Genomic DNA, 57,671 nt, shown 5'->3' with positions numbered 1-57,671 from the left:
ACACCCTCAAAAAATATGAAGACCAAATATTTACGCGCTGCCATTTTATTCTTTGGAACATTTGCACCTGCTTTAACTCAGGCTCAGCAAACTCAACAGCCTGATAGTATTGATTTATTCCTCAGGCAAAGAATGCAGGCACAGCATATTCCCGCTTTACAGCTGGCTGTAATCCGCCAGGGGAAGATTGTAAAACTGAACAGTTACGGTACAGCTAATCTTGAAAATTCGATCCCGGCAACTGATCAGAGTATTTTCTCCATCAATTCAATTACCAAGGCTTTTACCGGAGTAGCCATTATGCAACTGGCTGAAGAAGGAAAGCTTAAAATCAATGATCCGATCTCTCTTTATATAGATAGCCTGCCTGTATCATGGCAAAAAATCACATTGAAGCAGGTATTAACCCATACCTCAGGCCTACCGGATATATTGGACCCCAATGAGCAGATCTTAGAAAATGCTAACGAAAACCTGGCCTGGAAAAAGGTACGGACCTTACCCCTGGAATTCAAAACAGGAGATCAGTTCAGTTACAATCAAACCGGCTATGTCATTCTCGGAAAGATCATTACTAAACTAAGCGGAGTACATTTTACTAAATTTATTGAGGATAGACAGTTTAAAGTAGCTGATATGCCATTAACCAGGTTTGGAGATTCATTTGACGTAATTCAGCATTCGGCGGGTGCCTATACAATGGTAAAATTTGTTGGCGGCAAACCAGTAAGAGGCAATAGTCCTGGTACTGCCTATATCCAGTTTCCAGTCTTTTTCAGAACAGCTGCCGGAATTTTGTCTACTGCAAAAGATATGGCAAACTGGATCATCGCCCTGAAAGATGGCCAATTATTAAAACAAAAAGCCAGTCTGGAAACCTTATGGGGCCCTGCTATCTTAAATAATGGAAAAATAGGCGGGTTCAACCAGCTTACCAACGGTTATGCACTGGGATGGCCAACAGTTTCCAGAGCAGAACATCCTGCTGTCGGACCGGTTGGTGGTGGTAGATCTGCACTATTTGTATACCGGAAGGATGACCTTTCGATTGTTGTCCTTACGAATCTGATGGGCGCTAACCCGGATCGGTTTATTGATGAAATAGCAGCCTATTATATCCCTGAAATGCATCAATCAAATGGTTTTGGCCTGGCTCCTGCTATCCGGAAATTAAGAGCTGAATTATTGAAGCAGGGTTTTGATCAGTCAGCAGCTATAGCCGCCAGACTGAAAAAGAAAGACCCATCTTTTAATCTGAATGAAGATGACCTTAATGGATGGGCTTATCAACTGCTTAGTGAAAAAGAAATAGCTAAAGCCCTTTCAATTTTCAGATTGAATGTAAAGCTTTATCCTGAAAGTGCAAATGCCTATGATAGTCTTGGAGAAATACTTGAAATTACCGGGAATGATCAAGAAGCGCTTTTGAACTATAAAAAATCTTTATCCCTGAATCCTGAGAATAAAAATGCAGTACAGCATATCAAAGCTCTTTCGGGCAGTTAAACCTGTTTTTGTAAACCCTGGCTATCTTATACCGGATCTTTTGGATTAAGGCTTTTTACGATCCAGGGTAAAGTGAGCCCCTGCCCGATCAGCGTAAACAAAACGACAACTATGGCAATAAATATAATTGCATTTCGCTGCGGGAAGGGACTTCCATCACCCAGGGTCATTGGTAAACCTATTGCTATGGCAAGCGATACGATACCGCGCATTCCAGACCAGCTGATGATCAGACTGGTATTAAAATCTAGTAATGCATGTTCAGTGATTCGTCCCTTTTTCTTACGGAAAACATTTTGCAGATTGACTTGTTGTAAAAATACCCTGGCCATGCGCAGTAACAAAGCCGCAATAGTAATGATAAATGCATAACCCACATAGGCTGGTATAAGTTCGTTATCAATATTTCTGATAATGTAAGGGAACTCCAGTCCTATCAAAATAAAGATCAGTCCATTGAGCAGAAAAATGATAATATCCCAGATAGTTCTGGATTCTGTTTTTAATTTTTCAGGAAATACTTTATTACTGAACCGCGAAATTCCAAGCCCAAGAACAACAACTGCTATCACCCCCGAAACATGCAATTCTTCTGCAACCAGATAGGTGACAAAAGGCATCAGCAGCATGAAACTGATGGTAACAATGGCATTATCCTTAACAAATCTGAGGATATAAGCTAAAATCCGGCCCATGATCAAACCGATTACAAAACCTCCAGCCATTAATAGCGCAAATTCCAGTGAAGCCTTCCATAAAACAAAAACTGAACCTGTCACAGCGGCAACTGCAAATCTGTAAGCAACAAGTGCCGAAGCGTCATTAACCAGGCTTTCTCCTTCCAATATCGTATTGGTTTTATGTGACAACCCCAAACCTTTAGTAATACTCATTGCTGCTACTGCATCAGTAGCGGAAAGGATTGCCCCAAGAACAAACGAAAGAGGCCAGCTCATACCAGGGATTAAGTAATGTGCGATTACTGCTATTCCCGTGGCTGTTAAAAAAACAAGCGAGATCGCTAAAGCTGAGATCGTATTGATATTTGTTTTAAACTCCTGAAAGGAGATGTTAAAAGCCGCATCGTATAATAATGGCGGAAGAAAAATCAGAAAAACAACATTAGGATTTAATTCAATATCAGGCAGTCCCGGAATAAAACCAACTGCTATACCTGCAATGATTAATAATATTGGATAAGGTAACCGGATTTTATCAGCAATTGCTGATAAACCGATCATCACTGCAAGAATAAATATGACAATGCTGTAATTTTCCATTATTTATGCAATTAAAGCATTGTCCTATTTATTAGCTAATTTTTTTAAAATGAAGTTTCATTCAATAAAGGGCTTTTACTTGCGTTAACCTGGTAAGTGGTGATTTTATTTGCTTCATCGACCTCAACAATCCGGTACCCGCGATAACTTGTCCCCCAGTTACCGCCAATATGTGAGTCAAAGAAATGTGGTAATTTATTGGTGTAAAATACAGCATCCAGGTTATGGTCATGTCCATGAAAAACAGCCTTCACATTTGGATAACTATGTAATAAACTAACCGTTTCCGGACTGTCTACAAAAGAATTTTCCGGAACCCAGAGATGCGGCGGAATATGTAAAATAACAAAAACAGTCTTCAGATCTTTGAATTTCTCAAGTTCCCGCTTCATAAAATCAGCATTGGGCGCAATATAGGTTCCTTTGGTATTGGAAGTATTGGCCAATATGAAACCAATTCCATTATTTTCAAAAGAGAAGTTGTCTTCGTAACCAAATACGGATTTCCAGGTAGCAGTATCTGCATGGTCATGGTTTCCCGGAATAGCATAAAAAGGAACTTTTAGACGGTCATAATAATTATTTTTCACCTCTTTTAACAGTTCTGGCCTGTCATGTACCAGATCACCATTAATAATTACAAAATTCAACGGGCTCACATGATGTGCTTCATTAAGCCATTGGATTATATTTTCATGGTCCTTTTTAAAAGGAGTATCCGGCTGACCATAATGGCCGTCGGAGGCAATAGCGAAACGCAGTTTTAGTTTACCTGCAGAATTACTCAGCACATGCTGTTCAACCGGGTCTAATGCAGAAACTACCCCTGGAATACCTGCCAGTGCAATACTAGCTAAGCCGCTTTTAATAAATAATCTTCTTGATGACATATTACAATTGTTTGATCCCTTTCTTATGCTCTATTATAGATTGATAAAAATATCGATCCTCTGTTAATTTAACTATCCTTTTATATGAAGTTCAATCTTTCTTCAAGTGAAAAAAATTGAATACATTAATTTTTTGATTCATTAATTCACCTATATTCACAGAAATTTCAATAAAAACCCATGAAGAAAACATTATTATTAAATCTATTAATTATTTATGGAGTCAGCTCCTCATTTGCGCAGAATCAAAATGTCAAAGACTTATATTTTGATTATACACAAACCAGAATGGATGATTCAAAAAATCCGGCAACAACAGAAACAGCCTTATCACTGTTAAACCGTTCCTCAGAATTAAACGAAAAGCAAATTGCAAATATCAGTTTTCATCTTGGAAGAATATATGAAGCAGCTGGTTCTCCAGAAAAGGCTATTCCACTTTATGAAAATGTTATCAGATTAGTTCCTGGTTATTATGTCACCTATCGTGCATTAGGCTATATCAATTTAAAAAAATGCAATGTTTTAGGCCAGAAGGTTGCTGAATCGGCAAAGCTTAAAGATGCGGTCCTGAATAATGAAAGCTATAAAGCGTATAAAATTCAGGTATTAAAAACAATTGCTTTGTTTGAAAAGTCAGAAGCCTGTGAAGCAGATGAAAGAACTCATGATATACTGGCTACGCTTTATAAAAGCATTAAGGATACGACTTCTCTGGCAAGCCTTCCTGCAAGACTAAATGTACTCGGTAAAGATTGCATTTCCCTTCTTGAAGATGAATAGCTCATTATAAGACAATTAACAAAAGTCGAACGCCTTAAAAAAAAGTCGGACTGTTTTTTTGAAAAGAAAATAGTCCGACTTTTTTTGTCGGTCGTGCAACCGCCCTTTCTAAGGCAGATTTGTATTCATAAAGCAAAAGCATATGAAAACAATCATCTTATACGCCTTATTAAGTTTACCATTATGGGCAAGTTCTCAAATACAATTCAAAGGAAATGTAACAGGTAATCACGAACCTGTAATCTGGGCAAATGTAATTTTAACAAACCCAGAAGGCAAAGTAGCTGCAGGAACATTAACCAGAGAGGATGGTTCTTTTGAAATGAAAGTCAATAGCGGTTCTTATCATATAAAGATCAGTTACCTCGGATTTACTGCATGGGAGAAAAACATCTCTATAGAAAAAGACACAGATTTAGGCAGCATTGAACTACAAAAAAACAAAGATCTTAATGAGGTCAGAATTGTAGCTCAAAAAAAAACAATTGAGTATAAAACAGACCGCCTTATTTTCAATGTTGCAAATAGTATTTCCGCATCAGGTGGTTATGCGCTGAATGCCATCAGTGCAACACCGGGCGTAATCGTTCAAAATAATACAATCAGCATATTAGGTAAAGGTGCATCCCGTGTCATGGTAGACGGCCGTATGATTGAACTAACTGGTGATGAACTGATGAACTATCTCAATTCAATTGCAGCAAGTGACATTGCAAGTATTGAGGTCATGAATAACCCTGCTGCAAAATATGAAGCCTCTGGAAACGGCGGACTGCTCAATATTATCTTAAAAAAAGGAGTCCGGGATTCCTGGAAGAACTCAACCGCACTTTCTTATGATCAGAGTACCTATAGCTTTTTCACCTTAAGAGATAACTTTCTGTACAATAAAAACAATTTAAAGTTCTCCTTGAATGCAGGTGGTAAAATAGGATCTGTTCAAGAGACAGAGGGTTTAAACACTTATTATCCGAACGGATTATGGGCATTGAACCGGGTAGGAAAACAAAAACAGGATAACTTATCCGGAGGGTTCATTCTGGACTATGACATTTCAAACCGGATCACAGCCGGAATACAATATAGCGGAAGTCAAAACAGTCCTGATTCCAAAGATCTGACGGTCATAAAAATCAGAAATACAGGTAACCAGATAGATTCTCTACTCATGAATGATGGGTCCAATAATTTGAGTAATGCCAGCCAAACTTATCATGCGCACGTAATCACGAAGCTGGATACATCAGGAAAAAAAATATCCGTTGATCTTGACTACTTCACCTATAATTCAAAAATTGACAACAACTTCGTCACTAAATCTTTTTTACCTGACATGACGTTTTTAAATATCAGTCAGTCAGCAAGAAACATTGCTGCACAGGATATCAATAATTACAGTATCAAAGTTGATATGGAAAACCCCTTAAAATTCCTGAACCTCTCCTATGGTACTAAATTAAGCTTTATAAATAGTAAAGCAGACATCAGCTATTACAATACCAGTACTGGTGATGCCATTTTAGATGCTTCCCGTTCCAGCACATTCGAATACAAGGAGAACAATCAGGCCATCTATATCAATGGAAATAAAAACATAAACAGCAAATTAAGTTTACAACTAGGTTTGAGACTGGAAAATATACAGACCAGCGGATATTCAGGTACTTTAAATCAAAAGACTTTAAATAGCTATCTCAAGTTATTTCCTACAGTTTATCTCTTCTATAAAGAAAATGTAAACCATAACTTCTTATTGAATTACGGAAGAAGAGTTAACAGACCAGTTTTCAGAGACTTAAACCCTTTCCGTTCTTATATAAATAGTAAAAGCTATTCAGAAGGAAACCCATTTTTACAACCTTCATATCATGATAATTTTGATTTCATTTATATATATAAAGGAAATCTGAGAACTAACTTATTCTTTAATATCACCTCTGATGGTTTTGGTATTATATTCAACTCTGATCCACGGACAAATACACAGGTCATCAGCAGAAAGAACTATTTCAAAGAATACTATTATGGTTTAGGAGAAAGCTATACAATAAATATACTGAGTTGGTGGCAAAGTCAAAACATGGCTTATCTGCTGGGCTCAAAAAGCATATTTAATACGATGGTGAATGCAATTCCAAAAAATAGTGCTCAATTGTATTTAACAAGTAATAACACCTTTTCGTTAAGCTCTTCAACAAAATTGCAGGCAGATTATGCTTATAGTTCTTCCGTTAAAAGAGGGTTATATGAAACCGGACAGCTATCAGGATTGAACATAGGAATCAAACAAGCACTGCTTAAAGATAAATTACAGCTATCATTGCTGGTGAATGATGTATTTAACAATGCTTATCTAAAAGATTATACATCTGTGGTCAATGCGGTCAGACAAGTTTATAGCCAGAATAATAGCAGCAGATTTTTCAGGTTCTCTTTGACTTATAGCTTTGGAAATGATCAGATCAGTATCAAACAAAGGAGCCCTGGAAATGAAGAAGAAAGAAAAAGAACCAATTAAATCAAACAGGCCGGTCATTGATGAATGACCGGCCCGTTTTAAAGGTCTTTTATATCCTATTCTTTGTATTTAATCGCCTCCGATTTAAAAAATGGAGTGGAATCTTTACCGCCGGTAAAGTCTACGCCAAGAATAATAACACCATCAGCACCAATTTTTTTTGCTTTATTAATGATCCCTTGCTTTGCGTCATTCTCATTAGCACTTGCCTGACTAGAAATATGTCCAATTACTCTGTAATCTTTCTTCACATCTTTGGCAGCATAAAAAACATCCACATTTTCAGTGGGGGTGAATGTATCTCCAATATAAGAAGTAGGTAAAGCGCAAGAACTAAATATAGCTGCGGTAATGACCATCAGGAGAAAGTTGTTTTTGAATACCTTCATGAAATACGATTTAAACATAAATAAAGATATGCTTTAAAGAACAAAATACAAGTTAAAACGATATCAGGTATCATTAAATTTACTTCCCGCCTTTGCTTCTTGCCAATGCCTCTAAATAATAATAATCAGCATAAATAATAGGTACATCAATTTCAGATTTGGCAGGTTTATGTCCTGTACTATGAACTAATATAAAGCCTTCGTTAGCTCCTGCTTTACTTGTATATTTTTCAGTCAGATTATTCAGGATCTGATCTGCTGTTTTTCTATAGTTTTTAGCCTGCTTACTATACCCGCTCAATTCATACAATCCAGAAGCTATAATTGCTGCTGCTGAGGCATCTTTTTCTGTATTTGGAATCAATGGGTCATTAAAATCCCAGTAAGGTACTTTATCGGCCGGAAGCGCTGGATTAGTCAATATAAATTTAGCAATGTCTTCTGCCTGTTTTAGATATACTTTGTTTTTTGTTTCGCGGTAACACATCGTATAACCATATAATGCCCATGCTTGTCCGCGTGCCCAGGAAGAGGAATCATTTAATCCCTGAGCAGTTCCCTTCCATTGCACGGCACCTGTTTTTGGATTATAATCAACTACATGGTAAGAGCTGTGGTCTTTACGGAAATGATTTTTAAGCGTCGTATTGGCATGGCTGACAGCAATTTTATAAAACGAAGAATCACCAGTTAGTTTTGTTGCTTCAAAAAGTAACTCCAGGTTCATCATATTGTCAATAATCACAGGAAATTCCCATTTATCAGCATTATGGTCCCATGAACGGATTACCCCTGCTACAGGATTAAATCTTTTGGAAAGACTTTTTGCGGCTTGTATAATCACACTTCTGTAACTGGTATCACCAGTTAGACGATAACCATTTCCATAACTGCAGTAAATCATGAATCCTAAATCATGTGTACCGGTATTGTATTGCTGAGGCGCCAGTTTATGCGTAAATTCTTTAGCTGGAGCCAGCCATTTCGGATCTTTCGTCAAATCATATAAATACCATAACATACCGGAGAAAAAACCACTGGTCCAGTCCCGCCCAACTACTAATTTCAGCTGACCATTTTCCAATGTGCGCGGTGCAATTAATTTAGCATCCCCTGCTGTTGCAGCTTCTGACTTTTCAAGTAAGAGGTCTACCTGCTTTTCTGCAGGGACAAGTGCTTTCGCAACATCCACGTTTTGTGCTTTTACCGCGGCAGTTAAACTCAGTAATACGGCCAGTGTTAAGTTTATTTTCAGTTTCATATGTTGTATATTATTAATGCTCGGTTTTATAAATTATTTTAAGGTGAACAGGCTGTTTTCAGAGCCAGTCTACATCCAGATGAGTGGATGCCGGATAGGCAGGTTTCTGATGACTTCTACAACCTGCGGATTATGGTCCAGCTTTTCCCAGGTGCTATACCATGATTTTTCCTGATAAGCATTTGCGCCAAATAGCAGGAAAGGCTGTGCAACAGGCCAGTTGTCCCAATACATCACATCGGGTTTCAGGCTCCATTTACTTTTATCTGCAATGAAAGGGTACAAATAAGAAATCCCAAGTTTTATAGATTTACCATCTGCTGTTTTAAAATCCCACAAATTATCCGCTGGAGTAGATAAAATCTGGCATAATATGGTCATTGCATCCAGATTGAATATAGCATATCCATAAGGCTTTGTACGTGCCATTTCTAAAGGGAAACTTCCGTCAGCGCCCATTTGGTTAGGCAATAAAACTGTTTTATACCTTACCCGCATAGCATCCAGCAGTGCCTGATCATTGCATAATTTGGCAAAAGAAGCGACCTGAATGGCCCAGCAGGTAGCATGATTATTTTTAACCTCTTTCTCCTGAATACCAGGTTTACTGGTATTTAACCAGTTATTATAACTCACAAACCATGCTTTGATGTCAGCAGCGATCTGAGGATCAAAAGCAACGGCTTTTTCCATCACGATCATACCTTGTGCAACTTCCATCAAATGGATCGTATCAATAATACCATAATTGCGTCCTGTGAATTTCCCTTTAACTGCCTGTGCAAAATTGAGATTCGGGTTCATCAGGGTTTCAGGATTAACAAACCAGGCTTTTAAATGAATAACAGCTTGTTTAACATATTTTTCATCTCCCGTTAATTTGTAGGCAGAAGCCAAAGCGCCGATTACTTTACTTAAACGGATCATTGCTTTACGGTGTTCTACAAAATTATCAGGATTGGTTAATCCATCTCTGTTAATATATGGACCATCCGGGTTTTGAGGGTCAGGCCAGAAATAATCGGCCTCAGAAAAGAAGTCATGTTTGCCTCCCGCACTTCGCGGTGATGAAGCAGCAGTTATGGTAACCGGCTTTTGTGTCATTGCCCAGGCTGCTTCTGCCAGAATTTGTTTCCGCAGCAAAATTGCAGCAGCTTTACCGGCACTTTCCCTTTCCGGCAATTGACAGGATCTTGTTAATGTATGCTGATGATAGTCCGCGGCCTGTTCATGGGCAGCGTGGCTTTCAGCAGTCATTGCTGCTGGACTTATAGAAATGGCAGCGGCCGATAAGACAGAGAATATTACGTTCATAACTCAATAATTAAATCAACGGTTTTAAATATTTAACGCTTAAAGATTAGTAAAAGCAACTGGTAAACCTTCAGACTGTACAGCAACTACACTTTTCCCTTTATTCAATTTCACACTGATCATTGCACGGCCATTATAGACCTGTACCTTTCTTGAACCCGAAGAAGTCCCTAAATCATCTATCAGTTTACCATCTCCTGCTAATGAAAAGTTAACCCAGTTCGTAGCATCCAGACATTGCACATTTTTATCATCATATAATTTGACTTCTACAGTGGCGATATCATCCTGCTGACTGATCTTTGTTAAAGTTAGCTTTACAGGTTTAGTCCATTTTTCAGTCTGATAAGTGAATTTAATTTCATCCTTCACCGTTACCTTTCCCTTTTTAGCGATTACTGAAACCACATTCTCTCCCTGAACAAAAGGAAGGTTCCAGCGTAATCCCGCAGCAGGAAAGTCCTGGCTATTTCTTTTTTTAACACCAAAACTTTTACCATTCAGAAAAAGCTCAGCTTCGGTACAGTTTGCATAAACCTTAACCATTTTCTCTTCTCCCTGCTCTCCCCACCTAACCGGCCAGCTATGCCCGTAAATATGTACCATAGGCTGCGTTGTCCAATAAGACTGAAAAACATAATAAGCTTCTTTTTTGGTCAGATCTCTTTCTACAACACCTTTTTGGTTCATATAAGGGATTGGATTATCCGGCCTTACAGGTGTAGAAAAATCTTTAAATGGCCAATAGGCTGTTCCGCTTAACCAGGGCATAGTCTCCTGTTCTTTCAAGTGCCAGTCTACCAGGTTAACCAAATAAGATTCACTCCAGTCACCATCTTTAGAAATTCTGGCTGCACCACCAAATAAAGAGGCATCACCGGCACGTTCATCAGCACCCATTCCAGTTTTGATTTTACTCAGCACTTTATCCGGATTTTCTGAATGACGCATCGCATGGCTGTCCCCTCCCCATTCCACATGAATGAAACGTTTCACCTTTTTAAACTCTTCTTCGCTTACACCTTTATAATCAGTATAATTACCACGATACCAGCCTGCCCATATAGAGGGTGAATACACATCTACAATGTCACTGCAAAAGTCACATCGCCTAATGGCAGTTGAACGTGAAATATCAAGCTGATGGGACAGCTCGTTGAGTTCTTTCATGAATGCCCTGATTTTTTGTTTATCAAATTCAGGGAAATCACCCGGCCAGTCATTTTCATTGCCTAATCCCCAAATAATCACTGAGGCATGGTTATAATGCTGTTCGATCATGTTGGTCAGCATTCTGCGGGCCTGTTCTTTGTAAACATCCCCACCCAGACCACCACGGCACCATGGAATTTCTTCCCAAACCATAATCCCCAGACTATCGCAAAGATTAAGGACAATACGGGACTGCTGATAATGTGCCAGACGGATAAAATTAACCCCCATATCTTTCATCATGACCATTTCTTTACGGATTTCATTTTCTGTCATTGCTGCTGCTACACCCGCATGATCTTCGTGACGGTGTGTGCCTTTCAACAGTAAACGTTTTCCGTTAAGCATGAAAGGCCCTTTTTCTACAAACTCAAAGTTTCGGAAACCGATTTTCTCTGTGCCTTTCGCTATGCCCGCAGACGATTGAATTTCGTATTGCAGTGTGTACAATAACGGCTGATCTGCAGACCATAATACAGGTTTTTTCACCTGTAGATCCCATAACTCAGTATCATTGGATAAGTTGTTTACTTTCTTTTCAATTTTAGCAACTACCTTACCTGCCGGATCGACTAGTTTCAAGAATAGCGTCCCGCTGCTTATTTTGTCAGGATTATAGAATCTTGCTTTAACACCTAACTGCCCTGTCTTCCCTGCGGCATCTACTGCTGCTTTGGCAAAAATTTTATCAACTGATAGTGCAGGTGTATAAACCAGGTTCAGGTAACGGTAAATACCACCGTAAACGTTAAAATCAGAAAGATCTGAAGGAATTAATTCCAGATCCCTTGAATTATCGGTACGGATAGATACCGGCACTTTGCCTTTAAATTGTTTCTTGTAAACTTCTGTTTTTTTGAAAGCATTTACCGCATCCGTAATATCTACAGACCATTCATCATAACCACCAACATGTGAGCCGACTTTTGTCGTATACACATAAACTTCGGTTTTCTGTCCTGCGCCTTCAAAATGCAATAAAGTACGGCCATTTTGATAAGGATTAACAACATCCAGAGTGGTACGGTACCAGGATGGTCCCTGGTAATAGTTGACATCAGGGTCAACCGCATCTGTGGCATTTACACAATGTGGTAAATTTACAGCTTCCCAAAGTGGTACACTTTCAGGATTTCCCTTCCCCACAGGACGGACAGCTTCCCAGATACCGCCTAAATCCTGTTTTAAAAATTCCCAGTTATGGTTTAACCGTTTAGATTCCTGTGCCTCTGCCGGAGTTAATCCAAGCAGAGATCCAAGAACAACAAACACACAAAAATATTTAATCATCATTAATAAATTTTTCTAAGCTGTAAAGCGTTTAATACGGGTACCCCTGCTATTGGTCTGAAATCTAAAATGATCCCCTTTCCACCTTGCACGGTAACGCGCGTTTTTTTCTTTACTGCAGTTGTATATCCATAATCAGCAGCAAGGTTGAGGTTTTCCAAAAAGGTCTCCCCGTTAATGTCTACACTAAAAATCCGCTGTTTAACCTCTTCTTTCTGATGGTTATTATCTAAATTATAAGCCAGGGCTTCTTTGGTTGCCCCGCCAATCAATTCTGCAAAATGAAACGTCAGTTCATATTCACCATCGGGCACATCAAACCTGAATTGTTTGATACTTACCTGCTGGGTTTGATAAACCGGATCATGATCAGTTTCCAGGATATTCTTATCACTTCCATAAGACATCCGGTTATTCGTACCTTTAAAAGCTTCACCTCCTATATATCCCCAGCTACCTTTTTTATAAGGCTGATCCGGCATCCAGATCTGATGTTCTGTTTCGTCTGTATAAAAGCGTTTTGAACCCAGCAAAATATTCATCTCCTTTACAGGAATGTTCTCATCGGTAAAATTGAATGGCTGTAAGGTAAAATCTACATCAAGCTCATCGCTGTTTTGTCCTGCTGTAACCTTTAACTTATTCAACCCGTTGCCGAAAGGGACATTCCAGGTGCAGACATGATCTACTGCATCTTTCAGCCCTAAACTTTTTCCATTTAAAAATAGTTCTGCTGTTTTCAGATTGGTCGTCACCTGCAGGGGCTGGGTAGAGAATAAGCTTGCGGAATCGGCAATTCCTGTTCTGTTTTTCCAGGCTGCTGACGCTATTTTCAGAAATGGTCTGTTCAGCAAATAAGCCTGGTAAAGAAAATAAATATCTTTTGGCTCCCGGCCTAAAGTCAGCAAACCTTTATTGTTAACATGAGGCATAGTCTCTTCACGGGTTTCGGAATTAAAATCTGCTAAATTCCAGACCATAGCCCCGCTTACAAAAGGTTTTTTGAGAATATCATTCAAATAAATCTGGTTGAATTTTACGGCATACTCCTGACTCTTATCAAACCTGACTGGCGCAAACGAATGGATACGCGGATCTGCATCGGCACCATATTCAGTAACCAGCATTGGTTTATCTGCTAATTCTTTGTGATGATGATCTAAGAATTTACCAAAATCATCAATATTACCTGAATACCAGCCAGAATATAGGTTCCAGCCAACAATCATAGGGATTTTAGTCAGACCTATTTTATGATAACTATCAAAAGCACCATGATTTGCTATCATTGTATATCTCGAAGGATCTTCTTTCCGCGTCAGGCTATCCAGCGTTTGTGCAAGCTGAACGATATGTTTAAAGTAAGTAGCTTGTCTGTTTTTATCGTCTGTAAACTTAGGCCGCAGCAAAATCTCATTCATATAGGCCCAGATCACCACACTCGGATGGTTAAAACTTTGTCTGATCATCTCGACCTGCATGTTTTTGCAGTTCTCCGTAAAAGCAGCAGATTCTGTAATTGTATTGATCACCGGGATTTCTACAGAGGCCAGAATACCTAAACGGTCACAAGCTTCCAGAATTTGAGGGTCCTGAGGATAATGGGCAACTCTTAGAAAATTACCGCCCATTTTTTTCAGTAATTCTACATCTCTTAGCTGTAAAGCATCAGGAACAGCATTTCCCATATCTTTATAATCCTGATGACGGCTTGCCCCCATCAGTTTTAACGATTTCCCATTTAAGAAAAATCCCTTTTCTGCGTCAAATTTAAACCAGCGAAAACCCAGTGGATTTGAAACCTGATCTAAAACATTTTTAGATTTAACAGCTATAATTTTGGAAATCACCTTATATAAATACGGATCTTCCGGAGACCAGAGATGAGGTTTCTGTACACTTTTAAAGTCCTGTGAAATAACAACAGACTGTTTAGCAGGGATGGTCAGGATATTTGATTGTGTGGCAATTACCTTTCCGTCAGCGTCTATCAGCTCAGTTTGTACCTGTATTTTAGAGGCTGCAGCTGAAGAATTTTCAAGTAAGCTTTTCACCTTAACACTTGCAGTTTCATTTGATACTTCAGGTGTAGTCACATATACGCCCGAAGTATTGCCATGATCATTTTCAGAGAAATGAACAGGGTCTGTAACCAGCAGGTTCACATTTCTGTAAATACCTCCAAAAAAAGTAAAATCTGCTGTTAAAGGAGCAATGTCTTCATTAAACCGGTTCGTTACTTTCACCTGTACCTCATCATCCTGATAATTCAGGAAACGGCTAACCGGAATAGTGAACCTGGTATATCCACCGATGTGGCTTCCTGCAAGTTTTCCGTTGACATAAATTTCGGCTTCCTGGTTTACCCCATTAAAGACAAGGAAAACTTCTTTGTCTTTAACAGGTCCATTAAACTTAAGCTTTCTTTTATACCAGCCGGTGCCCCTGTAATAACCAGGTTCATCGTCCATGATATCCTGAACATTCCACGTATGCGGAATGCTCAGGTTTTGCCAGTTCAGATTCGGGGAAGGGGCCTGACCTATAGACTGGTCTTTGCTAAACTTCCATTGATCATTTAAACTGATCAGTTTTGTCGTTTTGTTTTGAGCGTAGCTACTGGATACGCATGTGAACATGCATGGTATCAATAGGGAGATAAGGTGTCGGCAATTATATTTCAAAATTCAGGGATTAGTTTATTTATTTTATTTCAAGAAAGCGGATATAGGATTGTGAAAAGGTCCCAACAGTATATTTATCATTCGCATTTTTCACCAGGTCTATTTCTATTTTTCTTGTTCCGGCAACCGGACTATTCAGGACCTTAATATAGATAGTATCTACCGTTTTTTTTGCCTGTGGAAAATTCAGCGAATATATAGCATTCGCTGCCGTTATCGTATTTCCATTTTTATCAACGATATTAAAATCCTGTCCTGCAACTGCAGGATTTGTGATTCCTGTAGTCACTAAAGTATAAAAGGCTGCCGCATCAAAGTCCCGTACAAAAGCAGAGTTAAACTGAACCGGAAACTTCACCAATTTAGTTTGAGTACGCAATACAGACTCAGTACCTGTATTATTCCAGGGCAGAAAGCCTGCATAATAATAATTATCAAATTCCGGCAGGCCTTTTTTACCGTTATCCTCATCCTTTTTACAGGCTGTGAAAATAGCGGCAGTCAATGCAAAAGCGGATAGATATATAATTGCTTTATTCATATTTTTAAGATTATTAAGAAGGATTTTGTATCAAACCTTCAGTCTTTTTATTAATTCCAGCCTGTTTTTTTATCAATTCCAACCCGGGTTTTGTACGACACTATTTCCACTTAAGGAGATCTCCTGTAAGGGTACAGGGTATAAATAATCTCTTCCCGGGTCAAAAGTTCTTTTAGAAGCATCTTCAACTACCAGAATCTTATCTGCATTCAGGTTTAAAGAAGCAGCAGGGGTCCCTACCCATTCAGCAGCATTGTATTTAGCGCCCAGCAAAGCTTTTGGCAATACCGTTTCGGCAATTTTCCAGCGTAGCAAATCATTGTAACGGAAACCTTCTAAACACAGTTCTACTGTTCTTTCCCTTCTGATTTCTTCCCGCATGCTCAGGTTATTCGCTGTTACAAATGCGTTAGTTAATTTAACTGTTAAACCAGCTCTTGTTCTTAAAGCATTGACTGTTAAGTTCAGGTCTGCATCGTTAATTGCACCGTCCAGTTCATATTTCGCCTCTGCATAGATCAATAAAACTTCGGCATAACGGATTAATGGTTTATGGACAGTTGCATTGTTATTGGTTACCCAGTCTACTGTATTAAACCCTTTTTTCGCTGCAAAAGCAGATCTTGTACCTAATGACGTTCCCGGAACCCAGGCTCTTTGATAAGACTGTTCCCCACTTCTGTAAACTAAAGTTGTAATTCGCGGGTCACGGTTATCCAGAATTGTATTGTAATTAATTTCATCTTTCTCATTTACAAAAAATGCCGATTTTGTTCCCGATGGTGTATTATCAGTATTGTAAGCAGGCAAACCATCTTTGTATAAAAAGATACGGATCAGATTACGGGTAGGCGCAATCCTTCCGTTTTCAAGATCTCTTGACGTATTATGTGTTAAACCCAATGCTGCTGTCAATCCATAAAGTTTGACAAAAACATTCTCCGTATTGCCTGCACCTTCTCCGTCATGGGTAAACATGCCCTGGTAATTTGCAAATAGACCGTGCCCCTGCCCCATTACCGCTGTTGCTGCCTGTATGGCAATCTGCAGATCCTGCTGATAATTTGGTGTATTAAAAAACTTACCTCTTGTTCCTTCATTTAAAGCAACTCTTGCTTTTAAAGCCCATGCTGCACTCTTAGTCACTCTGCCGTATTGGGCAGCAGGCAGCGCTGCTCTTGTGGGTAACCAAAGTGCTGCATAGTCAAGATCATCGTAAATTGACTGTACAACTTTTGTCCTTTCAGTACGCGGCATATTTAATTCTGGCGATTCAATGGTCAGTGTTTTTAACAGCAACGGTACATCTCCATATTTCTGTACTAAAGCTGCATAGGCGTATGCCCTGAAAAAACGGGCTTCAGCAAAATATCTGTTTTTAACGGCATCGGGCACCTGTGCTTTCCCAGCTTTTTCAAGAATGTTATTCGCTGTAAAAATCTGTCTGTATGGAACTGTCCAGTCGTCACTATTACCTGTCACCCCGCGGTTACCATTACTCACTATATTTAAGCCGGACTGATTCACATTATCATCTCCGCGGTTATCAATTGAATAACCGATCAGTTGTTCATACATCCTGTTGGCAGCATTGATTAAATCATTTTCTGTATTCCAAAATTTATCATCTGTAAAAGATGTTTCTGGCAATCTGTCCAGCTTTTTACAACTGATATTGATCGCTGTAACTATCAGAATACAGATCAGTAGTAGGTTATATTTTTTCATCTTACGTTTTATTTAAGGATAAACCATTATAAAGTGATATTCACTCCGAATGACACTGAGCGGTAGAAAGGATAAGTTGACGCGCTTACATCATTCTTATCACCTCCGGCCTCCGGATCAAATACACTAAGTACCTTAGTACTTTCAAACAGGTCCTGACAAGAGAAATACACTTTAAGATTCTGAATATATTTCCTGTTCACTTTGAAGGTATAACCCAGCTGAACATTTTTCAGACGGATATAACTTCCATTCTGAACCCATTTATCTGAAGGCCTGAAATTATGGGCGCTGGTTTGATACATGCGTGGGAAAAAGGCATCAGGATTATCCGGTGTCCAGTGGTCCTGATGTATAGTCCATGGCATATTTGAAGTCCCCAGAATTGGTGACAGCGTATTTTCTTCAATTAAGAAAGAACGTTTCAGAACTCCCTGGAAAAACACAGAGAAATCAAATCCTTTCCAGGTTGCACCCAGGTCTATTCCAAAAGTATATCTTGGGTTCGTATTACCCAGATACACTAAATCCCCTGGTTTTTCTGGTGTACCCCCGCCCGCATCAATCACCCCGCTGCCGTCTAAGTCTTTATATTTGACATCGCCTGGTCCCGGACTTGCAAAAAATGGGTATTTCACTTTAGCTTTATAAGCATCGGCCTCTGCCTGAGTCTGGAAATAGCCATCAGTTTTATATCCCCAGATACTATTTAAAGGATATCCTTGCAGCAGGCCTATTCTGCCTCCAGAACCGATAGAGTTTTTACCATCGTATTTGGTTAGTTTATTCTGATTATCAGCAATGCTTAAACCGATATGGTAATCACCATTTTTGAATATATCTCTCCATTTAATTTCAAGCTCTGAACCCCAGCTTTTCAATTCCCCAACATTACTGCTTGGAATCCCTACGCCAATAATACTTGGCAGGTTTAAGGTGGCAAGCATATTTTTATTATACTTTTGATAGTATTCAGCTGTAATGGTTAACCTGTTTTTAAACAGGCTGGCATCAATACCAATATTACTTGATTCAACAGTTTCCCATGTTTTATTTTTGGAAGCTAAATCTTTCTGAAATAAATACTGTGCTTTTGTTCCATTGAAAACCAGGTTTGGCTGATCGGTAACGGTTAATCCACTGGTGATTAGTGTAATGTAGTCATACAACCCTAAAACAGAACCGTTTCCTTGCTGTCCCCACGATCCGCGTATTTTTAAATTGTCTACGAAACGCACATTATTTTTAAAGAATGGCTCTTCACTGATACGCCATCCCCCAGAAAATGCAGGGAATATCTGATAACGGTTATCCGGAGCTAAACGGGAACTACCGTCACGTCTTAATACGGCTTCAAATAAGTATTTGCCATCATAATTATAGTTCAACCTGCCAAAAAGAGAACCAATAGCCCATGTTTCTATTTTATCACTATTTGTTTTATTTGCAGGATCACCGAAATTCAGACTGAAGAAATCATTGCTCACCATATTGGTTGCACTTGCCGAAGCTTCATCTTTCCGGTATTGTTCAAATGACGCACCACCCAGTAATTTAAAGTTGTGTTTATCAGCAAGCTGCAAGTCGTAAGTAAACTGACCAGTCAGGTTATCCTGATAGCCTTTATTCTTTGTCAGATCAAGCTGATTAGGCGTATTCATTGAATTTCTTATCGTATTAGTACTTCTACCATACCAGATCAGTGTTCTTTTTTCTGATCTCATGTTATACATATCCTGATTTCTGGAAGCTGAAAAATCAAAGGCCAGCCCTTTAACCAGATTTTTAATATTCAGGCTTAGTTTTCCGGTATAGCTTTCGTAACTGCTTGTTTTGACCCCTGCATTTTTCTCGATGTCAATAGGGTTTAACTGCAAGTCACCATTATATTGCTGACCGGTTACATCTTCGGCTGGCGTAAAAACAGGTTGTCTGGTGCGGACACGGTATAACAAATCAATGATATTACCTGTATCATAAGAGTTTTCATGAATTGTTGAATTTACATAACCCGCTATCAGGCCTATACTCAGATATTTATTGACCTGAGAATTTACGGATAAACGCAGGTTTTGTCTTGAATTATCATCAGGTCCATAACGCAATACTCCATCACGTTTATAGTAAGATCCGGATAATAAATAATTCAGTTCCTGTTTTCCGCCACCCACTGACAGCGCATAGTTTTGTGAAGGGTTCACCTTGCTCATTCCTTCTTTAATCCAGTCGGTATTGGCATAATAATCCCAGCGGTCTGCGGTAAGACTTGGTCTGTAGCTAAAGTTTGGGTTTTTAAGCCACTCGACCTGCTCATCGGTAAATTCTCTTGCCCCTGTGGCGTTAAACCTGGCTTCGTCAATAAGCGCCTGTTCATCCCACGAGTTTAAACGTTTTGGTTGTCTGGCAGTAATATTTAAACTAAAGTTATTGCTGAAATTAATTCTTGTTTTACCACTTGTAGATTTTTTGGTGGTTACCAAAACTACGCCTCCAGCTGCCCTTGCGCCATAAATAGAGGCTGCAGCTGCATCCTTTAGCACAGAGATATTTTCAATATCATCAGGGTTCACAAGTGCAAGGTCCATTTCTACTCCGTCTACCAATACCAGCGCTTTAGTATCATTGGCAGATGAGAAACCACGTATACGTAAGCCGTAGTTTTCTGCACCGGGCTTACCGCTGTTTCTGGTAATGGTTACGCCGGGCGAAATTCCCTGAAGTGCAGCAATTGCATTGGGAACAGGCCTGTTGGTGAGCACATCTCCGCTGATTTGTGCGACAGAACCTGTAAGGTTCACCTTTTTTTGTGTACCATAACCAACAACCACAACTTCATTTAACCCCTGAGCATCTTCGTCCAGTGTTACATTTATCGTCGGTTTTCCGTTGATTGAAAATTCTTTAGGAAGGAAGCCCACAAAACTGAAGACAATAATACTTTTGTTATCAGTTGAAGAAATACTGTATTGGCCATTAGAATTAGTGAATGTACCTGTTTTGGTGTCTTTGATTTTAACACTCACCCCTGGCAAGGGTAATCCCTTAATGTCTCTCACTGTACCTGTTATTTTCTGTTGTGCCAAAGCAGAAAAGGAAAGGGAACAGCACAACGAAATACATAATAAATAGTTGTAAAGTTTATCCATAATTTTTAAATATTTGGTTGATTTGCTTGTTTAATCCAATTTTGGAATCGGAAATACCATTAACTTATAGCTTAACTTATACAGGGAGCACCCGATTAATTTGCAAATTAGAAGGGGGTGCATAGGGATGTTTGCATCTCTGAGAGAGTTTTAGTGAATTCATCATGATATATTTGGTTTAGTTTGATTAGGAATTGAAATTAAACAACAGCAGTCTAAATGGATTAAGCTAAATCTTCAAAAACGGCCTAAAGGGCGGTTTTCTATCATTTCAAGCGTTTGAAATAATTTGAAATTCAGAGACAATAAGTGCTGAACTGATCCGCTATAAAATCGATTAATGGTTAATGATTGCCCATTAACCTTGCAAAACCTATTATTTTCAAATGAATATTTGATTGTAATGTTATTTATTTATTTTAACAGGCATGTAACTTAACATGGGCTACACTATCTAAAACCTATAAATCAACCTATGACTTTAGAAATTAAAAATCTTACCAAGAAATACAACAAACATAAAACAGGGCTTTCAGACTATTCTATCACCCTTGAAAAAGGAATTTTAGGCCTGTTAGGACCAAATGGAGCAGGCAAATCAACACTGATGAAAATTATTGCGACCATCAGCCAGCCAACAGAAGGCACTTTGTTTTTTGATGGTGTCGATATTGTGAGCAGTCCTGACCATATCCGCAAAGTGCTGGGTTACCTGCCACAGGATTTTGGTGTCTACCCTAACCTGAATGCTTATGAATTTCTGAATTATATCGCTGCGATGAAGGGGATTGGCGGTAAAGGGTTGAACCAGCGTATAGATATGCTTCTTGAAGGTGTAAACCTGACTGCAGATGCAAAAAGACCTATTGGAACTTATTCTGGTGGGATGAGACAACGTATTGGCATCGCCCAGGCTTTGCTGAATGACCCGAAAGTATTAATATTTGACGAGCCTACTGTTGGGCTTGATCCCGAAGAACGTGTGCGGTTTCGTCAGCTGATTACAGATCTTGCCGATGATTGTATTATTATACTTTCATCACATATTGTATCGGACATTGAAACTATAGCAGATGAAGTGGCAGTGATGCAAAGCGGCAGGCTGATCACCAAAGGCAGCCAGCAGGATATCATGAAATACGCGGAAGGTCAAGTCTTTGAGGTACTTTTACCTGCTGCTGATTTAGCTTCGTTTAAAAGCAGATACAGTGTAATTGATACCGGCAGACAGCAGGATCAGGTCCGCGTACGTTATATTAGCCGTGGCAATGACGTTGTGCCTGGCTCTGTGGCTGCAAAGGCAAGTTTAGAGGATTCTTATTTATTTTTAACTCAAAACAAAGCCTAGCCTGTGAAATACTTCTACAATATTATCAAGGCAGACTATCTGCAACGCACACGTAGTTATTCCTTTCTTATTACCCTGGTAGTTACCGTTTATATTGCTTATTTATTTGTGCCGCTTCATACTGCGAAATATACCACACTGGATGTTCCAGGTTTCAAAGGGGCTTATAATTCGGCATGGGCCGGCTATATATCGGGGATAATGACCACCGTCATGCTTTCTATGTATGGTTTTCTTCTGGTCAATAATAGTATAAAAAAAGATATAGAAACTGAGGTCGGTCTAATCATTGCATCCACTCCTATTTCTAATTTCAGTTACCTGTTCAGCAAGCAATTAAGTAATTTCCTGGTGCTTTTAACAATTACTGGCTGTACTTTCCTTGTCAGCATAATTATGTTTTTTGTACGTGGTACTGATTATCCTTTTGTCTTTTCAGCTTTTCTTTATCCATACCTGATTTTTGCTGTTCCGGCTATGTCTTTAGTCGCTTCAATGGCTGTAGTTGCAGAAGTATTCTTAGACAGAAAGAGTATTTTACAGTTTATTGTGTACTTTTTTATATTTGGTTTTACAATGGCTTCTATCAAAATTCAGGGAGCAGACAGCCTGATCACATTGCTTGACCCATTTGGTTTAAAGGTCATCACCAATAGTATCACGAACGCAATTAACTCGCAATTTCACACCCATATCAATGACACTTCTTTTGGATTTATCTTTAGAGGTAAGCAAGATTTTCAAGTGTTTGTTTTTGAAGGGGTTAACTGGCAACTTCCCTTCTTGCTCAGCCGTATAGTATGGATAGGTATCAGTTTAGCACTTGTTTATTTTTCTTCTTTCTTTTTCCACCGGTTCGACTTTAAACAAAGTGTGTCAAAGAAAAACAATAAGCCAGTCCAATTAACAGCCGATTTAGTTAGTGATGAAAAGGAGATGATTTCACCTGTAGGAATCAGCAGGGCATTATTGCCCCCTTTAGTTTTTGATTACAGCATTTTTCCATTTGTAAAAACCGAATTGCTGCTGATGATCAGGAAAGGGAACCAATTGTTATGGCTGGTTAACGCTGGTTTATGGATAGCTATGTTTTTCGTTTCTTTACCTATCGCCCATAGTTATCTGCTTCCTGTGTTGTTATTTCTACAGGTGATCCGCTGGTCAGACCTAACTACAAAAGAGAAAACAAACAGGCTTCATTATTTTAGCTATGCCGCATACAGGCCATTGTTTAGGATATTACCGGCCCAGATTCTATCCGGGATTATAGTGGCAATGGTAATGGCACTACCAGTAATTGTACGTTATGCTATCATTTCAGATCTATTTGCAGTGGTAAATATTATCAATGGATCAGTTCTTATCATTTTACTAGCGGTATGCCTTGGAATTATAACAGAAGGAAAGAAATTGTATGAAATCATTTTCTTTATGCTGACTTATTCTGCTGTAAACAAGCTACCAATAACTGATTATCTGGGCGGTGCCCCACATGATAACCATTTGGTTTATATCAGCGTGCTGCCTGGCTTAAATATAATTTTAGTCTTAGTGAGCTTTATCGTTAGAAATTACCAGTCAAGGCATATATAATTGCCCTGACCGGGGGTTTATCCGGCGTCCGGGACTGTACGTTTCCGGTCGCCTGATGTTCATCAATGAACAGTTAATTTAGTTTAAACCTCCGGAAGCATTGATTTAAAGCTATATATTACGTAATTTAATCTGGCATACCATTAGCTAATCGGGAATAGATTAACAGCTAACCGCAAACAAATGTTCAAGTTAAATTTAAAGATCGCATGGCGAAACCTTTGGAAAAACAAAGGTTATACTTTCATCAATATTTTTGGTCTTTCTGTTGCAATGGGAAGTTGCATCCTTATCTTTATTTTTATCCGTTATCAGTTAAGTTTCGATCAGGGTTATAAAAATCAGGACAGGATTTACAGGTTTACTACCGATTGGAAATACACCAGTTTTGAGGACTATTCTCAGGGTGTACCCATTCCTTTCGCAGCAGCCGCAAGAAATGAACTACCAGGTTTAGAGAAGATTGCAACGATAGTTAGAAGTAATGTTGTTCTTCAAATTAAAAATAAGAACGGCACGGACAGGATAAAAACTCAGGAGCGGATTTATTACGCAGAAAATGATTTCTTTGATATATTCAATATTGGCTGGCTTGCCGGAACATCTGCAACTGCTTTATCTGAGCCTAACACCGTCGCTTTATCCGAAACGATGGCAAAGAACTTTTTTGGCACTGCCGAAAACGCAGTTGGAAAAGTTATTCTTCTTGAAAACAGCGTTAACCTGAAAGTTACGGGCGTATATAATGATATGGCTGCAAATAGCAGTTTACCTGTAAAAATCATCGTTAGCTATCAGAATTTTGGTGCCAGAAACAATAAGAACTGGAATGCTGTAGGATCACAGATTGAATGTTATACTTTATTAAAAAATGGGGTGACAGCTACTGATTTGCAAGAACCCCTAAGATTATTTAATAAGAAATATTATTGGGATAGAAAGATTGAAGGTAAACAAACTAATTCCCTTCAGGCTTTAAAGGATATTCACTTTAGTGAGCGTTATGGCAATTTTGCTGACCTGTATATCACTAAAAAGGAGATTTATGGACTAGCTGTAATTGGCGTATTTTTAATGATTACTGCCTGTATCAATTTCATTAACCTAACTACTGCGCAATCTATTAACCGCGCTAAGGAAGTTGGTGTACGCAAGGTGATGGGCAGCAAACGCAAACAGTTAATTGTTCAGTTCTTAACAGAAACCTTTACAGTTACCCTGATTGCACTCATAGTTGCCTGTATTTTAGCAGAATTGGCACTGCCACAGCTAGAAGCGCTTTTTAAGGCCAAAATCTCCTTCAGCTCTTTTCAGGACCCGGTTATTTTCGTTTTCCTGATTGCCCTTGTTCTTTTAGTCAGCTTATTGGCCGGCTTCTATCCTGCACTTATTATTTCAGGCTTTAGCCCTGCTTTAGCTATAAAGAATAAAATCACCGTAAACTCTGGAAATATGAGCTTAAGGAAGATTTTAATAGTGATACAATTTTCCATAACTATTATATTGATCATTGGAACAGTTGTTATTCTGCAGCAAATGGATTATGTCCGCAAAAAACCATTGGGATTTAATACGCAGACCATTGCGATGCTGAATGTACCAGCAGATAGTTTAAATCAGACCAGGTACAATACTTTTAAAGAACGTGCATTGCAGATAGAGGGTGTTCAATTTTTAAGTTATTGTCAGCGGCCTCCCCTTTCGGGAGATGTAAGTTCAACTAATTTCACTTTTAATGGACATAAAAATTTAGATTTCGAACTGAGAATATCTATGGCAGATGCAGATTATTTTAAAGTTTTTAACTTGAAACTAATTGCCGGAAAAATATTTTTAAAGAGTGATACGAATAGCGGATATGTTGTGAATGAGACTTTCCTTAAGAAAATAAATATAACCAATCCTCAGGACGCTATCGGTAAAATACTATTACAAAATGGACAAAAAGTCCCGGTAGTTGGTGTAGTTAAAGATTTTAATGATAAATCACTTAAAGAAAGTATATCTCCACTTGCAATCTTTCAACAGAAAAATGCTTATTATAAAATAGCAGTCAAAATGGACAGGAATCAGCTGATGCCTGCTATGCGTAAGATAGAAACGCTATGGAACAGTACTTTCCCTAATGGTATTTATACTGCAGAGTTTGTCAATGAGGAGATCAACAGATATTATGAGAGTGAGCTGATCATTGGTATATTATTCCGTGTGTTTGCAGGAATTATCATTTTCATTTCATTTGTAGGTTTATTTGGCCTGATTTCTTTTGTAGCCACACAACGCACCAAAGAAGTAGCGATCAGAAAAGTACTGGGCGCTTCTACCCTTGAACTGGTAAAAATGCTCAACAGTTCATTTTTACTCCTGGTTTTTATAGCGAATCTTGTCGCATGGCCTTTAGCTTATTTACTGGCTTCAAAATGGTTATCTGGTTTTGCGTACCGTATCAATTTAAGTGTATGGCCTTTTGTACTCGCCTTTCTGGTTTCTATGCTGATTACTTTGATCACAGTAAGTATCCGGTCTTATAAGGCTGCTGTGGCTAATACAATTGATGCACTTAAATATGAGTAATGTTATTTTATTAAATAATAAACAAGTCTTATAATACCAATTGGTATATTTACAGATAAAGACAAGGTTTATGAAAAATGACACTACACATATCAGACAAGGTCTGATTGATCAGCTTGGAAAAACAGTAACAAATTCTCCATCAGCATTTATGTTATGGCTCGCCCCTATAGTGAGGGAAATTGACAATGGAAGTATGACTTTTGAGTACTGTGTCAGACCTGAAATGACTAATCCTATCGGGACCTTACATGGTGGTGTCACTGCTGCGATCATGGATGATATGATAGGCGCTACTATTATCAGCCTGGGCAGGGAGAATTTTTATACGACAGTGAATAATGTAATAGATTATTTCTCTACAGCGAAGTCAGGTGATATTATTACCGGGAAAACAAAAGTGATTAAGGCCGGCCGGCAAATTATTAATGTACAGTTTGAGTTATGGAACCTGGAGAAAGACCGGCTGCTGGCAAGGGGTTATTCCAATGCTTTGAAAACAGATCATAAAATAAATGGAGCATAATTATAAAATGATAGAAATCTGTTTGTAAATTGATTTACTAAATCTTTTACTATGCAAAGAGCCCTCTCCTGCTTCGTTCTACCACTTCTTTTTCCATTGCTTTTACAGGCGCAAACCAGTTCGCAAACCAGTTCGCTGAGCAGCGCAGTAAGACAAAGAATTGACCACGTCATGGATTCTTGCATTCAGAAGAATTTCAGCGGGGTTGTATTGGTCGCGAAAAAAGGGAAAGTTGAATATTTGAAATATACCGGGCTTGCAAACAGGCACTATGATATCAAGTTTTCAGAGCAGACAAAGTTCAAGATATTTTCTGTGACTAAAACTTTTACTGCTGTTTTAATTATGCAGTTATATGAGCAGGGAAAGATTAACCTGGATTCTACGATATCAGCTTACTATCCGGAGTATAAGGGCGAAGCGGCAAAAAAAGCTACGATCAGAAATCTGCTGACTTATAGCAGCGGCAGAGATACCAAAGATATGAGAGATGTTTTTGAGGCTTATAGTAATGATATATGGACCGTAGATGAGTTTATCGATAAATTTTGTTCAGGGAAGCTGATTGATACTCCTGGAACGAAGTTCAATTATAGCAATGGAGATTATATTATTTTAGGTAAGATCATTGAGAATATCTATAAAAAACCGTTTGAAGAGGTACTGAGAGAAAAGATCCTGATCCCTCTTCATATGCAGCATACAGATTATTTGCACCATAATGATATTATCAAGGATATTGATGAAGGTTATGATTATGTCAAGCCAAATACCGCAAAGTTAATTATGCCTACTAATCATTATATAGATAATCATTTTTCTGCCGGAGCTATGTATTCGACCCCGCAGGATTTATTGATTTTTGATCAGGCTATTTTTAAACATACAATACTTAAAAAGGAAACTGTTGACCTGATGCTTACTTCTTACCCAAAACTGGGAGATGTTGCTATAGGTTTTTGGGTATATCCTAGGAAGTTTGGTAAAGTGAACACTTTATTTGCAGAAAGACAGGGCGCAGGTTATGGACATAATGCAAATTGGGTACATCTTATAGATAAAGATCTAACTTTTATATTATTATCAAATACAAACACTGTGGAACTGAATAAAATGAGGCTGGATGTTATTTCTGCTTATTTAGGGGAGTGATATTTGGTTTTTTATTGGGCATTTTGGTTTGGTAAGAGGAGAAATTGGTAGAAATAAGACAAATCAGTCAATGGTTGGGATTCAAATCTATTAAATGATGAAAATTATTATAACTAACATTCAACACTTTAGGGGTTAAAAATAAGATAATGCGCTTTATTATGATTTAAAACGCATTATTTCAATTTAAAATGATACTTTTGCATCACTGAAAACGGAAACGCTTACAGTATTATTCTGAAAAGAATAATGATTCCGTAGCTCAGCTGGTAGAGCATTACACTTTTAATGTAGTGGTCCTGGGTTCGAATCCCAGCGGGATCACAGAAGATAGTATCAAAACTACGTAAAAGCTTGCAAATCAAATGATTGCAAGCTTTTTTATTTTACCGGAAACACCAAAATATGCAATAAATCGCATAAAAAAAGTGAGTGATTCGGCGAGTAGTTTTACAGAGTGGCATACTCACTGGAAATTACGTAAGTTATTGAATTACAGAAAGTTCAGTCATTGAACGACTTGATACGATTAGACTGCAAGGCTAACTTTGTTAACTTTAAATCAGTCGATTATGAAAACTAATTTCAGTCTGCTCTTCTACCTGAAGAAACCAAAAAACTATGTTAAAGGTGCTGTTCCTGTTTATCTAAGGATTACCGTTGACGGAAAACCTGTGGAAATGTCCGCTAGTAGAAAATGTGAACCGGAATTGTGGAACACCAAAGCGGGTCACATGATCGGCACAAAAGAAGATGCCAAAACCTTAAATTCCTATCTCGACAAAATGAAAGCGGGCGTTACTGCTGCCCATACTGCCTTATGCGTAGAAGACGCAAATATATCTGCTGAAGGCGTTAAATGCAAATATCTGGGCAAGGCAGAAAAAATGCACACCATTATGGAGGCTATTAAAATCCATAATACAAACATGGCCGCACTTGTAGAAAAGGAAGATTATGCGGAAGGCACTTTGAGACGGTTTAAGGTGCTTGAAAAGCACGTTAAAGAATATATTTTATTCAAATATCAAACAGGTGACCTCAACGTCCGAAATATAGACCATGAGTTTATTGATGGTTTCGATTTCTACCTGCATACCTCAAAGGATAATGATACCAATACCGCCAGTAAGCACCTTAAGAATCTGGGAAAAATCGTCCGTATATGTCTTAGAAACAAATGGATCATCACTGATCCCTTCTTTGGTTATAAGCTGAAATCAAAACTCGTACAAAGAGAATACCTCACTGCGGATGAACTCCAAAATATTGCGGGCAAAAAATACAGTACCGCAAGACTTACGCAAGTTCGGGACTTCTTCCTGTTTAGCTGTTATACAGGGCTGTCCTATGCCGATGTGCAAAAACTCAAACAAACCGACATACGCATAGGGATTGACGGGGAAAAGTGGCTGTTTAGCTACCGTAAAAAAACTGGTACGCCTGTAGCCGTCCCACTTATCCCAATAGCCGCTGATATTCTGGAAAGATATAAAGATCACCCTTTCTGTGTCAACCAAAACAGGGCGCTGCCTGTTTCCAGCAATCAAAAAATGAACGAGTATCTGGTGGAGATTGCCGCACTATCGGGTATCGTCAAGACACTCGGCAACCGGATTGCCAAGCGTACTTTTGCTACTACAGTTACCCTTTTGAATGGTGTACCTATTGAAAGCGTATCAAAAATGATGGGACATACCAATATACGCACGACCCAACTTTATGCAAAAATGCTTGATGAAAAGGTAAGCACAGACATGGCGCCTTTAAGACAAATTTTCGCATCAATTTAACGCCTTCCGGTCGGCAGCTTGTGCCGACCGTTTTTAACACTAAATAAAAGAATGGAAACAAAGATCAAAATTTCTGATGAACTGGTTATGAACCAGATTTACATGATAAGAGGACATAAAGTGATGCTGGATTTCGATCTGGCGGAGTTATACGGAGTGGAAACCAAACAGCTAAAGCGGCAGGTAAAAAGGAATGCGGAGCGTTTTCCCGAAGATTTCATGTTTGAGTTGAATACGGAGGAACAGAAAATCTTAAGGAGCCAATTTGGCACCTTAAGACATGGGGCGCACTCAAAATATAATATTATGGCCTTTACCGAACAGGGCGTAGCAATGCTTTCCAGTGTGCTAAACAGTACAAGGGCTATTGAGGTAAATATCCAGATCATCCGCATTTTTACCAGAATGCGCCATATGCTTTCCGACAATACAGAGATCAGGCTGGACATTGAAAAGATTAAAGGGAAACTGGATAACCAAGACAAAAACATGGAAATCGTTTTCCGCTACTTAGACGAACTGCTTGAGAAACAGGAACGGCCAGCGCAAAAACGGACACGAATTGGGTTCAAGCCCGATGAATTGCACTAATCGCATTTATCTCTTTATATCGAAAGGATTGCTACCGAAGTTTCGGGCTAATTTGATGCCTTGCTAAAACGTCGTGGATAGGTCGGCATAAACTAAATGTCAAACCTATATTTTATTGAATTTAACTAACAAAATACTTTAATGTGCACTGTATCAGTACGTGTAATGAAAAAAGTGAGATCATTATAATCGCCCTTTTGTAATACTCTTGAGCCATCATCATATTGTCTGCCTTAGAGTTAATCGTTGATTGATTTAATTTTTTGTTCTTAACCAGGCAGTTTACCAAGTGCTTCTGAAAATTAACCTTTGACCCCTTAAAGTTGATTTCCTTTAAGCCAAGAACGAAGTAATTTCCTCTCTCAAGTGCTTTGACAGCAAACCAAACAGTACGAACAGCGTAAATGGATAGCACAAATGATATAAAGACTGAGACCATTATATGAAATCCAAATGTTGAATTAGAAATAACCATAGAGTTTGCGGCCACTACTATCGATGTAGCTACACTGATGGTGCTTATAAATAATGCCGCCTTAGATTCAATTCCTTTACGACGATCTTCTTCTGCATCATTGATTTTATTGGTCAAAACTAGGAACTGATCTATGTTTTCCTCATCAATTTGTAGTTTAAAAGGAGTTGGTTCTTTAGCGCTCGGGGATGGTTTTTCTATTTCAAGTAACGGCCAAAAGAATTCCCTAATATCATTAAGCCGCGTTTTTAATGAGTAGTTTGGTGATTTCATCAGATATTTTAAAATTAAGTTGCCTTTCAATCCATGCCCATTGTCCATTAGGATTGATCTCAAGGAATATGTAGTTGTTTTTCTGATCCAGTATAAAATCTATCGCAGCAAAATTCAAGTTTAATTTTTTTGCTAATTGAAAGCACTTTACGGTTATTTCTTTGGGAAGTTCATGGACAGAATGCCTTAATGGATGCCTAGCCTTACGCCAATCAACTATTGAATCCTCTTCTTCCTGAGAATGAATCATGGCACAAAACAATTTGTTGCCGATTAGAGTAACCCTTAAATCAGCATTTTTTGGAATATGGTTCTGTAGATATACGGGACAGCTTAAGATTCTATCGATGTTATCGTCGTCCAGATGAACCTTACTAGTGAATATTACTCCTTCTTCAGTTCCTCCACTCACCAATCCTGATTTAATCGGCTTGATTATGCATGAACAGTTATTTTCCGAAAAAAAAGACATCGCGCTACTTGGCTGGTTTGATAAAATAGTGTTTGGAATGATGAAACCAATCTCGTTGGCTAGCATAAGTTGATATAACTTATTTTCTGCTGCTCTTATCGCATCCACTGTATTTACCCAAAAGGCGTTGTCTAAGATTCTATACACGGCTTCGAGGGTAAAAGAAAGTTCAGATTTGACAAAGTTTTTTTCTCCAATTGTTACAGCTCCTGCATGAACGAAAATTTCAGGTCGTCTGAAATAAACCGATTTGATTTGAAGAAGATCAATTATTATATCTCGTGCATAGTCATAAATCAAATATTCATTATTTATGACATCCAATGAAAGCCGAATAGTATTGCCTATCTCGTCAGTATTTAATCGATAGAAGGGAACTCCTAGCTCCGATAAATTTTGAACGATGAAATCACTGGTAATGTCTCCCTTATTGGTAAGTACCAAAATGTTCATCATCTCTCTCTTGAGTTTTTAAAGTCTTTGTCTCCATTTCCAAAAGGTTAAACCCTTCATCATCTCGTTCAGTCTTTGTAAATGTCTTGGTTGATAATTCTAATCGAAAATTATCATCATCCTGTTCTTGGTTTACTTTAGTTTTAGTTTCAAGTTCAATGTCACTATTTCTAGTCTGAATAAATGGCTTACTAACACCATCTACGGTAATCATATTTAATGAAGCTATAGGATCATATTTGTAAGATGCTGTTCCTCCGCCATCAATACGGGAAACCCTGTAGTCAAGGATTAATGGTCTCATATAGTTAAGGTTGGTTAATGTAAATTTATATATAATAATTTTACCAACCTATAGCGGTTGACACCGCTGCCGACTTTGTAAAATACAAGGCTGCACTTTATATTAATATTTAGTGTGAATCTCCTTTTTGAATATATTCCGTTGGCGTTAATTGTTAATGGATATTAATGTTATTTTTAAGTTTTTCATTTTGGGATGATTTTGCATAACTTTATTATCAAATTTATCAAATGGCAGAAGATTTACTTGATGAAAATGGAAGGATTGCTAAAATTGCAAACAACAAGTTTAATACAGAGAAATTAAACCTACATCCGGTAGATAAGATAATTGATAAATTGAATTGGTATCGATCTTTATTCGGGAAGGTTCATGATTTGACGGAAGTAGAATATCAGCAACTGAAGAAGAATGTAGCAACTTTTTTCAATTTAAAATCAGTTGTTAAGGCTGTCACTCTTCCAAGACATTTGGTAAGAATATCTCACAATACAAATATTTTTGCTGGAAAAGGTGTTCCGGTGAGCTATTTTACATCAATTGAAGATTTGCTAGCTCCGCCAACGCATTTAGTAAAAGTGAATCGTTGTAACGTTGAAAATGAACAAGTTCTTTATTGCTCAATGGATGAAGGATCTGCATATTGGGAAACAAAGCCTAAGTATGGAGATATTATTACCCTAACTCGATTTGTTTTAAAGCCTGAGGCAAATTGCGTTTGTTCTGTGATTGTTCCAGAACCCTTTTCTGCTGATAATTTTTCAAACCCGTTACGATTAGTCTATTCCTTAATCAGAGAATTTTTCGTAGAAGTTTTTACTTTAAAGGTTGATAGAAGCCGGCCAAGAGACTATCTTTTTAGTGCAATAATCAGTTCGGAACAGTTGTTTTATCCTATTCCTTCGGAAGATAATATTGGTGCTATAATATATCCGTCTGTTCAAAGAAGCGGATTTGGTGACAATATTGCAATACGAAATGATATATTTCTGGAGAAATATAATTTTGTTGCTGCTGAAACAAGATTTATTCTAGAAGAGTATTCAAATCCTGATCCAAAATCGAATGATCCCACTACAGATCAAGTTATGGCTTCATTCTATTCATACTCTTATAATCCAAAAACACGCACTATATCTTATTCGCCTAAGGCTGATGAAATCTTTGGACTTTTCAAGTCATTTCAGAATCCAAATAATCCACAGACCCGTATTGATAACGCCCCCGATATTCCGAAAAACCTTGCGTTTAACATGAGTGATCCAGGATTCGTAATTCCACAGTATTTGAACGAGTTTCGTCATAAAGGTGCGGAAAATAATGAAAAGAGCGAAGAAGACAATACAGTTATTGGAACAATAAATGTCTGATAAATTTTAAAACTACCTTATTTGGATTACCAAATTAATAGTTCTAACGAAGTCCGACAATGGTAAATCCAAACGAAATTAATTCTGATGAATGAAACCTCGTTGTATTAAACGTTTACTATTTTAATCTTCAATTATTTGCTCTAGTAGCCTACAAAAGCGCTCAAAAGTGTAAAATAGTCGTTTTGGAAGGTAGTTTTCCATTACTGTCTTCTCCGTATATGCCAAAAGCGGGAACAGCGACAGCCCAATGCGGTGGCCGTTCCGCAGGCCGCAAATGCGGGACGGCCAATTTGCAGGCATTATTCAAGTAAATCCTATTTATGGTTTTTGATTGATAATATCGCTATTTATTTAATTCAATTTTTTTGGTAAATACATAACATAGGTTCAGCAGTTCCACCAATTGATTATAAAAAAATAACATATCTGTTAGTTCCTCGCCTTCAGGAGATTCAGCAGCGAAATGAATCCATCCCTCGTATAGCTCCCAAAGCTTAGTTCGGCTTTCGTGAATCGGATGGTTCACGAAAAAATAAGTAATTGACGGCACAGGATTATCAAGATCCTCATCGGAGATATCGACAGGTTGATAATTTAAAGCCTTTAAAATTTCTTCCATAACCTTTTCATTTATTAATAAACCTATATCCCATCCTTAGTTGATCTACAAAATCTTTAAAATCACCGTCATAGTGTTTCTTTAGTACTAAGAGCTGAAATTGGCTTTGCTGAAAATAAGTAAGCAGTTCGCTATCTACAACAGAGTTCAATAGCACATATTTTCTCGGGCTGTAGCTCAGCATAGCAAAGAAAGCGGTATTGAAGTAATATTGTAGCGGATGTATTTTTCCTAGAAGCATTAATCGAAGCTCCAGTTTATAATAATCGCCCTTATCTTTCCATAGAAAGCAGATTTCTGGTGTTTCATTATTAAATTCGCATGGCGTCATATACGATCTTATCGGTTTGCTCTTTACATTACGCATTCCATACGTATAACTGTAGTGTGTATACAGCCTTCCTGAAAGTAAAGGGAGCGCCTTTTGCCATAGCTCAAAAAGCTGATTGAAATTATATTGGTTCTGTTTCCGTTTTTCAGCTAGACTATGAGCGTCTTCTTTATATTCCGGGTTAGCAACTAAGGCTATTTTTTTCATGTCGAAGCAAATCTCAACGAGGCTTTGCTGTTCGTCCGTAAGATCAATTTCCGAAAGGTGCATTTCATTAAGTACGTATGTTTTAAAGCTCCTAACTCCCGTTTTGCCTTTGTTCAATATACCTATACAAGGAATTAGAAAAGGGTAATGGTTAGTTCGGTATCTTTCATTGTTAGTGTCTGCCAAGCAGAAACTCAATACGATGTGGGTCTCACTCGGTGGCTGTTCCTGAATTGAGGGAACTGCTTTTCGTAGCTCAATTATATTTGCAGATATATTAGGAAGTTGTTTTCCAGGTTTATATAAGCCTTTATACCTCACTTTTGATGATACATGTAAACTGTCCTTTGACTTATGGATCATCAGATACTTAGATTCCCCTGTTTCCTGATCAAAGAATCCCGGCCAATAATAGTCCTCGAAATCGTATTCAGTATGATAGTACATCAGTTGGTTAAGCGAAAAATAAGCGTATCGGCTCAAATAGTTTTCATGGGTATCAACGCTGCAGCTCACCAATAGTTTGGATGTGGTGACTTTGATATAAACTAGTTCTTCAGGCTCTTTATCCAGAATTACACCTATTACAAGCAGTTCATTGCTGAAAGATATTTTTCTGATTTTAATGGGGAAATAACCCCTTTTCGGTTTTCTGATCTCTGAATATTGGTTCAGTGTATTTTCTGTAAGTATTCTTGTATTTGGCGTAAAAGGCAAATGAAAGAAGTTCATTGATGGAATAGTTTTATCCGCCATAAACCACCTCGCTTTCTTTTTTTAATCGTATGTAAGATTCCGCCACAGTTGCAAGGGAATTTATCTTGTCGCCGCACATAATCTCGGTAAGCTTCAAAAAGGTTGAAACACGGGTGAAAATTTGCTCTGCATCGGCTTGTTCAACCTTAAAGTCATCCTTGTAACGTGCAGCGGAATAACTTTTTACCATGATATCAAAGAGCCGTTTGTCCTCTTCACTGCCCGATAAGAATAGCCTTGATGGTGCCGAAGAAAAACTATCGCACATCCGAAGCTGTCTATATAGGTTGTGTATATCAGAGCGGTAAGCCAAGTGAACCCTTATCAAAACAATACAGCATTGTTCTACTACCTGATGCGCCATAAATGCACTTAGATTGTGATGTTGGTTCGTCAGGCATTCTTTTGCACTTTTTAAAAAACCTGTTGCCAATGGAAAGCGGTGGTTATAATGTTTTTGGGCTTTTACCGCTCCCTGGGTGGGTATAAAATTTATGCTATGAGTGCGCTGCACCATACCATCTCGACTATAAAGAATGTGGCCATCGTTGTAAACGGTGATGAAGAACCTATTATTTGCCTTTATTGCCGCTGCAATGGTTTCTTGCCCATGAGCCAATATGGTGACCTTGCCGAAGGGATAATGATTATTGGCAAAGTCTTGTACGTCATGTTCAATTCTGGTAACGATTTCGGTCACCATCAATAAAAAATAATGATAGTCTTCTCTACTGTGGTTCTCTATAAAACAACCGTCATTGACTTTAAAATCAATGTTTTTACCAAAGCTATAGAGTTGCTCGGGCTTGAATTTTTGAACCAGCTCCTTAATAAAGGCTGAAAAGTTTTCTTTCTGGAACTGACCAGATTGCGAGAATTGTGTTTCCATAATCGTGACATTTTTGATTTCTGAGATCAAAAATGAGGCACAGTAATACCGTAACCTACCACTAAAGCTGGTATCTTACTACAATACATTGGTTCATTACTATCTTAGGAATTTATTATATTTGCTTTATGGAAACGCCTACAAAATCTAACAAAGTGCACATCGGCAGAAAGATCAGCCGTATTAGGGAAATACGTGGTATCAAACAGGATTATCTTGCTATTGAACTTGGCGTAAGCCAGCAGACGATTTCTAAGATAGAGCAAAGCGAAGAGGTAGAAGATGCAACACTGGAAAAAATCGCTAAAGTTTTAGGAGTGTCACCAGAGGGAATAAAAAACTTTAATGAAGAATCCCTAATCAACAATATCAATTCTTCTTACGACAATAGTACATTCAATGTTAATAATCATTGTACATTTAACCCTCTTGATAAATTGATGGAAGTTGTTGAGGAAAACAAAAGTCTTTATGAGCGGTTGCTCGCTAGTGAGCGTGAAAAAAATGAGCTTTTAAAAAATAAGTAATTCATCTACTACGCTGAGTTGTTAATACGTAAATTGTAATTTAATTTTTGTTCGCTACCTCTTAGCTAGCTGTTTTTCGTGCTTTAAATTATCAAAAACTCATCATCAAAACTAGAATTTTGATTAGATTTATGGAATGAGTTTATGAGAATCGCACATAAGATATATGTTTTAAGAGGTCACATACAGAACTTTATAATAGATTTTCAGCCCCAGAGGATTGCCAAATAACTAGGGAATATTGATAGTACCTAATATCTTAGACTGCTTGAAACTGGTATGATTCAAGAGAGTGCCATGAATTGATTGTTGCTAAAAAGTCAAATGAATAATTAGTGATGCAGGACTAACGCCCCGCACCATTCTATAAATTATCTTTTAAGTTTTGGAAATACGAGATTACAGCACTTTCTGCTTTATTAGGAGAAATATTGTCTTTGAATAAATTGGTTCTTAAATTACTGTAGAGATTTATAGCATTTTCAACAGATTGCAAAAGTGATTCCTTGTTATTGGCGCATAACGTCCCCTGTAGAGATTCAAAATCCAAAGGATCTAATGATGTTTCAACCTTGCGTACACCCCTAGGTAAATTATTGTTCTTAATATGTAATAACGGCCCAAAAACTACCATGCGTAAAAAACCCATAAAATCAAGCGCTTCAAAATACTCACCTCTGCCTATCTTTAATAAACCATAGTGAATCCAAGTCCAAAATCTATCCTCAATCCATTGAAAGTCCGGTCTTGGAAATTCAGGATTGGTATTATCAATTACACTCTTCAATTGGTTATCGCGGTCTAATAATATGACTGGATTTTCAATCCGATCATGAAATTCATTTAGCGTGACAAATTTTATATCTACATGTAGAAGCGGATCATCGTACAAACAAATTAAAAGCCGCTTTTCTCCAACATGTTCCCCCGTAAATGCTGAAAGCAAACTTCCAAAGCGTTCGGCATAGGCAAGCATCTTTGATTTGTCAGCATTTAAATTCTCTCTGGTGACTACTACCAGATCGAGGTCCGACCACTTGTCAATTTCGTCGGTAAGCCATGAACCAGCACCCGCCAGTCCAATAATTGTCTGATCGTCTCTCAAGACATCGACTACATTTTTTGCAAATTCCTTCTGCATTACGAATTTATTTAATCTGCTAAGATAAGAGATGTTACATTAAATGGATGTGATTTTTAGATTATGTCTATATGAAATAATACGATTTGCAGAGTGATTGATTGGAGTTTTCAGATCCATTACCAACAGTCGAAATATTCAGCGCCTTTGTCAATATGAAATTATTTCTCAAAAAACGGTGAGATACTGGTAATTTATCGTAGTTATTTTCTAGGTCTTGGGATCTGTTAATACCAAAATTATATTTGATTTCATCGTTGTATGCCTTGACTTTGATCTATACCTTTCTTTTTTTTCTTACGTCTAGGAGGTTCAAATGCATTGTTTTGGGGTGCTATGTAAACAGGCTCCATCAGTAGATTTAGCAGGCCAGCGCCTATCTTTCCAGTTGTAGAAATCATTTCACCGACACTTTCAAACACTCCTTCAGCAACGCTTTTCCCCAAATCGTTAATAATGGTCTGGTCAGCCTTTAGGTTATGGGTGTTTTCCAATAAATTCATCTGTTTTTTCTGTGCAACCGCCCCATTTTGCATCGTGTTGGCATAGGCAAGGGTATCTTTCAGTCCCCTGTCAAAATCAAACAAAGCATCAAACACGCTTTCTCCCGATTGTTTAAAGGCAGTACGATTAAATTCCCCAAGCTTAGCGGAATGCTCCTTATTCTTTCCCTTAGATGTATTTTGCGGACTAAGCTTAATCCTGTTCGTAATGTCCTTACGGCTGACGATGATCTGAATATGATCCTGTCTTCCTTCTTTGCGCTCGCCCTTTTGCCGTGTTCCATCCTTTACTTCCTTGTCTGTATGTTTGTAATAACGGTAGTTTTCGTGCTTTCCATACCAGAGCAAATCTTTATGAGTGTTAATGCCTGGTCTTTTGAAGTTTTTGGCATACTCATCCATTACCTTTATCGCAAACTCCTTTAGTTTTTCCTTTGTACCTTCCTTGCCGTATTTCTCGTAAAGGAATGCCAGTTCTTTTTGGCTCGGACTGATGTTGATTAGAAAAAATTTACTGTCGCTGCGTCCAAGTTTGGCAATGTTGCCGTCTATCTTCATCCTGACTTCCTGCCTGCCGATTTCGTTGCCAGTACCGTTAAACCAATTTTCCAGTTCCAGACCTTTGCCTTTTTCAATCTGCATCTGGTTCTCTTTTTCAAGATAATTGACCAGCGCACCGCTGCTACCCTTGTTGTCTCCAGTTTCTGATGTGGTGATGTTGATGAACATAAGCTATAGATTTTCCAGTGATTGCCTGACATGGGCTTGCAGTTCCTCTTTTTTAATGTTGGCCGTAGTCCAGCCTAGCGATTCCCTTTGTGTGATGTAATATTCAAGTATCTTGCTAAAGCGTAATTTCAGCAACGCTTTGTCTTCCAGATGGGTCTGTGTTCTGGCAATACCACGTTGTAATGCTGTCATACCCTCTGCAAGCTTTTTCGTATTTTCAAGATCCTGCGCCATATACTTGCCAATATCCTTAATGTACAGTGTGTGTTGTTTTGCTATGGTGACCAGTCTACCCGAATCGCTGAAGATAGGCAACAGGAAGTCTTTTTCCTGCGTTTTAAAAAAGCCAATAATTCGGTTGTTTCCGTTGACCAGCTCTTTTTTCAGCAGTTCGTCATTCAGGTCTAAGGGGTCTTTCTTGCTCCGGTAGAAATACTCTACCATTTGTATGACGGTCGTTTTTTTTGTCCTGCCCAGCTTGAGGGCAATCTTTTCCAGTTTTATATCGGTGGCTACAGGGTAGCGCACCGATTTTGTATTGATATCCTCCATATCCTGAATGTTTAAGGATGGTTTGGTATTTCGATAATAAATCTTACTTGAGTACCTCTTTGCGGGTGCCATGAAGGATTGTATTCTATGTAGCCAAATTCTACAAGGTCTTTGATGTTCTTATGGTAGGTGGCGATAGATCTGATACGGGAGAACCGCATCAGCTTTGGCCTGCTGACCTGAAAGGTTTTTTCGGGTGCATCGCTATCGCTGTAGTAGAACAATGCCATCAGCAGGCTGATGTGGCTCGCATAAAATCGGCTTTCCATTGCCACCCGTTCAAAATATCCACTCAGGGCATGGTGTTGTATATTAAGATAGTTCTTCATGTTATTCTCCTTTCAATATTTTTTCTATTTGTAACTTGTTGTAATACATTGTACCCCCAATTTTGCGGTATGGTAATGCTCCATTGATGCGCAGGTTCTGTAAAGTACCTGGCGATATGTTCAGCATTTTTCGCACCTGTGCGCTCCTTAGCCATTCGCCGTTTTGCTGGCTTTCCGTCCCTTGACCGATGATGCCTTTCATTTCCTGCAACAGTTCTGTTTTGAACTGGCGGAGGTCTTCCATTGTGATGATGTCCATTTTCATAAATTGCGCTCCTCTCTGATGTTTTAATTTGCTGATTAGCCGGCTAATCATATAGCTAATTAGCTTGCTAACTGCTTATCTGCTTAGTTAGCTAATTGGTATACCTGAAAGTATACCGTTTATGGTTCCTAAATGGCTTGCAAAGCCCCAAAGTAGCTCTGGAAGCTACTTTAAACCCCTGTAGCGATAGCGTAAGGGCAAGCAAGTAGGGCTCTGCCCAACTTCCGCTTGCTCAGCCCCGAAAAGGGGACTGACTGCCTGAACCACCTTTCTACCGCTAATGACCGCACCCCTGAAAGCGCTACAAGTCTTCGGACTGTCCCGAATTAACATGATGCGCCAGTGGTTTTTGTTACACATAAAACCGTTTTTACATTGATATATCTGCATGTTGTTATATGCATTCATATCTACTTAGCAATAGGGATATATAGCTATGTTGGTGGTGGTATGATGCCGTCCGTGGCTGAATGGATGGTTCCCTGCCGGATTTCTTCAGTGGTTTTCTTTCTGCCCGATCTTACCCAATCTGATAGTTCCACCATGGAGAAATAAAGTCTTTTGCCCCGCTTGTTCACGGGGATTTCCTTCCGGCTCACTTTGGTGTAAAGCGTGGGTACAGACAGGTTGAGAAATTCGGCAGCCTGCCCAATAGTCAATAAATCTTCTCGGGGACGTTGGGGATTTTGCGACTTGTTTTCCAGCAGCAGATCTTTAATGCGGTCTACCTTTTCGTGCAGTGTACTAATGGCCTGCGGTAGTTCTTCAAATGTGTACTTCATAAGCGGTATCTTTTGTTTTGATACCGCAATATTAGTGGCTTGTTTTGTAGGGTTACAATACGTTAAACCGCATCCTTACCGTTTCCCTACTAATATTTACTGTTTTTTTTGTTTCGGACTGTTGGAACCAGAAAAGGAACTTTATCTTTCATCCTTACCTCTAAAATTGGTGATTTGCAAATCTTGGTATCGGAAGATATAATCGCACTTAGCCAGCCTTCCGAGTATTCGTTTACTTTATCTCCATTGCTATATAAGAAGTGTTTTAGAATCCATTTTTCGAGTTCCGCTTTATTGCAGCCAACAATCAGGTTTGCTTCATAAAGCTGCTTAAAAGCATCAGCAAGCTTATTACTGTTTCCGTTGAAGATCATCTGGCTTGCAGGTTGTTCGTCCGATTTTATCAGTGCGGCAAGTTGGTTGAAATGTTCCTCTGAAAAATAAGTCCTTAGGATTTGCAAAAAGTCATCTATATACTGATGATTGAATTTTGGCCGACCCGCATCGGGATTATATGGGATTTTTGGGGATTGCTCAGGCGTGGCATCCTCAACTTGTTGCGGGCTCTTCTGTTTGGCCATCCATTCCTCGAAGGTTTCACGGGGATTTAGAATTTCATCTACTTCGCTTATCAGTTCACTTAAGAACTTGTCCCTGATTTTCAAAGTATCGTGCAGACTTTCTACAAACTCATCACCTATATAAATATCCTTGTAGTCTGATTGCAGGTTGTTAACGATAAACAAATAATCGAGTTGAATCGAAAATATGAAGTTGCTGGGATATTCGGCTCTAAGCTCACCGTAATGTTGGTGGAAATTTGTCCATATTAGTTTAAACCTTTCCTTTAATTTTTTGAGCTGTTCAAATTCTCTTTTTAAGCTGACTTCGTTAAGGGATAGCAGGTCAATTAAAGCCATATCTTTTAATACCCTGATTTCACTCTTATAAGTGAACGAATCATAGTAATGTGTTTCGTGTGCAAGGCTGTAAGCCTGTTTCTCCTTGTCTTCATTTATCGGACTTTTCAATTCAGACTTGGTGATGATGCGAAGGTTGAAAGTCTGTAGACGGGTTAAAAAAATGGCTAGATTGCGCATAAATTGATCGTGTTTAGTGCTAATTTTTAAATATATTGATAATTTAAACCATTATGTAAACTTAATATTATAAGAAATTAAGCGATATTTACGACAAACGAATCAGGTTAGTTCTTTTATTAGCAAAACAACCACCATGTAAGTCTGAATTTTAAGTTGCAATGTCGTATATGTCGGAGAAACTTGGTTCTTCGTCACTTTTGGTAAAAAAACTAAAAGATAAAGTCCTTAAAGTTATATCCCTATCTACAAATATTTACTTTTACTACTGAAATCATTTATAAAAGTCTGTGTTAACCCTTCACCAAAAATGAAAAAGAACCAACTTTATTGAACTACACAGTAAAATAGCTCCCGAGTCTAATAGGATATTATATTAGTTTCTTGTGCATAAAGTTTTTTGGGGAAAGACTGAAAATCAAGTATTTTTGGGTTTAACCAAATCACAAATTAACGATGCAACTCAATTTTTTCCCGATATCATTTGATTTTGAAAAATTTCAGATTTCAAAAACTACCTATTCTGACGAAGCGTTACAAGAACTTAGAAGAAACCATAATCGAACGCATTCCTTTTTCCGCAACGGGGATGATATTTATATCTCTAACTCCGGAGACGACAGCACTATAGACATAGGAGAAAATGTAACAAGAGATGTGTTTACCGACCATACAATTACGTCCTCATTAATTAAACACATTTTTTTCAGGACTTTTAAACAGCGGTTCGTATCCTTTACGCCAGTTGACTTTTATCCATTCAGGTTTTTCTCTAGCAAAAACACCGATGATTTAATCCACGACCTACTACCGGAGAATCTGCAAGGGAAAATTGCATACAAAAAACTCATCGAAGTTCAGTTGAGGCTTGCCACTATAAATGGGCAAAAACAATTCGGTTTCGTAATCAACATAAAAAGGAACTGGATTTTTAACAAAAGCTGTGCAGACTTATTAGCGGAAGGATATGACTTGACAGGTATAGAAGTATTGCATTGTGAAATCATGCCAGGGATGGATAACATCCTTGCTCCTAGTGAAGAATTTATTGGAACGCTCTCTGAAATCCATGGCGAGTCAGCAAAAGTTAAAACTAATGAAGGTGAGGTACTTTTTCCGCTAAATGAACTGTTTATAAGAAAAACAAAATTTAACATTGCCAACTACCTAGATTTTGCCACCAGCCCCGAAGACTCTTTGCGTGTCCTGAATGCAATCGAAAGTAAACGAAGTGAGATATACAACACAAAAAATTTGTATGCAGAAATTAATAGCACTGCCAAACATTTGTTTACAGGCCGATTAGATGGTGCAAAGATTCTTTTTGAGAATAGCGATGGTTTCTGTTTTACGGTACAAGAAGTGCCCATAACGATCAGCAACACTTTTGCTTTAAAAACTCCGACTTTTATTTTTGATCCGGCAGGTACAAAGACAAATAGTACAAGTCCAGACATGGGCTTGACCAACTTTGGCCCATACGACAGCATTAGTTTTGATACCAAGTCACCAACAGTTTTATGTATTTGCCATAGAGAAAACAGAGGATATTTTACTGATTTCTTAGCCAGTCTCAAGGATGGCATTAGTACTTCCAACTTTTTTAAGAAAGGCCTGCTTAAAAAATATGAACTTACAGAACTCAATTACAATATCAATCAGCTAAGTACTTTCGATCTTGAAGAATACTTAAGAATTATAAGAGAGTGGGATGAAGCTAAACCCGATTTAGCCATCATTGAAATTCCGATAGAGTTTAAACGCCTTGCCGACAGTGACAATCCTTATTTTAAATTGAAAGCCAAACTGCTCTCACTGGAAATCCCGGTGCAGTATGTACTTACACATAACGTAAAAACTTATAACGAATATATTCTAAACTCAATTGCCTTACAGATCTATGCAAAATTGGGTGGTACGCCTTGGGTACTACCTTCTCAAAAATCAGTTGATCGGGAAATCATCATTGGTATTGGCCATAGTTGGATGAGAAAAAACCAGTTCAAAGGCGCAGAGCAATCCAAAGTAGTCGGAATCACTACTTTTCTTTCCAGTGATGGCCAATATCTTTTGGGCGACAAAGTAAAGGATGTTCCGTTCGAAAAATATTTTGATGAACTATTGTCAAGCCTTAGCTATTCTTTCAACCGTTTAGAAAAAGAACAAGGTTGGTCTGAGGGCGACACTGTTCGCTTGATCTTTCATATATTTAAACCAATAAAGAACACTGAGTTTGACGTCATCAGTCAATTCATCAAAAACAACACCAAGTACAAAATAAAATTCGCCTTCGTGACGATAAGCAAATCCCACCCACATCTGCTATTCGAACCAAGCCAGCCGGGCCTTTCCGGTAAAGGGGCGTACATTCCAAATAGGGCTAGCAACTTCTTTTTAGATTCTGAAACCTGTGTGGTTCAAATGTTCGGTCCAAAAGAACTTAAAACAGCTAGACAAGGAATGAGTACACCGGTTCAAATTAAGATTAGAACACCGCAAGGCAACTATAACAATAATGAGTTGGACGACCTGCTTTACTATGATTTGGCCTATATCGTTCAACAAATATTTTCCTTTACCTACCTTTCATGGCGGAATTTCTTGCCCGGTGAACAGCCGGCGACAATGCTTTATTCCAACTTGATATCCAAGCTATTGAGTAAGATGCGAAATGTTACTGGATGGGATGCGGATCATTTGAATTACAGTCTAAAACGAAAAAAATGGTTTCTTTAGAAAATCGCTCACTCTACCTACAATCCATAGCTGGGAATAGTGTTTTAACTGCGTTTAGCAACCTATTGTCTCATCAGCAGATTCATTCTCCCCAAGATCTAAATGAAATTGACAAAATATATTATGGGATTATTGAAGCAATTTCAACAGATTCAGTTAATGTCTTTGATATCCATTACCAGGCAATCAGTAGGCGTACACCTACAAGAGATTCAATTTCTCCTTTTGTCCACAATGATTATTTGATCTTTTCGATTATAGTTGGTGTTATCAAATTCAGCTATGACAAAAACTGGATTGAAAAAATTATTGATATCAGAACGAGGAATAACACAACTATAACATTTGAAAACATTATCAAAGAAAACTACTACAGCAAAAGTAATATTGCCGCAGTGATTATATCATTTTTAAACCTGACTAAAAAAACAGCTGTTTCAAAGCCGTTACAAGACGAGGCTTACATGGAAATAACCAAGGAATCAGCAATTTTTGAACAGGGAAATGATTTTATTGCACTATGTTTTATCAACGCATACAATTCAATTATTCTATCCAGAGAAATAGTAGATACTGATCACTATGATGCATTATTAGAGTTTGAAACGAAATTTGCCAAACGAACCAATATTATTGCAGGAATACTTTATAATCTATTACTCTTGTTTTTGATTTACGGAATCTATAAAACATTAAATCTTTTCCCACAAATCAAACAGAGTTTTTCAGACGCAATCGGAATCATCGGGTTAATCGGACTAACCATTTCCAATTTTATCACGGGTATCAAACCTGCTTTTGAAAAGATAATTCAAAAAATACTGGGTTATTCTTCTACAGACAAACCATGATCGAACTATTAGAAAAAGGAATAGCGCTAGCTAACCACTACGGGATTTCAGTATTGTTGATCCTCAGCACTATATTCTTGGTGCGCATTATTCTTGCCGCTCAAGGGAAATGGTCTGAGCGAGAAAAATATTATTTTGAAATATTAAAAAATCTTGGAAACTGGAGAGATTCGTTAAGCGATAGAAAGGACTATTTTCAGCAACCCGGTTCTGTGTATGATGAAACATATCCCCAGAGTACATACTACAAAAAAGAAGGAGAAAAGGCCGCAGACGCACTAAGTGCAGTCCGAGAACAGATGAGCGTTGCCAGGGTTTTTCTATCAAAAAAATCCATTGCTATTTTAGAGGAATTGATCAACGAGCATTGGTACATTAGCGAACACGGTGCAATGAATGCCGCAGATTATTTAGATTCTACACATGATATTGTAGATAAAGCGTATCGTTCAATACTTACAGACGCATCTAAAGATTTAAAACGTAGCCGGTATTTAAACATTGTAAAACAGGTATTATCAAAGGATTAGTCCCCTAATCCTTATCTTGTCAAACGCCTTATGCCCGTTAGGGCCACCCGAGAATTTCAGGCACCAGTATATCAAAATCTTATCTATGAGCTACAATCTTAAGGAGAAGTCAAAACCTGCACTTACTAAGAAAAATTGCTTCATGGTACAATCCGTCAGACCTTCTGTAATGACAGTTGTGGAAACAGCTTTAATCGCCAAAAACGGGCTGCGAAAAAATTGGGATCATGAAAATATTCCCGAAATATTTCGATTTGTATAACACAACTTGAACGACTAAATTATATAGCCCTCCAAAAGAAAAGGACACTTACTCTTGGAGAAAAGATAATTTAGGAATACTTAAAGCAGGATTTAATCCCGAATTCTTCACCAGTATTTTTGTTGATGGTAATTCAATTTGGTACTATGTGTTCGATTATGGTTTTATTGTCGGTGATCGTCAACTTCAGGCAAAAGATGTTTTCCAAAGGCATTTCGATTTAATAAAAGATCAGAACGGCTATCTTAATCTATTGCCGAAAATAGATCAGTTTTCAAATTTCATTAGTTTCTACAATGAGTTTACGATGAACACGGTAAAATTCATTTTTGGATATGATGATTTTGAGTTTTTCGAAATGTTTTAACATTGGCAAAAGTATTGGAAGTACTATTACTTCCTAAAAAAACAGTAAGCTATTTTCATGATCTCAACAATACTTTTCTGACAAAATCGCATACAGAGCGACTTATTGCTTTCTATTGTGATTTTTTGAAAATGTAGTTCAAAATTAAGAATGTTGTTACTCGGGTATAGGTATCTTTGCAAAATATCGAATTATTATGATAGGAAAATATACACAACAAGAACTTAAACCAGACTGGACGCATGAAGAGGCCGAGCATCTTCGTTTACAGAATATCCTCACCGACCTTTTGCAAAGAACTGCGGATGTTGAGATACTTTCCGAAATTGAGAAGGATTTTATTTGCTCATTCCTGAAAACCGCACAAGGTGATCTTCCACCATTTGATGTAGCCACAGTATGCGCCCATTACAATTTTAAATTCACATATCTTATCTATTTCCGCGATCTGACTGGAGGTTCGGCATATTACAGACCATTTGGAACCGAGATTCGGCAAATCGGTATTGATGAAGCTACTTCAAGTCTATTACATCTAAAAAACGAAGCAAGCAATTGGGAGCAAAAACTTGCAGACAAGAGCACAAAGGATAAACTGGTGTTAGAAATTATCCGTGAATACGAGTATGAAATAGATCAGGTACAAAAGGGTAGCAGCGAATACCAGTCTAATTTTCAATTCGGCGGACGTAGGATTTATGATGCCAAAAAGATGTCCACAGTACTTCAGAACAAGTTTATTTATTTATCCGCAAAAGAGGTTTTTGAAACTTTTAATGTCGCCGATTTAACGTTTACTCTAAATGGGAAACAGATTGTTATAAACGAATTTAGTATTGTTCACATAACCAACCGACACTTTGCTGAGATGGTAAAAGCCCATCCAACAACAAAATCATTTCATAATGAAAGTTTTCATCCCAAATTGTTAAACAAGCAACTACGAGCGATTTTCACACAAATTGAAAATCTTGGTGGCATAAAAAAATTGACCAGCTTACGAGAAATTTATTTTAAGTACCAGAACGAAGTATATAAAGTATACACAACTGACAGACCCAATAACAAAGGGGAGATTTTTCTTTCAACTTTTTTCATTTTGGAAGACCAAAATCAGCTGCAAAAACTGACCAAAGATTACGATCTTATAAATGTATCTGCTGATCTTGACTTCTATCAGCCGAAATAAGTTTTTTAAACCTGTGCTCCGAAATACTTTCGGAGCACAGATATGAGCAACTATTTTCATTTCACTCAAAGTCTGCTTCCACTTCTTCAATCTGAGGATTATAAATGTCAAAATACAGACGTTCCACCTGAAGATCCCGGTTGTTCCGGAGGTATTTTTCTATGATTTTTCTTAAGGCCAGTGGTTTTGCAAATTCCTTCAAATAGAATTTTGTTGGATACAGACCCAGCCAGGTTATTTTAAACTTGCTGTAATCAAATTCACCAAGGTTAAGTAGCCAATCGTAGTAGTCCCCAAAGCCTTCCATTTTTTTTTCAGTAATTTCTCTTGGTTGTAGCCCAAATTTGAAACATAGGTTAAAAAACATATCAAACAATGGATATTCATTATCCTGAGGACCGTAAAATGTATTTCTAAAGGAATACTTAGTGGGATCTGGGTATGTGGCTTCTATGAATTTATCTAAGAATTCTGATCCCTGGAAAGGTAACGTATTGGTGATTACCGCGTAGTAATAGTGATAAGAATCAAATTTAGTACGAAGCTGTGCCGTAATGCTTTTCTCTATTTCTTTTTTAAGAGAGTTATCAGCTACCGGATGAAAAAAAGCCAGAGTATTAAAGTAACGCAAATCATCTCTATCTTCTCCAAATGCGTATTTGAACAGTTGTTTTCGTTGTGGGGCGGGAAGGCTGATGGTTAGTTTCCTAGTTTTCAATTCTGCGGTAAAAATTCCCAGCCGTTTTTCAAGGTACATGTCTTTAAATTGTAGGAAAAATATGATGAGTTCTGTCAACAGAACTGTTGAAAGCTGACTGCGTTTACTACTAAAAAAGCTGTTGACCTGGATATAAGCATCTGGGTTTGGTAAATCCGCCTTGGCATAGCAGTCCATGATTTCCCTACTGATTGTTTCTGCTCGGCTATCCTTCATCTCAATCATCGCTGCAAGACATAAACAATTGGCAAAGATTTCCGGGTAACGATTGCGCCAATACGAACCTTCGTTTGGTGAATAAGCTTTATATGCGTCATTAACCAAGTGATGATGTATTAACAAATTACTAATCATGCCAAAGAACTTTCCATCATTTTCTCTATAGGGAATTGATTTAAAAAGGTATTTGTTAAAATAACGCCAAGTAATTTTATGCTCCCCATCGAAGATCAGGCGCTGGATATGGTAGTCATTAAAGGCAGAAATCACGTAACTATTGGTCTCTCGAAGTGCTAGAGCAATAAATATGCCCTCAGTGAATTCATCCATCTGAAGGCTGAATTCACCAAAACGATCATAAACGATCCGATTTCCACCAATGAAGGAACTCAGTTGGGCAAACCCATTGAGCAATTGGTCATAGGTATGGGTGTTGAAACTCCCTCCTCTGACAAAACTCTGGTATTCACTTCTCAGTTTTGACATTGCAGTCTGGACTTCATAGGCACTGTCAGAGTAAAAGCGGACCTCTTTAATGTAATTGAAGAGCTTGCGGTGATGGCTTCTGTTTCAGGCGGAATAGACAGCCCTATCCATATTAATATCCATTAATGTTTTTCCGTACTCAATCGTTTCGTAATCGTAATAATTGTTTTTGATTAGCCTTCCTAGTCTGATCAAGTTAAACTGAGTGATCAGGAACAAGGTCTTTTTGTTTTCCTTTATTGCCTGACTACCAATGTTCTGAAAGGATTCAGCAGCACTTAGATAGTTGCCCAGCTCATAATGCATATAAGCAGTCTTCATCCGATCATCCAGAGATTTGTCTTTTGGCTCCTGCAGTTTTTTAATGGTCTCCGGGATGTCCAGCCTGTTATGGCAACAGGCTACGCAATTACAGTTACCATGCGTAAAGTAACGAGTCGAAACTTCTTTCCTTGACTTTTGAGATATGATTGCATAAATGTGATTTTGGCTAAGTTTTGCCAGTATTGCTATCGCTTTTTTTTCATAATCATCAACATCCTGAATATAGGAAGAATCGATGAAGTTGATCGTTCCATCAGGTTGCACTTTAAACGTGTCAAGCATCGCCACAAGGTCATCATTTTCAGTATAGAGCTTGAACTGCTGATAGAAAGATGTTTGAGCCTCTGAAACCTTGAATGGGTGGTATTGGCTCAGCAGATGCATTGGAAGGTATTGCACTTCCTCAAACAGGTATTCCAACAAGGTAAACAATTGCTCCAAAAGCGGTTTGCTCTGGTCTACCTGAAAGTCGGTACCAGCAGTCAGTGCATTTTCATTTTCTTCGGAGACTCTAAAAAACTGCAATGTCTTTGACTCTTCCGCATCCCTGATAAAAGCTAGAAAACTGTTCGGTTCAAGAATATTTTTGGGATCAATAAAGATCTGTATGGATTCCTTTTTTTTGGCTATTGATTCATTGAGACGTTCCTCCAGAGAATCATCCAGTTGAATGGCATGCCAATACACGGTTTTTGTTGAATTGTCACAAAGGATAAACAGTAACGCCCAAGGCATTTCCTGCTGATAATAGCGGATATGCCGGTTATCAATCTGAAAAGAAATAAGCCCCTTGTTGGTGGTGGTTTTCAGTGGCTTTACAGGCTCATCAGTTGCTTTGACCTGCAATTTGAACATATCCAGTGTATTCTCGTTTGGCTTACCGATGAGTTCAATTTGAAAATCCACTCCACGATCTTTTTGGTGTTCCTCGGAAGTTTTATTAATCTTTAGGTCTTGATATTTTGCTCTGATACTTTCTAGCACAGTGTCGAGTAATATGTTGCCAGATTCCTGTATTTCTTCTGTAGTTCTGGAAGTGCTTTTTTGTTTGCCTTTTGCCATTTTGTTTGAGCGTTGCTGATTAACAAATTTAATCATTTATCGAGTTGGATGTGCATAACCATTAACAATGAAATCAATCATGGATAGCCATGAGGCTGGTTTTAAAACGATACAATTCCTGGGATGGAAATTTAAAAAGCTAGAAAAAATCAAGAATAACGTTGATTTGGGCGCGTTTCCATATGCGAACCCCTTTCAAATACTATCATCTTGAATTCTTACCTTTATATAAATCAAACGCAATTACAATGACCGGAGAAAAATTAGAAAGGCTTAAAAAAGTATTAGCAAAGATAGAGAGCCATAGTAAAGATGAAAGATACTTCAACGAATTAGAGGATTTGAGGGAAGAAGAATACCGATTAGAAGGTGGTAAGACCGCTGTATATGTAATGGGAAATTACAGGCATAATTTAGAGCAGACCGGATGGAAACAGGCTGAAGGATATAAGAACGTAAAGCGGAGAAGACCAGTAAAAGGAGCACCTTCCGAGTATTCGGACTATATCCGCAATTTTAAGCACGATGTGCAAGACGAATTATTTCGTGTTGAGACATTCCTAAATAGTCAGAAATAAATTGCCTATATCTCCCTATCAATAAAATGAACGATAAATTATTTGAAACACTAACAAGAAGCCCCGAGAGTAGCATACTTGATTTTAAAGAGAGATGCTTTGATTTTGCCGGAAACAAGGAACATGAAGATGCTAAGCTTGTAAAAGATATTCTCAGTTTCTCCAATACGATAAGAGAAGAATCTGCTTATATAATCTTCGGCATAGCTGAAAACCAGGGAAAAATTGAACTAACAGGTATTACTGGTTTTCCGGATGATGCCATTTTACAACAAAAGGTCAAAGATAAAATCTTCCCTCGTCCCAAATTCAAATCATATTCTTATGTTTATCAAGGTCTTACTTTTGGTGTTATCGAAATCCCTGTTCATGCCCATACTGAGCCTCTGTCATCTCCCATAAAGATGAAGGGTATAGAAATTGGCAAAGTCTATTTGAGACAAGGCTCTTCTAGTTCGGATGCCACCGGCAGAGAAGTAATTGAAATTTCAAAATGGTTTGAATCATTACAAATAAAGCTCTCGAGTAATAACATACTAGCCAGTCAACTAGCTGATGCCATTGTGGTGCTTTCCGATAGAAATCAAGCACTTTCAATTGGTCTTTCTTTATGTATTGGTCTGGCTATTAAATTAAATAACCCTGATTTTGAACGTTTCTGCTACTTGGAATTAACTGGATATACCGAAGACTTTGATCAGTATGGTAGTTTTGCTGATCATCGTATAATGGATGTTGTTGCAACCCCATTATCTATTCGGCTAAACCCCAATTTTTCCTTAAGTGGTGACGCTCTATTAAAGCACATGCTTACTAAGGAACATTTTTCGGAAGAAAGGTTTTTCTTCAACAAGTCAATTAATGAGGTGGAAGGAGCAATATCCTTTTTGAGAGAGAAAAACGACAAAGCACTTGCAGCATATGAAATAGATGATAAATTAATGTATCCTGAGAGCGATAGAATAAATGGAAAAGTTACGTTGTATATGGGATTGAGCATGTTTAATAATATGTATGAAAGAATTCGAAAGATTGCTTTAAAAAATCTACTAGATATGCAACGTTCTCAATTTTAGTTCTATAGAAATTCTTAAGAAACCACACGAGTATTTATTTCAAATCAATTTCAACTAAGATAAACTTAAGGGAGTCGGTATAAAACTCCCTGTTTTTCAAAATCCAATCTATTGATTATTGCATCTAAAAACAGGTGCCTATGATCAAAATCAATCCCGAAAAAAGAAACATTACGCCAGAAAAAGCAGTACGAATACTCAAAAGATACGACCAAAAAATGAGTCTCGCAGAAGCCAGGTTAATGTTGGATTTCATGTATAATTTTGCTATATTATCACTAAATCAAGTACTTAAGGATGATCGAATGAAATAATTATGAAAAAACAACAATTTGGCTTGCTTCGCGTCCGGGACCCAGTGCCTGAGTCGAACCGCCTAATAATTAGTAATCCAAATTACTTTTAATTGTTAAAGAGAATGATTATATTTACACTATAGCAATTGCAGCTAAAACGTATTAAAAAAATAGTGAGTAATTCAATGAGTAGAATTACAAAACAGCCCCAAATACTATTTAAGCGTTGATTTTTGCACTAGGTGCAAATCCCAGCGGGATCACAAGATTCAGTATCAAAACGTACAAACCCCTGCAAACGATAGTTTGTAGGGGTTTTTGCTTTTACGGGGGTGTCAAAATTTGCACTAACTCGCTATATTGGCAATTGCTGGGTGGCGGGATGGTTGAGGTCGAAGGGATCAAAGGATGCTATAGGATTATTATTGATCGCTATCCTTAAAACCTTTCGGTTCACGCCTTCTAAAAAACGATGAAAAACCAGAGCCAGGTGTTTCCGAATCTTGTCTATTATTGTTGTTATCTCAGATTTTTCAGTTCTGTCGACAGTATCCCAGCAAACCAGTGTTCCATTCTCCATGCCCTGAAGTTCATCCAGTAAATGTAAATCTGAAATATCATCTGGTATTTTAAGCAACCACTTATCTGCATTGGCAATATAATCCAGATCCCACTGTCTGCTGGATAAAATGTTATTGTGCTTAGGATACTACCGTCAGCTTTCGGCACTGTGAAAAAGAAGCGGTTTTCAGTCCCAAGCCAAACCTACCCAAATCATTTTTCTCCCTGAAATCTTTCGGGTTTGTTGCAGCATGGCGCATGACTTCTTTGAGTTTGGTTTCTGCCATTCCCTGTCCATTATCCAGCATTGCAAATCTGATTTGTTGTGGTTGTGGTGCGAGATAAATCTGGATTTGGCTTGCCCCAGCAGTGATGCTGTTGTCGATAAGATCGGCAACTTCAAAAGAATATCTGATATCACGGATTGATTCAATGAAGTTTCCCACATTGGGATCAACTAATTCTGTTTTGAATATGAGAGCGGAGGTTAATGTTTTTTGCTAATCTAAGATTTTTTTCTACTGTCGGAATTTTTTTGTCAGATGTTTTCAGTAAGAATTTGATTATTCTCAACGTTGTTTTCCAGGCAGTCTTGTAAGTACTAAACTGGATTCATATAGTTTAGCTATGGTAATATAAACCTCAGACCAATTCTTTGCTTTCCACATCAGGTAATTTGTCACTACTCTGCAAATTAATAACCGCTTTTAGTTCAGCAAGTGAGAGCACATATCCCTTTTTTCTATGAACCATTCTGTGGCAGTTGGAACAAAGCGGGATCAGATCTGTTCTTGGATCTGTTATCACTTGCGCTAAGTTACCACAAAGCAATTGTAAGTGATGAATTTCAATGAAACCTTCACCAAGATCACCATAAACTTTTTTAAAATTGAACTCACAGCCAAAACAGGTTGTGCCATGGAGAATAAGGGCTTGACTTCGTAAGCGGCCATCTCTTTCTGAGCGAAGAGATATAACTACTTTTTTTCCGCCTTCGGTCCTTGACTGTTCAACCTCCTGTAAGTCAGGCTGATTTTGAGTTAAACCAAATTTCTGAATCGTTTCCCTGAACTCAATATATCTTCTAAATGCATTTGTTTTTCGTTTTCTTTGAATGACTTCTTCTTTTTGGATTTGAGGAATGCTATATAAATTATCAAACAGATGTTTTAATTCCTTCACGTCATGAATGTTGTAAAGGGAATCAATTTCGGAAATGAGGTGGTTGTTCAGATCAGCGGTAATTAATGTAATCGAGTCTACATAGGTTTTGATCGTTGAGGATTTGTAGTTTTTGCCATTAGAACGCTCTGTGTTAGTCAGATAATGAAGAAATTGGCTTTTATCAGTCATGGATTTGAGATGCTAGGTAACTAGATTTTATTTAAGCGTAATATAGTGTTAATAGAAATGGGATAAAAAACCGTTTAGTTAATTGCACCAGAAAATGAACAAATCTATAAATATGACTCCTTTACCCGTAATTCTGACATCCATTCAATTAATGATTTGATGGCTTAAAGAAGAACATTATTGAGTCATTGAAAAAACACAAAGCCTTTATTCTTAATCGTTTATCGATAAATCTGTTAAATAAAATAAGTGAGCGATGCCCAGCAGAAGAAATTCTCGTGTACTATTACTTGATTTTCGATTCTGTTTAACGATTCCTGAGGAATGCCTGTATCAGCAAGATATTTAACGACGGCCTCATGTCCGCTAAGATATAAATGCATGGCTTCTTTATAGACGCATTGGTAAGGAAGTTTTTTTGCAAGCAATGAAGAAATCAATGAGCCATAAATCAAGCCTGATATGTCCCGGATTGGCCATTCATGTCCAAAAAGGGATTGATTAGGGTTGACGAGTTTAGGGCCAATACCAAGCGCGTCAGGGTGATTTCCCATATTGACGGTTGCGGTGTCGCATCCGGCAAGTAAGAGTAAGCGCCGCATTCCAGTGTCGTCCTTGTATATAAGTTCATCGGCTGAAATCTTAATATCTGATCCAAGACTTAAAAATGATTTATGGGCTTCAAAGTGCCTGAATTCTCCGTGCGAGATTACATATATCAGATCATAAGCGCTTGAGTGATAATTATGAAGAAAGTCTTTTTTAGTATTCTCTTCGAAGTGGTGATGGGTAACTTCTATACCTGCGGATGTAAAATAATGTTTCATCGCATCAGCCTCATATCTGGCGAGTTGGTTGTCACCTTCCCAGAAATAAACTGATTTGATTTCACGTTGAGGATAGGGCACCCTGAAACTATGTACGATTGGTAAGGCAATGCCGGTTTCTTTACAAATCAGTGCCTGCAGGGGCCACTGGGCATTATCCAAAATATGAATGCCACCCAGCGCTTCTAAATCCGGCAACTCAAATATCCTTTGAACCGTAAAATGTGACCGTAGCGCCTGGTAGTGTATTATTGCGGCATGTTCATCCGGTTCACCAAAGCGCCTATGCTCCTCAAGTTCGAAATCGAGCACATCATGAAGTTGGTGATTGGTGCGCAGGAAATCGTTTTGTGTCGCGACAAGTTCCTTGATACTTCCCTGATTGCTAATCGGGGCAAAAATAGTATGACCAGCACTGGAGAAAATAACAGAATCCTCAACGCTGCTGATGATATATAGAATATTTAAACGAATTAGCTCCTCTGCGCTGATTCCAAAGTAGGCACCAATTAGTGCTGTTGCCTGCTTTGTCTGTCCTGATTTTATGAGATTAACGAGCGTTCTTTCTAGAACGCTAAATATCCTTGAGGTATGGTATTCATCGAGGTCTCCTTGTTTTTTTCGTTCTTTAGCAACTTTTTTAACAACCTCAGTTAATTCGGATAGATGGGCTTTGAGTAGCTCCAGGTCCCGGCTGTATCTCGATGATACCAACTGGAGATTTTCGGTAGCGGTCAGCTCTTTCGCAAAGGCGGGTATTAAAGCTTGGTACCATTCATTTCGCGTTCTTCCACCCATAGATTTATCAGCGATTGCAAAATGAAGAAAAATAGCTTTTTTTATCTTTCTATCTGAACATGCCGTTACGTTTTCACTTAGAATATCGGATAGCTTTTCCAGCGCTTGGTTAAAGTGAAACTTGTAAAGCCATGGTGCAATAAACAGCAATGAATATAGTTTTTCAGTATCTTTATGATATGCACATAGTTTAAGATAATGCTCAAGGTATTCTTCCATAAACCATTTGGCCATTTCTTTGTGTCCTCCGGTATGATTAGAATAGTAAAAAAGACACCGTACCCAAGTAGGCAATAAATCCAAAAATCTGTTTTTGATATACTTTTGGTCTGTACTTAAACATATGCTTATAAAATCAAGGCAAAAATTACATTTGCCCTCGGCTGCAATCTCTTCAGATGCAGAGCGACATAACCAATTAAAACAATAGGGAAATATTTTTTTTCCTGTCAAAAACCTCAGCATGCCTGTACAAACATAGAATTTAAGGTAATCAAAAAACAGAATTTCTTGTTCAGCTTGAGTTTGCCCCTTTAATGAATTTACTTCTGTTAGGATCAGTAATGCCTTTTTTTGTGCAAGGTCAATTGAAGTTTGATTATCGGCAATTTCAAAATCAAAAAGAGCGCAACAGAGATCAGCTGCATTCTCGTTGTAGTTAAATGTTTCATCCCATATGAGTCTATCCTTATGCTGAGTTGATTCAAAGAGCAATGGAAATTTTTCTTTAATTTTCATTAGTTGCAAATTAGAAGCGAATCTGATTTAATAACCAGCACGCATAGATGTATATGCTAAAATACTATATTTTCAAATATAACCTTGGGATTGTCGTTGTTGTCCTTCTTCCTATTGGTTTTTTATACATTTCAGGTATTTACAGCATACCTTAGCCAATGCTCAACTTGTTACAAACACTCTTAGTCAGAGAATAAAATTTTCTCATTTAGCTCCATTAGTTGCACAAAAGGCTATTAAGCTAATCTGATCAATTAAATCAAAGCCAGACCTAGAACACACAAATAAACAGAAGCTTATAAATAAATGTATAGCGCGTGGGGTTGCCGCTTCTAAACTGTAGTAATTGCAACTAAAAAATACAGACAAAAAGGTGCGTTATTCGGGGAGTCGAATAGTAAAAGCCACCAGATATTGTAAAAACGCTGATTTTAGCACTAGGTGTAAATCCCAGCGGGATCACGAAAACCTCAATGAAAATTGAGGTTTTTTGCGTTAAAG

47 protein-coding genes and 1 tRNA gene are annotated in these 57,671 nt (G+C 38.0%); 19 read left to right on the top strand and 29 right to left on the bottom strand.

Annotated features, from left to right (window positions below):
• The first annotated feature begins 15 nt into the window (after positions 1 to 15).
• Complete coding sequence (locus HDE68_RS23840; RefSeq protein WP_183884773.1) at positions 16 to 1,506, top strand: serine hydrolase domain-containing protein; 1,491 nt, start codon at positions 16 to 18, stop codon at positions 1,504 to 1,506.
• A gap of 26 nt (positions 1,507 to 1,532) precedes the next feature.
• Here the strand turns inward: HDE68_RS23840 and HDE68_RS23835 are convergent, their stop codons facing one another.
• Both HDE68_RS23835 and HDE68_RS23830 read right to left on the bottom strand, forming a co-directional pair.
• Positions 1,533 to 2,786: a Na+/H+ antiporter gene (locus HDE68_RS23835; protein ID WP_183884771.1), complete on the bottom strand. Its 1,254-nt coding sequence runs from the start codon at positions 2,784 to 2,786 to the stop codon at positions 1,533 to 1,535.
• 44 nt (positions 2,787 to 2,830) lie between these two features.
• Complete coding sequence (locus HDE68_RS23830; protein WP_183884769.1) at positions 2,831 to 3,676, bottom strand: metallophosphoesterase family protein; 846 nt, start codon at positions 3,674 to 3,676, stop codon at positions 2,831 to 2,833.
• Positions 3,677 to 3,856: 180 nt separating this feature from the next.
• Between HDE68_RS23830 and HDE68_RS23825 the strand changes: the two genes are divergently transcribed.
• A complete protein-coding gene (locus HDE68_RS23825) occupies positions 3,857 to 4,459 on the top strand; it encodes a hypothetical protein (protein WP_183884767.1) in 603 nt (200 codons plus the stop codon).
• A gap of 142 nt (positions 4,460 to 4,601) precedes the next feature.
• Positions 4,602 to 6,977 carry an outer membrane beta-barrel family protein gene (locus HDE68_RS23820; protein ID WP_183884766.1) on the top strand — a complete coding sequence of 792 codons (2,376 nt, stop codon included), beginning with the start codon at positions 4,602 to 4,604 and terminating at the stop codon, positions 6,975 to 6,977.
• Positions 6,978 to 7,033: 56 nt separating this feature from the next.
• On the opposite strand, the gene HDE68_RS23815 is transcribed toward HDE68_RS23820, so the two are convergent.
• From HDE68_RS23815 to HDE68_RS23780, 8 genes are all read right to left on the bottom strand, one after another.
• Entirely contained in the window at positions 7,034 to 7,366 is a 333-nt protein-coding gene (locus tag HDE68_RS23815) for a hypothetical protein (RefSeq protein ID WP_183884764.1), read from the bottom strand.
• A gap of 79 nt (positions 7,367 to 7,445) precedes the next feature.
• Positions 7,446 to 8,627: a glycoside hydrolase family 88 protein gene (locus HDE68_RS23810; RefSeq protein WP_183884762.1), complete on the bottom strand. Its 1,182-nt coding sequence runs from the start codon at positions 8,625 to 8,627 to the stop codon at positions 7,446 to 7,448.
• 69 nt (positions 8,628 to 8,696) lie between these two features.
• The gene (locus HDE68_RS23805; protein WP_260171852.1) at positions 8,697 to 9,941 is read right to left on the bottom strand and encodes an alginate lyase family protein; all 1,245 of its coding nucleotides are present in this window, start codon (positions 9,939 to 9,941) and stop codon (positions 8,697 to 8,699) included.
• A 39-nt stretch (positions 9,942 to 9,980) separates the two neighbouring features.
• On the bottom strand, positions 9,981 to 12,443 hold the full coding sequence (locus HDE68_RS23800) for a glycoside hydrolase family 2 TIM barrel-domain containing protein (protein WP_183885056.1): 2,463 nt from the start codon (positions 12,441 to 12,443) through the stop codon (positions 9,981 to 9,983).
• 2 nt (positions 12,444 to 12,445) lie between these two features.
• Positions 12,446 to 15,082 carry a glycoside hydrolase family 2 TIM barrel-domain containing protein gene (locus tag HDE68_RS23795; RefSeq protein WP_183884760.1) on the bottom strand — a complete coding sequence of 879 codons (2,637 nt, stop codon included), beginning with the start codon at positions 15,080 to 15,082 and terminating at the stop codon, positions 12,446 to 12,448.
• A gap of 64 nt (positions 15,083 to 15,146) precedes the next feature.
• Positions 15,147 to 15,668 (bottom strand): hypothetical protein, encoded by a 522-nt coding sequence (locus tag HDE68_RS23790; protein WP_183884758.1) that lies wholly within the window; start codon positions 15,666 to 15,668, stop codon positions 15,147 to 15,149.
• Between the two features lie 72 nt (positions 15,669 to 15,740).
• Positions 15,741 to 17,396, bottom strand: a complete 1,656-nt coding sequence (locus tag HDE68_RS23785; protein WP_183884756.1) for a RagB/SusD family nutrient uptake outer membrane protein — start codon at positions 17,394 to 17,396, stop codon at positions 15,741 to 15,743.
• A gap of 26 nt (positions 17,397 to 17,422) precedes the next feature.
• The gene (locus HDE68_RS23780; RefSeq protein ID WP_183884754.1) at positions 17,423 to 20,542 is read right to left on the bottom strand and encodes a SusC/RagA family TonB-linked outer membrane protein; all 3,120 of its coding nucleotides are present in this window, start codon (positions 20,540 to 20,542) and stop codon (positions 17,423 to 17,425) included.
• Between the two features lie 475 nt (positions 20,543 to 21,017).
• Between HDE68_RS23780 and HDE68_RS23775 the strand changes: the two genes are divergently transcribed.
• From HDE68_RS23775 to HDE68_RS23740, 8 genes are all read left to right on the top strand, one after another.
• On the top strand, positions 21,018 to 21,890 hold the full coding sequence (locus HDE68_RS23775) for an ABC transporter ATP-binding protein (RefSeq protein ID WP_183884752.1): 873 nt from the start codon (positions 21,018 to 21,020) through the stop codon (positions 21,888 to 21,890).
• 3 nt (positions 21,891 to 21,893) lie between these two features.
• Complete coding sequence (locus HDE68_RS23770; RefSeq protein ID WP_183884750.1) at positions 21,894 to 23,483, top strand: hypothetical protein; 1,590 nt, start codon at positions 21,894 to 21,896, stop codon at positions 23,481 to 23,483.
• 183 nt (positions 23,484 to 23,666) lie between these two features.
• Positions 23,667 to 26,057, top strand: coding sequence for an ABC transporter permease (locus HDE68_RS23765; protein WP_183884748.1), 2,391 nt, complete (start codon positions 23,667 to 23,669; stop codon positions 26,055 to 26,057).
• A 70-nt stretch (positions 26,058 to 26,127) separates the two neighbouring features.
• Positions 26,128 to 26,583 carry a PaaI family thioesterase gene (locus HDE68_RS23760; protein ID WP_221300935.1) on the top strand — a complete coding sequence of 152 codons (456 nt, stop codon included), beginning with the start codon at positions 26,128 to 26,130 and terminating at the stop codon, positions 26,581 to 26,583.
• 51 nt (positions 26,584 to 26,634) lie between these two features.
• On the top strand, positions 26,635 to 27,735 hold the full coding sequence (locus tag HDE68_RS23755) for a serine hydrolase domain-containing protein (protein WP_183884746.1): 1,101 nt from the start codon (positions 26,635 to 26,637) through the stop codon (positions 27,733 to 27,735).
• Between the two features lie 251 nt (positions 27,736 to 27,986).
• Positions 27,987 to 28,059, top strand: a tRNA-Lys gene (locus HDE68_RS23750).
• A gap of 248 nt (positions 28,060 to 28,307) precedes the next feature.
• A complete protein-coding gene (locus HDE68_RS23745) occupies positions 28,308 to 29,528 on the top strand; it encodes a site-specific integrase (protein WP_183884745.1) in 1,221 nt (406 codons plus the stop codon).
• Positions 29,529 to 29,579: 51 nt separating this feature from the next.
• The gene (locus HDE68_RS23740) at positions 29,580 to 30,119 is read left to right on the top strand and encodes an ORF6N domain-containing protein (protein ID WP_183884743.1); all 540 of its coding nucleotides are present in this window, start codon (positions 29,580 to 29,582) and stop codon (positions 30,117 to 30,119) included.
• A gap of 121 nt (positions 30,120 to 30,240) precedes the next feature.
• Here the strand turns inward: HDE68_RS23740 and HDE68_RS23735 are convergent, their stop codons facing one another.
• From HDE68_RS23735 to HDE68_RS23725, 3 genes are read right to left on the bottom strand one after another with little or no spacing between them, the layout of a single operon-like run.
• Positions 30,241 to 30,867, bottom strand: coding sequence for a hypothetical protein (locus tag HDE68_RS23735; RefSeq protein ID WP_183884741.1), 627 nt, complete (start codon positions 30,865 to 30,867; stop codon positions 30,241 to 30,243).
• Positions 30,830 to 31,795, bottom strand: coding sequence for an MvdC/MvdD family ATP grasp protein (locus tag HDE68_RS23730; protein ID WP_183884739.1), 966 nt, complete (start codon positions 31,793 to 31,795; stop codon positions 30,830 to 30,832). Before HDE68_RS23730 ends, HDE68_RS23735 begins: the two co-directional genes overlap by 38 nt.
• Positions 31,767 to 32,096, bottom strand: a complete 330-nt coding sequence (locus HDE68_RS23725; protein WP_183884737.1) for a hypothetical protein — start codon at positions 32,094 to 32,096, stop codon at positions 31,767 to 31,769. The genes HDE68_RS23730 and HDE68_RS23725 overlap by 29 nt, the downstream gene beginning before the upstream one ends.
• A 230-nt stretch (positions 32,097 to 32,326) precedes the next feature.
• Here HDE68_RS23725 and HDE68_RS23720 point away from each other — a divergent pair, with 230 nt between their 5' ends.
• A complete protein-coding gene (locus tag HDE68_RS23720) occupies positions 32,327 to 33,466 on the top strand; it encodes a hypothetical protein (protein ID WP_183884734.1) in 1,140 nt (379 codons plus the stop codon).
• 346 nt (positions 33,467 to 33,812) lie between these two features.
• Here the strand turns inward: HDE68_RS23720 and HDE68_RS23715 are convergent, their stop codons facing one another.
• The 3 genes from HDE68_RS23715 to HDE68_RS23705 are packed head-to-tail and all read right to left on the bottom strand — an operon-like array spanning position 33,813 to position 36,271.
• Positions 33,813 to 34,088, bottom strand: coding sequence for a hypothetical protein (locus tag HDE68_RS23715; protein WP_090560131.1), 276 nt, complete (start codon positions 34,086 to 34,088; stop codon positions 33,813 to 33,815).
• Positions 34,089 to 34,095: 7 nt separating this feature from the next.
• Positions 34,096 to 35,358 (bottom strand): hypothetical protein, encoded by a 1,263-nt coding sequence (locus HDE68_RS23710; RefSeq protein ID WP_183884732.1) that lies wholly within the window; start codon positions 35,356 to 35,358, stop codon positions 34,096 to 34,098.
• A gap of 13 nt (positions 35,359 to 35,371) precedes the next feature.
• Positions 35,372 to 36,271: a HEPN domain-containing protein gene (locus HDE68_RS23705; RefSeq protein ID WP_183884730.1), complete on the bottom strand. Its 900-nt coding sequence runs from the start codon at positions 36,269 to 36,271 to the stop codon at positions 35,372 to 35,374.
• Between the two features lie 128 nt (positions 36,272 to 36,399).
• Between HDE68_RS23705 and HDE68_RS23700 the strand changes: the two genes are divergently transcribed.
• On the top strand, positions 36,400 to 36,798 hold the full coding sequence (locus tag HDE68_RS23700) for a helix-turn-helix domain-containing protein (RefSeq protein WP_183884728.1): 399 nt from the start codon (positions 36,400 to 36,402) through the stop codon (positions 36,796 to 36,798).
• A 364-nt stretch (positions 36,799 to 37,162) separates the two neighbouring features.
• On the opposite strand, the gene HDE68_RS23695 is transcribed toward HDE68_RS23700, so the two are convergent.
• The 7 genes from HDE68_RS23695 to HDE68_RS23665 all read right to left on the bottom strand — a co-directional run bounded on the left by HDE68_RS23695 (position 37,163) and on the right by HDE68_RS23665 (position 42,199).
• Positions 37,163 to 37,939 carry an aminoglycoside 6-adenylyltransferase gene (locus tag HDE68_RS23695; protein WP_183884726.1) on the bottom strand — a complete coding sequence of 259 codons (777 nt, stop codon included), beginning with the start codon at positions 37,937 to 37,939 and terminating at the stop codon, positions 37,163 to 37,165.
• A 251-nt stretch (positions 37,940 to 38,190) separates the two neighbouring features.
• Positions 38,191 to 39,171 (bottom strand): DUF5712 family protein, encoded by a 981-nt coding sequence (locus HDE68_RS23690; protein ID WP_183884724.1) that lies wholly within the window; start codon positions 39,169 to 39,171, stop codon positions 38,191 to 38,193.
• A gap of 3 nt (positions 39,172 to 39,174) precedes the next feature.
• On the bottom strand, positions 39,175 to 39,723 hold the full coding sequence (locus HDE68_RS23685; protein WP_183884722.1) for a BfmA/BtgA family mobilization protein: 549 nt from the start codon (positions 39,721 to 39,723) through the stop codon (positions 39,175 to 39,177).
• An 11-nt stretch (positions 39,724 to 39,734) separates the two neighbouring features.
• Entirely contained in the window at positions 39,735 to 39,992 is a 258-nt protein-coding gene (locus HDE68_RS23680; protein WP_183884720.1) for a hypothetical protein, read from the bottom strand.
• A 61-nt stretch (positions 39,993 to 40,053) separates the two neighbouring features.
• Positions 40,054 to 40,317, bottom strand: coding sequence for a helix-turn-helix domain-containing protein (locus tag HDE68_RS23675; RefSeq protein WP_183884718.1), 264 nt, complete (start codon positions 40,315 to 40,317; stop codon positions 40,054 to 40,056).
• 434 nt (positions 40,318 to 40,751) lie between these two features.
• A complete protein-coding gene (locus HDE68_RS23670) occupies positions 40,752 to 41,099 on the bottom strand; it encodes a helix-turn-helix domain-containing protein (protein WP_183884716.1) in 348 nt (115 codons plus the stop codon).
• Between the two features lie 89 nt (positions 41,100 to 41,188).
• Positions 41,189 to 42,199 (bottom strand): hypothetical protein, encoded by a 1,011-nt coding sequence (locus HDE68_RS23665; RefSeq protein WP_183884715.1) that lies wholly within the window; start codon positions 42,197 to 42,199, stop codon positions 41,189 to 41,191.
• Positions 42,200 to 42,655: 456 nt separating this feature from the next.
• Here HDE68_RS23665 and HDE68_RS23660 point away from each other — a divergent pair, with 456 nt between their 5' ends.
• The 4 genes from HDE68_RS23660 (at position 42,656) to HDE68_RS23645 (ending at position 48,134) form a co-directional block, all read left to right on the top strand.
• Positions 42,656 to 44,935 carry a Piwi domain-containing protein gene (locus HDE68_RS23660; RefSeq protein WP_183884713.1) on the top strand — a complete coding sequence of 760 codons (2,280 nt, stop codon included), beginning with the start codon at positions 42,656 to 42,658 and terminating at the stop codon, positions 44,933 to 44,935.
• Positions 44,923 to 45,786, top strand: a complete 864-nt coding sequence (locus tag HDE68_RS23655) for a hypothetical protein (RefSeq protein WP_183884711.1) — start codon at positions 44,923 to 44,925, stop codon at positions 45,784 to 45,786. Before HDE68_RS23660 ends, HDE68_RS23655 begins: the two co-directional genes overlap by 13 nt.
• Positions 45,783 to 46,316 (top strand): hypothetical protein, encoded by a 534-nt coding sequence (locus HDE68_RS23650; protein ID WP_183884710.1) that lies wholly within the window; start codon positions 45,783 to 45,785, stop codon positions 46,314 to 46,316. Before HDE68_RS23655 ends, HDE68_RS23650 begins: the two co-directional genes overlap by 4 nt.
• Before the next feature lie 825 nt (positions 46,317 to 47,141).
• Positions 47,142 to 48,134: a hypothetical protein gene (locus tag HDE68_RS23645; protein WP_183884709.1), complete on the top strand. Its 993-nt coding sequence runs from the start codon at positions 47,142 to 47,144 to the stop codon at positions 48,132 to 48,134.
• Positions 48,135 to 48,195: 61 nt separating this feature from the next.
• Here HDE68_RS23645 and HDE68_RS23640 read toward each other — a convergent pair whose 3' ends face one another.
• Both HDE68_RS23640 and HDE68_RS23635 read right to left on the bottom strand, forming a co-directional pair.
• A complete protein-coding gene (locus HDE68_RS23640) occupies positions 48,196 to 49,557 on the bottom strand; it encodes a hypothetical protein (protein ID WP_183884708.1) in 1,362 nt (453 codons plus the stop codon).
• An 84-nt stretch (positions 49,558 to 49,641) separates the two neighbouring features.
• Entirely contained in the window at positions 49,642 to 50,943 is a 1,302-nt protein-coding gene (locus HDE68_RS23635; protein ID WP_183884707.1) for a DUF4365 domain-containing protein, read from the bottom strand.
• Positions 50,944 to 51,191: 248 nt separating this feature from the next.
• Between HDE68_RS23635 and HDE68_RS23630 the strand changes: the two genes are divergently transcribed.
• Together HDE68_RS23630 and HDE68_RS23625 are read left to right on the top strand one after the other, a co-directional pair.
• On the top strand, positions 51,192 to 51,521 hold the full coding sequence (locus tag HDE68_RS23630; protein WP_183884706.1) for a hypothetical protein: 330 nt from the start codon (positions 51,192 to 51,194) through the stop codon (positions 51,519 to 51,521).
• A gap of 26 nt (positions 51,522 to 51,547) precedes the next feature.
• Positions 51,548 to 52,597: a helix-turn-helix domain-containing protein gene (locus tag HDE68_RS23625; protein WP_183884705.1), complete on the top strand. Its 1,050-nt coding sequence runs from the start codon at positions 51,548 to 51,550 to the stop codon at positions 52,595 to 52,597.
• A 651-nt stretch (positions 52,598 to 53,248) separates the two neighbouring features.
• Here the strand turns inward: HDE68_RS23625 and HDE68_RS23620 are convergent.
• From HDE68_RS23620 to HDE68_RS23605, 4 genes are all read right to left on the bottom strand, one after another.
• Complete coding sequence (locus tag HDE68_RS23620; protein WP_183884704.1) at positions 53,249 to 53,530, bottom strand: hypothetical protein; 282 nt, start codon at positions 53,528 to 53,530, stop codon at positions 53,249 to 53,251.
• A gap of 64 nt (positions 53,531 to 53,594) precedes the next feature.
• Positions 53,595 to 53,900 carry an ATP-binding protein gene (locus tag HDE68_RS23615; protein ID WP_183884703.1) on the bottom strand — a complete coding sequence of 102 codons (306 nt, stop codon included), beginning with the start codon at positions 53,898 to 53,900 and terminating at the stop codon, positions 53,595 to 53,597.
• A 196-nt stretch (positions 53,901 to 54,096) separates the two neighbouring features.
• The gene (locus HDE68_RS23610) at positions 54,097 to 54,807 is read right to left on the bottom strand and encodes an HNH endonuclease (RefSeq protein WP_183884702.1); all 711 of its coding nucleotides are present in this window, start codon (positions 54,805 to 54,807) and stop codon (positions 54,097 to 54,099) included.
• 236 nt (positions 54,808 to 55,043) lie between these two features.
• Positions 55,044 to 57,170, bottom strand: a complete 2,127-nt coding sequence (locus HDE68_RS23605; RefSeq protein ID WP_183884701.1) for a CHAT domain-containing protein — start codon at positions 57,168 to 57,170, stop codon at positions 55,044 to 55,046.
• Between the last annotated feature and the right edge of the window lie 501 nt (positions 57,171 to 57,671).

Origin of the sequence: Pedobacter cryoconitis (assembly GCF_014200605.1) — a bacterium.
GTDB classification, from domain to species: Bacteria; Bacteroidota; Bacteroidia; order Sphingobacteriales; family Sphingobacteriaceae; genus Pedobacter; species Pedobacter cryoconitis_B.
Note: the sequence above shows the minus strand (reverse complement) of the source record. Positions and strands in the feature narration are given on the sequence as shown.

Coding starts and splice junctions, on each gene's coding strand:
- HDE68_RS23670 (WP_183884716.1), bottom strand. CDS start 41,099: ATGAAGTACACATTTGAAGAACTACCGCAGGCCATTAGTACACTGCAC.
- HDE68_RS23610 (WP_183884702.1), bottom strand. CDS start 54,807: ATGACTGATAAAAGCCAATTTCTTCATTATCTGACTAACACAGAGCGT.
- HDE68_RS23690 (WP_183884724.1), bottom strand. CDS start 39,171: ATGTTCATCAACATCACCACATCAGAAACTGGAGACAACAAGGGTAGC.
- HDE68_RS23775 (WP_183884752.1), top strand. CDS start 21,018: ATGACTTTAGAAATTAAAAATCTTACCAAGAAATACAACAAACATAAA.
- HDE68_RS23730 (WP_183884739.1), bottom strand. CDS start 31,795: ATGATGAACATTTTGGTACTTACCAATAAGGGAGACATTACCAGTGAT.
- HDE68_RS23815 (WP_183884764.1), bottom strand. CDS start 7,366: ATGAAGGTATTCAAAAACAACTTTCTCCTGATGGTCATTACCGCAGCT.
- HDE68_RS23665 (WP_183884715.1), bottom strand. CDS start 42,199: ATGCGCAATCTAGCCATTTTTTTAACCCGTCTACAGACTTTCAACCTT.
- HDE68_RS23705 (WP_183884730.1), bottom strand. CDS start 36,271: ATGGAAACACAATTCTCGCAATCTGGTCAGTTCCAGAAAGAAAACTTT.
- HDE68_RS23790 (WP_183884758.1), bottom strand. CDS start 15,668: ATGAATAAAGCAATTATATATCTATCCGCTTTTGCATTGACTGCCGCT.
- HDE68_RS23760 (WP_221300935.1), top strand. CDS start 26,128: ATGAAAAATGACACTACACATATCAGACAAGGTCTGATTGATCAGCTT.
- HDE68_RS23625 (WP_183884705.1), top strand. CDS start 51,548: ATGAACGATAAATTATTTGAAACACTAACAAGAAGCCCCGAGAGTAGC.
- HDE68_RS23715 (WP_090560131.1), bottom strand. CDS start 34,088: ATGGAAGAAATTTTAAAGGCTTTAAATTATCAACCTGTCGATATCTCC.
- HDE68_RS23840 (WP_183884773.1), top strand. CDS start 16: ATGAAGACCAAATATTTACGCGCTGCCATTTTATTCTTTGGAACATTT.
- HDE68_RS23740 (WP_183884743.1), top strand. CDS start 29,580: ATGGAAACAAAGATCAAAATTTCTGATGAACTGGTTATGAACCAGATT.
- HDE68_RS23675 (WP_183884718.1), bottom strand. CDS start 40,317: ATGAAAATGGACATCATCACAATGGAAGACCTCCGCCAGTTCAAAACA.
- HDE68_RS23700 (WP_183884728.1), top strand. CDS start 36,400: ATGGAAACGCCTACAAAATCTAACAAAGTGCACATCGGCAGAAAGATC.
- HDE68_RS23745 (WP_183884745.1), top strand. CDS start 28,308: ATGAAAACTAATTTCAGTCTGCTCTTCTACCTGAAGAAACCAAAAAAC.
- HDE68_RS23660 (WP_183884713.1), top strand. CDS start 42,656: ATGCAACTCAATTTTTTCCCGATATCATTTGATTTTGAAAAATTTCAG.
- HDE68_RS23825 (WP_183884767.1), top strand. CDS start 3,857: ATGAAGAAAACATTATTATTAAATCTATTAATTATTTATGGAGTCAGC.
- HDE68_RS23795 (WP_183884760.1), bottom strand. CDS start 15,082: ATGTTCACATGCGTATCCAGTAGCTACGCTCAAAACAAAACGACAAAA.
- HDE68_RS23810 (WP_183884762.1), bottom strand. CDS start 8,627: ATGAAACTGAAAATAAACTTAACACTGGCCGTATTACTGAGTTTAACT.
- HDE68_RS23835 (WP_183884771.1), bottom strand. CDS start 2,786: ATGGAAAATTACAGCATTGTCATATTTATTCTTGCAGTGATGATCGGT.
- HDE68_RS23805 (WP_260171852.1), bottom strand. CDS start 9,941: ATGAACGTAATATTCTCTGTCTTATCGGCCGCTGCCATTTCTATAAGT.
- HDE68_RS23640 (WP_183884708.1), bottom strand. CDS start 49,557: ATGTCAAAACTGAGAAGTGAATACCAGAGTTTTGTCAGAGGAGGGAGT.
- HDE68_RS23720 (WP_183884734.1), top strand. CDS start 32,327: ATGGCAGAAGATTTACTTGATGAAAATGGAAGGATTGCTAAAATTGCA.
- HDE68_RS23680 (WP_183884720.1), bottom strand. CDS start 39,992: ATGGAAAGCCGATTTTATGCGAGCCACATCAGCCTGCTGATGGCATTG.
- HDE68_RS23635 (WP_183884707.1), bottom strand. CDS start 50,943: ATGGCAAAAGGCAAACAAAAAAGCACTTCCAGAACTACAGAAGAAATA.
- HDE68_RS23735 (WP_183884741.1), bottom strand. CDS start 30,867: ATGAAATCACCAAACTACTCATTAAAAACGCGGCTTAATGATATTAGG.
- HDE68_RS23685 (WP_183884722.1), bottom strand. CDS start 39,723: ATGGAGGATATCAATACAAAATCGGTGCGCTACCCTGTAGCCACCGAT.
- HDE68_RS23605 (WP_183884701.1), bottom strand. CDS start 57,170: ATGAAAATTAAAGAAAAATTTCCATTGCTCTTTGAATCAACTCAGCAT.
- HDE68_RS23725 (WP_183884737.1), bottom strand. CDS start 32,096: ATGAGACCATTAATCCTTGACTACAGGGTTTCCCGTATTGATGGCGGA.
- HDE68_RS23655 (WP_183884711.1), top strand. CDS start 44,923: ATGGTTTCTTTAGAAAATCGCTCACTCTACCTACAATCCATAGCTGGG.
- HDE68_RS23645 (WP_183884709.1), top strand. CDS start 47,142: ATGATAGGAAAATATACACAACAAGAACTTAAACCAGACTGGACGCAT.
- HDE68_RS23755 (WP_183884746.1), top strand. CDS start 26,635: ATGCAAAGAGCCCTCTCCTGCTTCGTTCTACCACTTCTTTTTCCATTG.
- HDE68_RS23650 (WP_183884710.1), top strand. CDS start 45,783: ATGATCGAACTATTAGAAAAAGGAATAGCGCTAGCTAACCACTACGGG.
- HDE68_RS23785 (WP_183884756.1), bottom strand. CDS start 17,396: ATGAAAAAATATAACCTACTACTGATCTGTATTCTGATAGTTACAGCG.
- HDE68_RS23695 (WP_183884726.1), bottom strand. CDS start 37,939: ATGCAGAAGGAATTTGCAAAAAATGTAGTCGATGTCTTGAGAGACGAT.
- HDE68_RS23820 (WP_183884766.1), top strand. CDS start 4,602: ATGAAAACAATCATCTTATACGCCTTATTAAGTTTACCATTATGGGCA.
- HDE68_RS23710 (WP_183884732.1), bottom strand. CDS start 35,358: ATGAACTTCTTTCATTTGCCTTTTACGCCAAATACAAGAATACTTACA.
- HDE68_RS23630 (WP_183884706.1), top strand. CDS start 51,192: ATGACCGGAGAAAAATTAGAAAGGCTTAAAAAAGTATTAGCAAAGATA.
- HDE68_RS23765 (WP_183884748.1), top strand. CDS start 23,667: ATGTTCAAGTTAAATTTAAAGATCGCATGGCGAAACCTTTGGAAAAAC.
- HDE68_RS23800 (WP_183885056.1), bottom strand. CDS start 12,443: ATGATTAAATATTTTTGTGTGTTTGTTGTTCTTGGATCTCTGCTTGGA.
- HDE68_RS23830 (WP_183884769.1), bottom strand. CDS start 3,676: ATGTCATCAAGAAGATTATTTATTAAAAGCGGCTTAGCTAGTATTGCA.
- HDE68_RS23780 (WP_183884754.1), bottom strand. CDS start 20,542: ATGGATAAACTTTACAACTATTTATTATGTATTTCGTTGTGCTGTTCC.